Source organism: Fusicatenibacter sp., from assembly GCF_050872605.1.
In the GTDB taxonomy this organism is placed as follows: domain Bacteria; phylum Bacillota; class Clostridia; order Lachnospirales; family Lachnospiraceae; genus Fusicatenibacter.
On record NZ_JBNMHD010000017.1, the window covers coordinates 1 to 56,145 of the forward strand.

A 56,145-nucleotide genomic window follows, 5' to 3' on the forward strand; every position below is an offset into this window, starting at 1 on the left:
ATCATCATCTATGTCACCTGTTACAAGACCACAGGAAATACCTGCAACCGGCTTCTTAATCGGTACACCGGCAGCCTCAAGAGACATGGTGGATGCACAGATACTTGCCTGGGAAGTAGAACCGTTGGACTCGAAGGTCTCGGATACGGTACGGATTGCGTACGGGAACTCCTCCTCGGTCGGAAGCACCGGAACAAGGGCACGTTCTGCCAGAGCTCCATGGCCGATCTCACGGCGTCCCGGTCCACGGGATGGTTTCGTCTCGCCTACAGAGTAGGACGGGAAGTTATACTGATGCATGTAACGTTTGGAGGTCTCGAACTCGTCCAGTCCGTCCAGCTTCTGAGCCTCGGAAAGCGGAGCCAGAGTTGTTACGTTGCAGATCTGAGTCTGTCCACGGGTGAACATAGCGGAACCATGAACACGCGGGATAATGTCAACCTCTGCTGCCAGAGGACGGATTTCTGTGATCGCACGGCCGTCCGGACGTTTGTGGTCTTTTAAGATCATCTTACGAACGGTCTTCTTCTGATACTGGTAAACAGCCTCGCCTAATACTGCCAGCCACTCTTCGTTGTCAGCAAATGCTTCCTCGAGTTTTTCGGTGATCACGCGGATGTTTTCTTCACGGGTCTGTTTGTCATCGCTGAAAACAGCCTCTTCCATCTCTGCCGGAGGAACGATCTCTTTGATTGCTGCAAACAGCTCTTCCGGAATCGCGCAGCTCTCATAAGCGTGTTTCGGTTTTCCAACCTCTGCTACAATGCTGTCGATGAATTTGATGATTTCCTGGTTTACTTCGTGTGCTTTGTAGATCGCCTCGATCATTTTTGCTTCCGGAATCTCTTTTGCTCCGGCTTCAATCATGATGACTTTCTCTCTGGTGGAAGCTACGGTCAGTTTCAGGTCAGATACGGCTTTCTGTGCGAGAGTCGGGTTTACGATGAACTCGCCGTCGATCATGCCGATCTGGGTCATGGCACACGGGCCGTCAAACGGGATGTCGGAAATGCAGGTTGCGATTGCGGAACCCAGCATTGCGACTACTTCCGGATCACACTCCGGATCTACGGACATTACCATGTTGTTTAAGGTAACATCGTTACGGTAATCCTTCGGGAACAGCGGACGCATCGGACGGTCGATGACACGGCTGGTCAGAATTGCGTGCTCGCTTGCTTTTCCTTCTCTTTTGTTGAATCCGCCCGGGATTTTTCCAACGGCGTACATCTTCTCTTCGTACTCAACGCTTAATGGGAAGAAGTCGATGCCGTCACGCGGTTTCTCAGATGCGGTTGCTGTAGAAAGAACTACAGTATCGCCATAATGCATAAATGCTGCGCCGTTTGCCTGTTTTGCTACACGGCCTACGTCTACGGTCAGGGTTCTGCCTGCCAGTTCCATAGAAAAACTCTTGTACATAAATAATCTCCTTTTTTTCTTCTGAGCAGAATTTCCGAAACAACTGAAAAGCACACCGGAATACGGACAGGATACAGCTTTTCAATGTGTTTTTCAGTGGTCTCGGATAAAATTCCTGCGCCCAGAATGGCTCCATGTCGTTTGCTGTTTTTGATCTTACAAGCAAAGAAACGGGCGGAAAATGTATCCCGCCCGTTGTTCCAAGCTGATTATTTTCTGATTCCTAACTTCTCGATTAAAGCACGGTATCTTTCAATATCAGTTTTCTTTAAGTAGTCAAGCAGACCACGTCTCTGACCAACCATTTTCAGAAGACCTCTTCTGGAGTGATGATCTTTGTGGTGAACTTTCAGATGCTCAGTGAGCTCCTCGATTCTTGCGGTAAGAACAGCTACCTGTACTTCCGGTGATCCTGTATCTCCCTCAGTTCTTGCATACTCTTTGATGATTGCCTGTTTTTTTTCTTTCGAAATCATTTTAAATTCCTCCTGTTATTTTGATTGCACCGCTGACTAAGAAGTGGTCGGAGTGTCCTGCCTCTGAATCAGGGTCCGGGGATCTTTTTTGTCCCACATACTCGATTAGTATAGCATACGCTTTTCGAATTGTAAATACTAAAATCAGATGTTTTCGCGATGAATTTTCACGTAGTTACAGTTCTTTTCTACATATTTTTTTCCTGCCGCAACATCATGGTCGAGCTGGTTTTTCAGCGCTTCAATCGAAGCAAATCTCTGCTCCGGGCGCAGGAATTTTAACAGAGAAACCTCTGCCTGTTTTCCATAGAGATCCTCGCTGCAGTCAAAAAGATTCGTCTCCACGCCGGTAAATTTCTCCTGTACCGTCGGCTTGACGCCGATGTTCGTGATGCCGTAATAGATCTTTCCTTCGATTTTCACCTCGGAAACGTAGACGCCGAACGGCGGCAGCAGCTGTTCCGCCGGCGGGATCTGATTGATTGTCGGCACGCCGATCGTTCTGCCGAGTGCATGGCCATGGACAATCTCACCGTGAACGGCGTAATCGTAGCCGAGCAGACCGCTCACGGCTTCCATATTGCCCTGTTCCAGCTCTTCCCGTGCCCAGGTGCTGCTGATCTCGCGGCCGTTTTCCTCTGCTTTTTCGATGATCTCGGTTTCAAAACCAAGGGACGGGCCCATTTCTTTCAGCATTTCGGCTGTGCCGCTTCTCTTGTAGCCAAAACCGAAATCCTTTCCCACAACAACTTTTTTCGCGTGCAGCTTATCCACCAGAATCTCTTTGATAAAGGCTTCCGGCGTCATGCGCATCACTTCATCCACAAACGGGCATTCCACAAGGCAGTCCATGCCAAGCTGTTCGAGGCGGGCTCTTCTCTCCTCATTCGTCAGCAGCTGATGCGGCCTGACATGCTGCACTTTCGACTGCGGCGGCACGTCAAACGTAAACACAACCGTTTCCAGTCCTTCCGTTCTGCCGATTGCAAGGACACGGCGGATCAGAAGCATATGCCCCCGGTGGAGGCCGTCAAATTTTCCCAGGGTTACAACGCTGTCCCCTCTGCTGTCAAAATCCAGTGTTTTTGTTAGATATCTCATGTTCTCTCCAGAAATAACTTGACCGGTCTGGTTAAGTTTTGTGATGGTCTGTATTGATAAATGCCGACAAACGTTCCGTCATCGAGATAAAGGCGGAACTCCTCGTCTTCTGCGAAGTCCCCGCCGGAAGCAGTTTCCCCGGTTTCGCGGATCTGCGCCGGTTTCAGCGGATTTCCGTTTTCCGCAAGCTTTTTCGCATGATCGTCCGCTGTCGCAAAGCTGCGCAGCGCGGCAAACATTTCATCGACCGGTACGAGGATCTCCGAAAAGCGGCCCTCACCGACAATCGCTGCGATCTCGTCAAGCGTGTGCGCTCCGTTTCGGTCAAACTGGCCGACTCTCGTGCGGATCAGCTGCTCCATACATCCGTGGCAGCCCAGTTTTTCGCCGATATCGTGGCACAGGGTGCGGATATACGTTCCCTTCGAACACGTTACCTCCATGCGGACCAGCGGAAGCTTCACTTCCAGAATGTTGATCTCGTAAAAGTGCACCGTACGGGCCTTCCGCTCGATCTCGATGCCTTCCCGCGCCAGCTCATAGAGCTTCTTTCCATTCACCTTCAGCGCGGAATACATCGGCGGCACCTGCTGCTGCTCCCCGACAAACGAGTCGATGCAGGTGCACACCTCTTCTTCCGTCACGGTCACCGGGGCTTCTGCTGTCACGGTTCCGCTCATATCCTGTGTATCCGTTGCGATTCCAAGGTGAAGCAGTGCTTCATACGTCTTCGTCTCATCAGTCAGCATATCGCAGAGACGCGTTCCCTTTCCAAGGCAGACCGGAAGCACGCCCGTCGCATCCGGGTCGAGGGTTCCGGTGTGGCCGATTTTTTTCTGGTGCAGGATGCCGCGCAGCTTCGCAACCACGTCATGCGACGTAAATCCCGCCTCTTTCCATACGTTCAGAACTCCGTTTATCATGTTGTTTTGTCTCCCTCTTTTTCACAAGAAAACCGGGCGTGGATGTATTTTCTCGCCCGGCTGTTTCCTGTTTATGCTTCTTCCTCTGTCGTCTCTTCTTCCTCTTCTGCAAGAAGCTGTTTTTCGATATACAGAGTCAGATTGTTGATTACATCATACGGAGAACCTGACATCGTGCAGCCAGCCGCACGGATATGGCCGCCGCCGCCGAATACGGCTGCGATTTTACTCACATCAACCAGCTCGTCGGAGCGAAGGCTTACTTTGAAGACCTGCGGCTCCAGCTCATACAGGAAGATCGCTACGTGAACGCCTTCTGTATTTTTTAACTGGCTGACAATGCCGTCCATATCTCCCGTTGTCAGGCCATAGAAGTCCATGACCTTTTTCCGCACGATACCGACGATGCACTGCTTGTCGAGAAGCATGATGCTTTCTGTCAGCGTGCGTCCCATAATCTGGTTCTGTACGTATGTTTTCTTGAAGAATGCATCCTCGATGATTCTGGTAAACGGAACTCCCTTTTCCATCAGAGCGGCCGCAACCCGCATCGTGTGCGGAGAGGTGCTGCTGTACTGGAATACACCGGAATCGGTCACAATACCGGTGTACAGCGCCTCGGCGCACGGCTCGGAGATCTTTTCTTCCTCCAGAAGACCGAACAGCACCTCGCAGGCAGAGCTTGCATCCGGCTCGACGTGATTGATTTCGCAATATTCTGTATTTGTCACATGGTGATCGATGCAGACTGTTCTGCCCGCTTTTGCAAGAAGCGGTGCGGCAACGCCGATGCGGTCCTCGCTGGATACATCCAGAAGAACCACAAGGTCGTACGCTTTCTCTTCACAGCTTGTCTTTACCTCAGAAAAGCCCGGCAGATAGGAAAATTCCGGCCGTGGATCCTCAAGATAGACATCTGCCTGAATCTCCGGCCGATTGTCGCGAAGATACTGGTATAATCCCAGGCAGGAACCGATGCAGTCACCGTCCGGACGAACGTGTCCGGCAATGGCCATACAGGAGACTCCGTTTAGAATTTCATCAATTTTCTTCATTTTCCTCATCCTTTTTGTCTTCTTTGTGTGTTACTTCATCAATCAGTTTCGACATCGTAACGCCATATTCAATCGACTCATCCAGGACAAAGGTCAGCTCCGGCGTATTGCGGAGGTTAATGGTCTTGGCCAGCATACGGCGGATGAAGCCCTCCGCGCTCTTTAAGCCGCGGATGGTTTCTTTCTTCGCCTCCTCATCGCCAAATACACTGATATATACTTTACACGTCTTCAGATCCGGCGCTACCTCTGCCGCTGTGACAGAGGTCATCATTCCGATGCGCGGATCCTTGATCTCGTTCCGGATGATATTGGAAAGCTCTTTCTGTACTTCCCCGTTGATCCTGGTGTTTTTAATACTGTTTTTTCTCAACTTAATTCCTCATTTCTATCTCGGCACTTCTACCATGATATAGGCCTCGACCTGATCGAACTCCTGAAGATCGTTGAATCCTTCAAATACAAGACCGCACTCATAGCCGGAGCGCACTTCTTTGACATCGTCTTTGAAACGTTTGAGGGATGCCAGATTTCCTTCGAAGATCTGGTTTCCTTCGCGGCTGATCCGAACTTTGCAGCCTCTCTGGAACGTTCCGTCCAGTACATAGCTTCCGGCGATTGTTCCGACACCGGATGCCTTGAAGAGCTGACGTACCTCGGCATGGCCGATGACTTTCTCTTCGTAAACCGGCTCGAGCATACCCTTCATGGCTGCCTCAACATCCTCAATTGCCTGGTAGATGACACGGTACAGACGGATGTCTACGCCGTTCTGCTCTGCCATGGATTTTGCGTTCGCATCCGGGCGTACGTTAAATCCGATAATGATGGCGGAAGATGCGGTTGCCAGCATAACGTCGGACTCGTTGATCGCACCGACACCTCCGTGGATGACGCGTACGGCAACTTCCTCGTTGGAGAGTTTGACAAGACTCTGTTTTACTGCCTCGACAGATCCCTGTACATCGGCTTTGACAACGAGTGCCAGTTCTTTTAAGTTACCCTCCTGGATCTGGTTGAACAGATCATCCAGGGACATCTTCGCTTTTGTCTCCTCAAGCAGGTTCTTCTTGTTCTCTGCCACAAAGGTTGCTGCGAAGTTCTTTGCTTCTTTATCGTTATCGGTCTGAACGAGGATCTCTCCTGCGTTCGGAACATCGGAAAGTCCGAGGATCTCAACCGGAGTAGACGGGCCTGCCTCCTTGACGCGGCGTCCCTTATCATCCATCATCGCACGGACTTTACCGGAGCATGCGCCTGCTGCGATGTAATCGCCGACATGCAGGGTACCTTTCTGTACCAGAATGGTAGCAACCGGTCCTTTTCCTTTGTCAAGCTCAGCCTCGATGACAAGACCTCTTGCTTTTCGGTTCGGGTTTGCTTTCAGCTCGAGCACTTCGGAAGTCAGAAGGATCATCTCAAGCAGATCGTCGATACCTTCGTTGTTCTTTGCAGATACCGGAACGAATACGGTGCTTCCGCCCCAGTCCTCCGGAATCAGTTCGTACTCGGAGAGCTCCTGTTTTACACGCTCTACGTTTGCGCCTGGTTTATCGATCTTATTGATCGCAACGATGATCTCAACGCCGGCTGCTTTTGCATGGTTGATTGCCTCAACGGTCTGCGGCATCACACCGTCGTCTGCTGCGACAACGAGGATGGCGATATCCGTTGCATTGGCTCCACGCATACGCATAGCGGTGAATGCCTCATGTCCCGGGGTATCGAGGAACGTAATCTTCTGTTTGTTGATCGAAACGGTGTATGCACCGATGTGCTGGGTAATACCGCCAGCCTCGCGGTCGGTGACATGGGTGTTCCGGATGCAGTCCAGAAGAGATGTTTTACCGTGGTCAACGTGTCCCATAACGCAGACTACCGGCGGACGCGGAACCATGTCTTTTTCATCCTCTTCGTCCTCTTTTAAGAGCTCTTCGATCACATCGACTTTCTCTTCCGGCTCAGCGATAATGTTATAATCAAGCGCGATTTCCTGTGCTTTTTCGAAATCGATCTCATGGTTTACGGTAACCATCGTTCCTTCCATGAACAGTTTCTTTACGATGACTGCCGGCTGCATTTTCATCTTCTCAGCCAGCTCGCGGATGGTCATTTTCTCCGGCAGGGTAATCTCCTTTACCTCGTCCTTCGGTGCTTCCTGTTTCGGTTTGTTGACCGGTTTCTGGAGCGCTTTCGGGAGTCTGGACTGCTGATGATGTCCCTGGTTCGGACGGTTTCCGCCTCTTCCTCTGTCTTCACTGAATTTATTTTCTCTTAAAGAATCTTTGTTTTTGTCTTTTTCTTTTCTTCCTGTATCACGGCCTGGCTTCTTGATGCCAAGGCTCATTGTATCGCCTGCAGAGCTCTTATGCTCGGTTCTGCGGCGGTCTCCTCCCGGACGGCGGTTCTGATTCTGGGAATCATCATCCTTTCCTGCGAACGGTCTTCCGCCATTATTTCCCGGTCTGCCTCCGTTTGGACGTGCGGAACGCTCACCGAATGGTCTTCCGCTTCTCTCACCGTTTCCACTTCTTCCGCCGTTATTGCGGTCTCCGAACGGACGGTCTCCGCTGCGGTTCGGGCGGTCTCCATTGTTTCCGCCGAAGCGGCGTTCTCCCTGCGGACGGTCTCCGCTGCGGTTCGGGCGGTCTCCGTTATTGTTGAAGCGGCGCTCTCCCTGCGGACGGTCTCCATTGCGGTTCGGACGGTCTCCGTTATTGTTGAAACGGCGCTCTCCCTGCGGACGGTCTCCATTGCGGTTCGGACGATCTCCATTTCCGCCGTTTCCGTTTCCACGGTTCGGACGGTCCTCGCTTCTTCCGTTTCCATTGCGGTTTCCTTCCGGACGGCCGTTTCCGCGGGACGGACGGTCTTTTTTCTGTCCCTGGTTCTTTGTGAACTCTTTTGCTTCTTTACTTGTTGCGTTCTGCGGACGCACAACGGAAATAATTTTCTTTTTCTTCGGTTTTGCCTGCTCTTCCGGCTTCTTCATTTCCATATTTTCTGTATCTTTCTTTTCCAATGATCTTCTCTCCTCTTTCTGCGGTTTTCGTGTTTCCTGCATCCATCCACCGACCTTTCCGGCCTTACGCCTTACGCTTCTGCCAACAATGCTGCTATTTTTTCTGCAAAATGCGCTTCACATACGGCAAGGGAAGAACGGTATTCTCTTCCGATGGCTCTTCCAAGCTGCTCTTTGTCCCCAAAAAGAATGCATGGCACTTTATAGTATGCACACATATTGCGAAATTTCTTCTGTGTATTGGCCGACGCCGTTTCCGCCAGAATGACAAGGTATGCGCTGCCGCTCTTTACGGCCTGCTCGGTCGCAAATTCGCCGCTCGATACCTTACCCGCCTTCATGGCAAGGCCCAGCATGGATAATCCTTTACTTTGACTGTTCAATCTTCGCAAATGCCTCCTTTAACTGCTCATAAACCTCTGATGGAATTTCTGCCTTCATAGAACGGGAAAGTCCTTTGTTTTTCATTGCTTTCCCCAGGCATTCCAGAGAGCAGACATAAGCACCGCGTCCGTTCATTCTTCCGGTTGTATCCGGAACAATCGTTCCTTCAGTGGTTTTCACCACGCGGATCATTTCTTTTTTGTTTTTCATTTCATTGCAGCCAATGCATTTACGCAGCGGCACTTTACGAACTGTACTCAAATGCTCATCCCGCCTTTGTTTTTATTTTAATTACTCTTCGTCTCCGGCTTCCTCTGCTGTTTCCACATCATTCTCGTCGAAGTCTTCTTCTGCAGAGATGATTTCCTCCTCTGCTGCGGACTCATCGTAATTGTCCTCTTCCTCGTATTCCTCTTCTTCTACGTAGTCAAAGTCTCCTGCCTCGCGTGCCTGGGTCTCGCTCTTGATGTCGATCTTGAATCCGGTCAGACGTGCAGCAAGTCTTGCGTTCTGTCCCTCTTTACCGATGGCAAGGGAAAGCTGGTAATCCGGAACGATAACCTTTGCGGTCTTCTCATCCGGGTCTGCCATAACGGAGATAACTTTTGCCGGGCTCAGTGCGTTCTCGATCAGGAGCGCCGGGTTCTCATCCCATGTGATGATATCGATCTTCTCGCCGTTCAGCTCGTTGACAACCGCGTTGACACGGCTTCCGTTCATACCGACGCATGCGCCGACTGCATCAACGTTCGGATCGTTGGACCATACTGCCATTTTCGTACGGCTTCCTGCCTCACGGGCGATGCTCTTGATCTCTACAATGCCTTCTGCAACCTCGGAAACCTCAGATTCAAAGAGACGTTTTACGAGTTCCGGATGGGTACGGGATACCATGACTTTCGGTCCCTTAGTTGTATTCTTTACTTCCAGAACGTATACTTTCACACGCTGGGTCGGCTCAAATTTCTCGCCTTTGACCTGCTCGTTCTCGGTCAGCAGAGCGTCTACTTTTCCGAGGTTGATGCTGACGTTGCGTCCTACATAGCGCTGTACCACACCGGTAACCACATCGTGCTCTTTCTCGAAGTACTGATCAAACAGAACTTTACGCTCTTCCTCACGGATCTTCTGAAGAATGACGTTTTTGGCATTCTGGGTTGCAATACGGCCGAACTCTTTGGATTTGATCTCTACCGGAACGATATCGCCGAGTTCATAGCGGGAGTCTGCACGTTTTGCATCGGAAAGGGCGATCTCCATGATCGGATCCTGTACCAGATCAACAACGGTTTTCTCTGCTACGACTTTGAAATCACCAGTCTGGGCGTTAATGCTTACCTTTACATTATCTGCTTTGCCAAAATGGTTTTTACAGGCCTGGATCAGCGACTGCTCGATTGCTTCCAGCAGCGTATCTTTGCTGATATTCTTCTCTTTCTCAAGAACTTCAAGGGCCTCCATTAATTCTGTATTCATTTTTCTCTTTTCCTCCTGTATCTGCGTCTGTTTAGAAATCAAATGCTAAACGGATCAATGCAATATCGCTTTTCTGGAATACGCGTTCGTTGCCGTCTTCCTCCAAAATGGTCACACTGTTATCATCATATGCGGTGAGTATTCCGTAAAATTCCCGGTTTCTCTCGATCGCACGGTATGTCCGGATTTCCAGCTCTTTTCCCATGCTTCTCTTGTAGTCCTTCTCTTTTTTCAACGGACGTCCAAGACCCGGAGAGCTGACCTCCATGATATAGGCGTCATCGATAAAGTCCTCTGCGTCCAGCCGGTCAGAAAATGCACGGCTGACGATTTCGCAGTCATCCACGGTGATTCCGCCTTCTTTGTCGATGTAAGCACGCAGGTACCAGGTACCGCCCTCTTTGACATACTCCACATCCACCAGTTCAAAACCATTGGCTTCTACAATCGGAGTGATCAGTTCTTCTGCCTTCTGTTCGTATTCTTCTCTTCTGCTCAAATCCTCACCACCTTTTTGATTCAGGGAAACTTCCGAAAAATTCTTTCATTTCCCTGTACACAAGAAAGAGTGGACGAAATCGTCCACTCCTTAACAGTCACTTATTAACAGTTCTACTATAGCACCTTTTCCGTGCAATTGCAAGGGTTAATTTTCAAAACATCCTTTATTTATCGCCTTTTCCGGCTTTTTTGTTCGCCGGTTCCGGGCAGATGTGGACATCGAGCTGGTTATACGGGATGGAAATTCCCGCCGCGTCAAACTCTTCTTTGATGCGCTCATTCATTTTCCATTTGACCGGCCAGTAATTTTCCGTTGCGACCCAGGCGCGCAGACCGACCGTGATCGCGCTCTCGCCCAGCTCATCTACGAAAAACTGCTGCTCCTCCGACTGAAAATGCGGCTCCTCCTCAACGAGGCGGCGCAGGATGTCCTTCGCTTTTCTGATATCGGACTCATAGGAAATGCCGACTTTGATCTCCAGCTTTCTGCGGTCCATTGCCGTCACGTTGATGATGGTGTGATTCGTAAGATTGGCGTTCGGGATCATGATGGTACGGTTGTCGATGCTGTTGATTGTCGTGTAATACATCTCAATCTTTTTGACCGTTCCCTCCTGGCCTTCGCCCGGGAAGATAATGTAGTCACCGACTTTAAATGGCTTCAGCAGAAGAATCATCACGCCGCCTGCAAAGTTCGAGAGGCCGCCCTGCAGTGCCAGGGATACGGCAACGCCGGCGGAGGCGATGGCTGCCGCGATCGACGCTTCGGATACGATGCCGAGCTGAACGATAATCGTCAGCACCAGCAGAGCGTTCAGGCTGTATTTCACCAGGGAAACGGTGAAACTGATCACCGCCTCCTCCATTTGAAAACGCCGCATGTTTTTCCGGATCAGCCCGCAGAGCCACAGGATCAGTTTCCGTGCAATCAGAAGAAGGATTACTGCAAACACGATCTTCAGCACCAGATCGGCAGCTGAGGAGACTTTGTTGATCCAGTATTCATAGACGCGTTCTGCCGCTGTCAGATTCACCATGTGTTATTTCTCCTCTGTCTCGAATTTTCTCTGCAGCTCCTCGCCGAGTTTGCTCATACCTGTGCTTTTTTTCGTTTTTGTCTCTGGTTTTGCCTCTGATTTTGCTTCCGACTTGGTTTCCGGCTTTGTAGCCGGTTTCTTTTCCGGATCGGCGGCTGCGCGGTATTTTTCCACGGCTTTTGCTGCCTCTGCCGCTGCGGATTTTCCGACTTTCACCAGCTTGTCCACCGTCTGCTCTACCGTTTTCACCGGTTTACTGTCGATCGCCTGCTTTACGGCTTTCTCGACCTTCTCTGTCGCAGTCGTGGTTCCCTGCTTTTTCTCTGCGGTTTTGGCCGTTTTTTCCGATACCTTTTTCTCTGCTTTTTGGGCAGTCTTTGTTGTTTTCTTTGCTTTTACTGCTTCTTCCGTTTTTCCAGCCGGTTTTCTCTTCTTTCCGGTTTTCTTCTCTGCTGCCGCTTTTGCTGCAGTTTTTGCCTTTGCGCTCTTATTGCTTGCAGCGCCTGTCTCCGGCTTCGTATAAGAAAATATCTGAACGGAAAGCGGTGCGAGTTTCACGGTAATCGAGTTTTTCCGCTCGTCGCACTCTGTTTTTTTCGACATTTTCACGCGTGGATTTCCGACGCCTGTTCCGCCATAAGCTTCTGCATCGCTGTTGAACATCTCTTTGTACTTTCCCGGATACGGCACACCAATGCGGAAATCATCGTACTCGACATTCGAGAAGTTGCATACGACAAGCAGCGTATCTTCTTTCTTCTTTGTTCTGCGAAGGAAGATCAGAAGATTCTTCTCCCACTCCATGCCATTGATCCACTCAAAGCCCTCCGGCTTTTCATCCAGCTGATACAATGCCGGATTTGCTTTGTAGAATGCATGAAGTGCCGCCATATAGTTCTTTAACTGCAGATGTTCCTTGTCCTCAAGAAGCTCCCAGGACAGGGACTGTTTCTCATTCCACTCTTTTTCCTGTCCGAATTCCTGTCCCATAAACAAAAGCTTCTTTCCGGGATGCACCATCTGATAAGCGTACGCCAGACGAAGATTTGCCATTTTCTGCTCCGGTGTACCCGGCATTTTGGTATACATGGATCCCTTCAGATGAACCACTTCATCGTGCGACAGACTCAGCATGAATTTCTCCGAGTATGCATATACCATAGAAAAAGTCAGCTGATCGTGATGTGCCCCGCGGTATACCGGATCGTTTTTCATATATTCCGTAAAATCATTCATCCAGCCCATGTTCCACTTGTAGTCGAAGCCAAGGCCTTCGTCATCGAGGTCTCCCGTCACCTTCGGCCATGCGGTCGATTCCTCTGCGATAAGAAGCGCATCCGGGAACTCTTTTTTGAAGATGGAGTTCAGATGTTTTAAAAATTCGATCGCCTCAAGGTTCTCATTTCCGCCGTAGATATTTGCGACCCACTCCCCGTCCTGCTTGCCATAATCAAGATACAGCATCGATGCAACCGCATCCATACGGATTCCGTCGGCATGGTACTCTTTTGCCCAGAAAAGAGCATTGGCAATCAGGAAGTTCTTTACTTCCGGTCTTCCGTAATTGTAAATCAGCGTGCCCCAGTGCGGATGTGATCCCTGTCTCGGATCGAAATGCTCGTACAGACACGTTCCGTCAAACGCAGAAAGTCCGAAGGTATCGCGCGGGAAGTGTGCCGGTACCCAGTCGAGAATAACACCTATGTCGTTCTGGTGCATTGTATCCATAAAATAGCGGAAGTCATCCGGCGTTCCGTAACGTGCTGTCGGTGCGTAATAGCCCGTTACCTGATAACCCCAGGATTCATCGAGCGGATGCTCCATCACCGGCATCAGCTCAACATGGGTGTAGCCGAGCTCTTTCACGTAAGAAGCCAGCATCGGAGCGATCTCACGGTAGTTATAAAATTCACGGCCATCGTCCGGTTTTTTCCAGGAGCCAAGATGCACTTCATAAACAGAGATCGGCGCTTTGTCGCTCTGTGCGACGCCACGCTTTTTCATCCAGTTTTCGTCCTGCCATTCATATTTTCCAAGATCAAACACAACACTCGCATTGTTCGGACGCAGCTGTGCTGCATTCGCGTACGGATCCGATTTCAGATACGTCAGACCGCCCTTTGCCTTGATTTCGTATTTATAGATGTCGCCCGCGCGGACACCAGGGATAAAGAGTTCATAGATCCCGGACTCCAGAAGATTCATCTGATATGCTCTTCCGTCCCAGTTATTGAAATTTCCGACAACGCTGACACGGATCGCATTCGGTGCCCAGACAGCGAAGTAAACGCCGCTGATCCCATCAATTTTGACCGGGTGTGCACCCAGCTTCTCATAGATGGAATAGCAGATGCCGTTTTCAAACTGTTTCTGTTCCTGCTCGGTGAACTGCATCGGGTAGGCGTATGGATCGTAATGCTCCATCTGGTTTCCGTCGCCATCCCAGTAGATCAGCGTATAAGACGGAATTTTCTTTCCCGGAAGCAGCACAGCGAAAAATCCTGCCTCATCCTCGCAGACCATCTCGGTCTGTTTTCCGTCAGGGATCGTATGTACGGCTGCGCGGGTTGCCCCGGGGAAAAACGCCTGAATCAAAATACCATCCTCCGTTACACGTGGTCCCAGGATGTCTCTTGGATGATTTTCCTCGGAATAGACCACGGCTTCTATTTCCGCCCAATCCATATAATCGTATAATTTTTCTTCCATTTTCAAAATTATAACCCCTCCTTTTTTTCTGTCTTCAACTAACAAATCCTGTTTTTATTCTACCATTTCAACTGCAATTGTACAATGCAAATCTGGTTTGTTTTTTATTCATTTCCTACGATTACGGCAAGATCTTCATCTGTCGTCTGAATCTCATCGTTCTCAAACCAGATACTGTAAATGTTCTGTGAAGTCAGTGTTTCCAGGGACTCCCTGGAAAGCGATTCGGCCTGATAATCAGAAAATGCTGCAAGCAGCGTATCGGCACAGCCATATTCACCGGAATAGGCGATCAGTTCGGATGCTGCTGTGTGGTCTTTTCCGTCCGCCGCGCTAAGATACGGCGTGCGCATCGTTCCGTCCTGATACTGGTAATAGCGGTACGTATCCGGGCTGCCCGCCTGGTAAGCGTGGAAAAATACGATGCTTTTCGGTCCTTCGTACGTCATCGTTCCATGTGACTGAATTTCATTCCCGGAAAGATGATACAGCGGGTACTGGTACTCTTTTTCCCCTGTTTCATCGAGACAGCGCACAAATCCGTCCTTGCTGGAAATAATGCCGAGCTGATAGCCCCCGCCGCGGATCGTGTCCGCCAGATAGTCAATCAAAAAAGCATTTTTCATCCAGAAATAGTCGAGATACGCCGTGTAGCCCATCTCTGCGGCGTATGCCTGATACGCATCCGACACATGCAGGCAGACCTGGTTTTCTCCCGGGAATTCCAGGGAAATGTCATCCGGGTTCTGCGCAAAGGCTGCGACCGCTGCCGCTTCCTCTGCCGCATCATCATCCTTCTCCGGATCGAACTGTGCTGCGACCGCATCATCATTGCTCATGCAGAGATTTTCCAGTGACGCGTACAGCGGTCCCAGATAGATTTCCCGGCAGTTGGCATCGGATACTTTTTTCAGGGCATCGTACAAAACCGGATCTACCGTCATCACTTCGTTTGGATGCTGGTTGATATCGTACAGGTTTGTCACATCATCGAAACTCTCGTCGATATTGAAAAGCCGGTAGCCCTTCACCGCCGCATCGGTATAAATCAGCGAGAGTGCCTTTGCCTCCCCGCCTGCAGAAACGCCGCCTGCGCCGACATTATATTTCAGCGTGAAATCCTCGCTGCAGTTCAGCTCCGCGCCCGCCTTTACGCTGATTTCGCGCCAGCCGGAATCGCCGCACAGAAAATTCATAAAACCATACACCAGAAAACCGGATCCGATCGCCAGAAGCAGTACCACAAGCACGATGCGCCGTCCGACATTCTTTTCGGAGAGCTGAACTTTCTGCACCGGCTTCGGCCGCCGTCTGTTTGGATCTTTTACTGTTCTTCCCATTCTTTTACTCCTCTTTCATTCTAATTTCCTTTTCTGCTGTGATTTATTGTCCCAAAAAACACATCGCCCGTCAAGTAAAATCGGACAGGAAAGTTCAACGAAGCCTCCTGTAAATCAAAAAAGCGGCACCGGAACCTTTTTCTGGTTCCGGGCCACTTTTTCTTTCCTGTCCACTATAGGGCAACTAAAATCAATGCAATGATAAAGATCAGGAGAATCACGGCAAGTACGGCAAATCCGTACAGCGCACCCTGCTTGCATGCTTTGTAGTTGTGATAGTATTGTTTCTTTTTGTATACCATTGCTGCGATGATACCGATGATCGGGAAGAAGAATGACAGAACTTTGTACCAGATACTTCCGGTATCGTGAACCGGAGTTTTCAGGAATTCGTCTTCCGCCTTGGAAAGATGAACCTCGTGGTTCTCCTCTTTTACTTCCTCGCCAGGCTTTCGGATAGTGATCGGCTGCAGCGGCTCTCCCTTTTCACGGAGTGCCTTGTACTCTTCGATCTCTTTTTTATTTCCATATACAAAGTGGTTGTGTCCGATATCCACGAATTCCGGTTTGTCCACGGAATAATCATGGATGGACGGGTCGTAGGTGTACAGCACCTTATTCTTCTCGAGCTGCGGATCCGGAATCGGAATCGCAGAAATCAGAGAATGCGTGTATGGGTGCAGCGGGAAGTTAAACAGCTCCTCTGCATCCGCAACCTCTACGATATTTCCTTTGTAGATAACACCGATACGGTCGGAAATGAACCGAACGATGGAAAGGTCATGGGCGATAAACAGGTAAGTAACCTGTTTTTCTCTCTGGAATTTCTTCAGCAGATTGAGGACCTGGGCACGGATCGATACGTCCAGTGCGGAGATCGGCTCATCGGCTACAACCAGCTCCGGCTCCATAACCATGGCGCGGGCCAGACCGATACGCTGGCGCTGGCCGCCGGAGAACTCATGTGGGTAACGGGTCAGGTGCTCCGGCAGAAGACCAACTTCGTTGATCATGTTCTCTACCTTTTTCACACGGTCTGCCTCGTTCTCGTACAGATGGAAGTTGTAAAGACCCTCGGATACGATGTAATCGACCGTCGCACGCTCATTTAACGATGCGGCAGGATCCTGGAATACCATCTGAATGTTTCGGATAACCTCCCGGTCCAGGGAATGCGGAATCTTACCGGAAATTTTAACGCCCTTATACAGAATCTCTCCTGCGGAACACGGATTGACACGAATGACCGCACGGCCAATCGTTGTCTTTCCGGAACCGGACTCGCCTACGAGGGAGAAGGTCTCTCCCTTGTAGATGTCAAAAGAAGCATTTTTTACCGCTTTGACTGCGTCATCGCCCTTGCCGAAAGTGATATCTACATTTTTTACCTGCAGTAAGATTTCTCTTCCGTTTTCGTCAATCGGACCATGCTCCGGCAGATGCGAAACAGTGGTCTTGCTTTCCTGCTTTGTAGACACTTTCAAACTCTCCTATAAGTTGTATGCTTTTAATAATTTTTCGTGAATATTCTGAATTGCCTCCGGCTTCTCCGTCTTCGGTGCTCTCGGATCCAGCAGCCAGGTTTTGGCGTAATGGGTATCCGTTACTTTGAACATCGGCGGCTCTTCCAGCGTGTCGATTTTCAGACAGTACTGGTTACGCGGCGCGAACGGGTCTCCGATAATCTTGTTGTACAGAGACGGCGGAGTACCGGTAATCGAGAACAGCTTTGTATTCCTCTCCGCAAGCTGCGGCAGGGAAGAAAGCAGTGCCCAGGTGTACGGATGGCGCGGATCGTAGAACAGCTCTTCTACGTTCGCAAACTCGATGATCTGTCCTGCGTACAGAACGGCAACACGGTCTGCGATATTCGCTACGACACCAAGGTCGTGGGTAATAAACACGATGGTGTAGTTATACTCTTTCTGAAGATTCTTGATCAGCTTCAGGATCTGTGCCTGAATCGTAACGTCCAGCGCAGTTGTCGGCTCATCGCAGATCAGGATCTTCGGACGGCAGGAAAGTGCAATCGCAATAACGATACGCTGTCTCATACCGCCGGAATACTGGAACGGATAATCATCGAAACGCTGCTCTGCGTTCGGAATACCAACCTTTTCCATCAGCTCAAGCGCCTGTGCTCTTGCTTCCACCTCACTGACATGCTGATGCTTCATGATAACAGAAGTGATCTGTTTTCCGATTGTGATGATCGGGTTCAGGGAAGTCATCGGATCCTGGAATACCGTTGCAATTTTCTTACCGCGGATCTGTCCCCAGTCATTCGGATCCTGGATTTTTGCCAGGTTAATGATACAGGTTCCATGAAGCCGCTCCGGTGTTTCATCCAGATAGCGCACACGGAAAGTCGCCTGGTCGAAAACGCCGTTTCGTTTCTGCTCATCGTTCAGATCCACACCGCGCTCCATTGCAGCTTTGAATGCTTCGTGCAGCTTTTTGATCATGCGAACCTTTTTGCGCAGTTTGTAACGTCCAACGGAAAGATAGATCTCTTTGGCAAGAATCTCGTTTCTCTTTCTCGTCTCGTCCGTAATTTCTTTTGCTGTCAGGCCGGCGTACTCTTTTTTGTACTCTGCCATCTTTGCATCATATGCCTGATTGTAGGCCGTATCGTTCATGGCAGCCTGTTTGTGAGCCTTGATTTTTTCTTCTTTTGCTTTCTGCAGAGCCTTGATCTCGCCGTCCAGTCTGGAAATCTCGGCGGATGTCTCTTTGACCTTCGCTTTTTCTTTGGAAGTATCGAGTGTCTGCTTGTAGTTGAAAAGTTCGGTTCTCTTTCCTACGAGTTCCTTGATTTCAGCATCTGCTTTCTCACGCTCTTCCTCGCTCAGTGTCATTTTTTCTTCTTTTTCCTGCTCCAGCGCTTTCATTTTCAGGAATACTTCTGCGCCGTATTCCAGTTTGGAATACTCATTCAGTTTCTCCCAGGTGGATGCGATGGTCTTTTTCGCATAAGAGTTCAGCGGCACAACGGTATCGCTCAGCTCGGCATCGTTAAAAAGAATATCTCCCTGATCGATGAAACCGTTGCTGTCCAGCATGCCCGCAAACGCTTTTGTGAATACGGACTTACCGGCACCGGATTCTCCTACGATAGCAATGGACTCATTCTCGTAAATATCCAGCGTTACGCCCCGGATTGCCGTCAGGATACGGCCGCGGACACGGAATTTTACCTGTAAGTCCTTAATCGATAATAATACTTTTTTATCTTCCATGCGGCTTTCCTTCCTACATATGTGTTCTCGGGTCGGACGCATCTCCAAGGTTCTGTCCAACTACATACAATACTACGGTGATGATTGAAGCGACAACAACCGGGCTCCAGAACTCGAATCCCCATCCCGGTGTCAGCATGGCACCCTCAGCCTCATAGATCAGTCTTCCCAGAGACATGTCAGAAAGACCCATACCGATGTAAGCCAGGAACACCTCGTAAGAGATGTAGGACGGAATCTCAGTTGCCGCCAGAGTAACAATGACAGATGTCATAAACGGGAGAATATTCTTCATCGCAATACGGAAAATAGAGGTTCCGAGACATTTTGATGCCAGATTATACTCTCTGTCACGGATGATAACGACCTGCGTACGGATAAAGTACGCGATGGCAAGCCATCCGGTAACGGTCAGTGCAAATACCATGGTCCAGAAGCTCGGAGAAAAGATAAGCACCAGGACGGAGATCAGAAGTACATACGGAATATTTCCGATGATATTGTAAACTTCCATCATGAAGACATCAACTTTCTTCGAGAATCCCCAGATGGATCCGACAATAACACCAACGGAAAGGTTGATGAGCGCACAGATAAATGCCAGGGAAACAGAAATTCTGGAACCGAACCAGACAGCGTCAAAGGTTGACTGTCCGGAAGCACCGGATCCTAAAATCCAGTGGATGTTGAATCCAAGCTGGCGGAGTGCTTTGCTTGGAGACAGATGTTTCGTTGCGCCGTTCATCAGATTGGCGAAACGGTCGTACTCCACAAAGAGCGGATACACATACGTCATCAGCAGAATCACACCCAGGAGGCAAAGTACGGCAATATTGATTTTTTTCTTAAAAAATACGCGGAACACGGAATGCCAGTAGGAATATCTCGGAGCCGTAATTTTCTCAGACTCCAAACTGCTGTTATCTACAGGAGAAAACAGTTCTTCCTCAGACAGACCGAATTTATCTAAATCATAATTCATAAGTCCCTACCTGTCTTTCGTTGAGAATGAGATTCGCGGATCTACCATGGACATTAAAACATCGCCCAGGATGATGGAAATAACGGAGAGCACTGCGTAGAACAGTGTAACACCTACGATAACACCATTGTCATACTTGCTGATTGCTTCGGTCAGCAGATTACCGGCACCAGGTACTACGTACACACGCTCGGTGATGATGGCTCCGGTCAGTGCGAACAGCACGCTCGCCGGAACGCCCTGCACGATCGGAATCGCTGCGTTCTTCAAAATGTGTTTCGTAAAGATTTCTCCCTCTGTCAGACCACCGGATCTTGCGAATTTTACGTAATCGGAGTTCATCTGGTCGATCATGTATCGACGCAGCCATTTCATCAGGTTTGCCACCTGCGGCAGAGCCAGGGAAACGATCGGCAGAATGTACATCAGCTTGCTCTTCGAATCCATGTCAAAGGTGGTTGGCAGACCCATTTTTCCTCCGATTGCCTTAAACAGGAAGATATAGGCCAGTGAAGGTACTGCTATGATGAATACAATATAGATGGTTCCAAGCTGGTCAACCAGTTTGTCTTTCTTTCTCGCCATCAGAATGCCAAGCGGCACTGCGATGAGATAGGAAAGAATTACGGCAATGATACCGATTACAAAGGAATAGCCGATTTTTGATTTACCACTCTTAATTGTATCCACGTTGGTATAGTCATCTGTGAATCGATCGGAATGAACAGCGCTTGCATCCTGAGATTCGCTCATATACGTTGCGCTGTGCAAATCGTCTGCACTGTATTCCACCAGACCGCTTGGGTAGGTAATCTCCGATTTTACGTAGGATCCCTGCGCGCGGGTCATGGTCAGTGCTACATCCACACCCTCATTTACGGAATAGGACTTTCCTAAATTTATGGTGATTATATTCTGATGGAAGTATGGGAATTTTGAGTCAAAGTACATCAGGTACTTGTGTGTTGTGCCATTTCCCATGATGGCCGGTGAAAATTTCTTTCCCCCATATACCGGATCGTGTAAGGTAAATGTAATCCCCCTCTTACCTTCTACCTTTGCAGCATCGTGAATGCTGTCGATGTCAATCAAACCGGAAAAATATTTTCCGAGACGCGTTGCAAGCGGAATATCCTTGTACGCAAACAGCTGCTGCTGTCCGCCGTTGGCATATTTTTTCTTGCCCATCATGATCGCGTCGTATCTTCTTACGGTGTAACCTTTTGCTTTATAATAAGCTGTAAATTCCTTTACATATTCAGATACCAGTTCTGAATCCTGGTCTTTCGTTCTTCCGAATGCTACTGCTTTGGATCTTGTATCCTCGTCAATTTCGCCTTTTGCCTTGAGAGCGTTCAAATAATCTGCATAGGTTACATAGTCAAGATATCCGTATGTCTCCCACTTCTGATATTTGTACACCTTTTTCTGGTTATTGCTCTGATGGGAATAGGTGGTGTCCTGTGCGAAAATCAGATTTCGGTCCATCAGAGAATAGATCATAGTCATAACGCATCCAACGACAATTACTACGGAAACAAGGCCATGCAACAAACGCTTAAAAAGATATTTTGTCATATTCTCTCATTCCTTAACACAATATGACAGGGGAATGGCTTTTTTTGTCCCCATCCCCCTGCCGGTTTATTCATTGGCTTTCAACTGTTCTGGTCTTTCCAATTTTTACTTTTTCAAAATTAGAAGATACCGAAACATTTGGTCATGTATCCTTCGTAGTCCGGAAGCATGGTATCCAGGTAAGAGCATGGATCACCAAAGTCTGGACCCCATCCGGAGACATCGTATACGTCGTAGTTTGCTTCATAACCATAGTTTGCATAGTATCCTGCATAGTACCATCCATCCAGGTCTACGGCATCAACCAGATTGATCACAACTTTTCCGCCAAGGGCAGCCTCTACTGATTTCTTGTAGGAGTTTGCTTTGTTGGTGTAAACTTCCACTGCAGACGGATATGGATACTCAATCTGGATCGGGTTGCTCTCATCGATGGTGATACCGTCTTCTGCAAGCTCCTCGATTGCGGTATTCAGTTCTTCTACTGCGTTTTCCGGATTGTACCATCCATCAAAACCATCGCTGGTCTTGTTTTCGGCATCCCATACTTTGATCTTCACGCCGTCAGCGTCGATCTGTTTCTGTACGATTTCACCATAGTAGGTGCCTGCCGGGAAGGTTGTGTCGGTTCCGTTGATCTGAATGGTAGTGTCTTTTGACAGGCTTACGAAATATCCCGGGGTAAAGGTATTTCTAAGGGAAGTATATTTCAGATCCTCGCCAACCTGCTGCGCATTGTAAGCGCCGCGATCTGCCGCAAAGCTGATCGCTCTTCTGAAGTGAACGTTCTGCAGCGCTTTGTTCGTTCTCTGGATTTCTTCGTCAGACTTTGTAGTCTTTGCTGTTGTTCCGTCGTTGGCATTTGCAGTCGCAGTACGGTTGATATTGTAGAATCCCATGAAGGAAGTAGCGTCGGTATCTGAAACTACTGCGTACTGGTCGTACAGACCTTCGGATTTTGCTGTCTCCATGGTGGAGGTGTTCAGGTTTACATAGTCAACGGTACCTGCTTTTGCATCTGTGTACATTTTGGTAACATCAGACTGGTCATTGAACAGCCAGGTCAGGGTTTTAATGTTTACGTTGTCTTTGTTCCAGTAAGAATCACTCAGTTTAAATACGATGGTATTTTTGGCTGTAGCGTTCGTTACCAGGTACGGTCCGCAGTATGCGATCGAGTTGGAATCTTTTCCGTACTGATAATCTGCTGCGGAGGAATCATACTCAGCACCAAATTTACCGCCCTGGGACTGATAGTAGCTTCTGCTCATCGGCATGAAGATGGTGTAACCGAGCATGGTCTCGAAGTAGCTGCATGGCTCCTCCAGTGTGTACTCTACGGTATAATCATCTACTGCTTTCACACCAACCTCGTCGAAATCGGTAATTTCGCCGCTGATGTACTGGGATACGTTTTTAATCACGCCCTGTACCAGATATTCCAGACCGCCCTGTGCATCACACATGTGCTGCATTCCGGCCACGAAGTCATCTGCTTTTACAGTATCCACTTCACGTCCCTGGGAATCGGTCCATTTTACATCTTTACGAAGGTGGAAGGTATAGGTCAGTCCGTCATCAGATACTTCATAGGATTCTGCCAGTGCCGGCTGCAGAGTTCCCTCTACATCGTACTCCATCAGTCCGTCATAGGTATTGATGATCGCATCGGTATCTGCCGCACGGGAAGTTGCAAGTCCGTCCCATGTTACCGGATCGCTCGCATACGGCATGGAGAAGCTGTCTTTTAAGGTGTAGCCTTTTCCTGCCAGATATTCTTTTACCCAGCTCTCATAGGTTCCTGTTCCTTTGAGCTCATCCCATTTTGCTCTCATCTCGTTGTAATCTTCTGTTTTGATAAAGTCAGTTGTTACAACATACTGATGATAACGGTCCTGATCGCTTCCCCAAAGGGTATAGTCCTTGGTGCGCGGAGCCATTCTGTACATAGCGTACATACCACCTTTGGAGGTGAGCGGGTACATCATGGCGGACTCCATCAGTTTTCCTTCGGCAACTGCCATCAGGGCATATCTCTCATCCACCGTTTCTGCTTCCTTTGCAGTAGCAAGTGCATCGTTGAAATCGCCCAGTGCCTCGTTATAGAGCTCTGTGCTGGTCTCATCGTATCCTTCCGGCATTTCGGATTCCTCTGCCTCGGCTTCACTCTCACTGCTTGCAGATGCGCTTGCATCACTTTCGGAAGACGCGCTGCTGCTTACGCTTACACTCTCATCTGCCGGATCAGAACTTCCGCTGCCGGAATTTCCGCAGGCAACCAGGCTTGCAGTCATACTCATAACAAGTAATGCGCTTACAATTTTTCTTTTCATAATTCTTCCTAACTCCTTTCATGGATTCGCGTTGTTTTTGCATCATCCGGACATTTGCCGGGACGGCTTCGCCATTCCACCGTTTTTCATTTTGGCACTTTACCACATCAAAACGAAGAGTACAAAAAGGAGATGCGTCCAACAAGATTTGTTTTCTTCATCCCTCATGCCCGTACATTTGTCCGTTTGTCCAAAAACAACTGCGTTCATTATAACCAGAACTCTCTCCATTTGTCAATATCCGATGCAGGAGAAAAGTGTATAAACTGCATTTAAAGTAATCAAAATCCTCTATTTTCCTCTTTTTGGGTATTGTTCTGATGCCGTTTTTCTATTTTCCTGTATTCTTTGGTTTTATAACGGCAAAAAGATTACACAAAGAATCGTTTCTTTCCATTTGCGTTCTGCAGCACTGTCTTTTTATTTCTGAAAAATGTGTTTCTTCTTATTAAATGCGTTTTACTTTTTGTCTTCGACAGTCTCCGGACTATTGACAGCAAAAAAAAATCCTGCTAATATTAATTTTAATAAGGAACCAGTGCAGTACACGGAAAACAGGCACCGCACGCGGCGTCTCTGATATCCTTGTCGGATACAGCAGACGCTTTTTTGCTTTCTTGTGTATCATCACTTCTGCATCCGTATCCGCACGAAAAGAAAAAAGGAGACTTCTTTTATGTATCTTTATAATTCTGCAACCCATAAAAAAGCTGAATTCCAGACACACACACCGGGCCGTGTAGAAATGTACACCTGCGGACCTACCGTTTATCATTTTGCGCACATTGGAAACCTGCGCAGTTATATTATGGAGGACGTTCTTGAAAAGGCACTCCGCTATGAAGGCTACGACGTCAACCGTGTCATGAACATTACCGACGTCGGCCATTTAAGCTCCGATGCGGACACCGGTGAGGACAAGATGGTCAAAGGTGCCAAGCGCGAGCATAAAACAGTTATGGAAATCGCACAGTATTACACCGATGCATTCTTTGCGGATTGCAAAAAGCTGAACATCAAGCGCCCGGATGTCGTACAGCCGGCGACGGGATGCATTGACGAATATATTAAAATCATTGAAAAACTGATGGACACCGGCTACGCTTACTTTGCCGGCGGAAATGTTTACTTTGACACCAGCCGTCTTGACCACTACTATGTGTTCAACGATCACGACGAGGATGATCTTGCCGTTGGTGTCCGCGAGGGCGTAGAGGAAGATACCAACAAACGCAACAAAAACGATTTCGTTCTCTGGTTTACCAAATCAAAATTCGAGAATCAGGCGCTCAAATGGGATTCTCCATGGGGCGTTGGCTATCCGGGATGGCACATCGAGTGCTCCGGTATCTCCATGAAGTACAACGGCGAATACCTCGACCTGCACTGCGGCGGCGTGGACAATGCCTTCCCGCACCACACCAACGAGATCGCACAGTCTGAGAGCTACCTTGGCCATGCATGGTGCCCGCAGTGGTTCCATGTACATCACCTGAATACATCGACCGGAAAAATGTCGAAATCAAAAGGTGAGTTTCTGACGGTTTCTCTTCTGGAAGAAAAAGGCTACGATCCGCTCGTTTACCGTTTCTTCTGCCTGCAGTCCCATTACCGCAAGGCGCTTGTATTTACCTGGGAGAACCTGGACAACGCAAAAATCGCCTACGACAAGCTGATCGCCCGTATCGCCGCTTTAAATCCGGAGAACGGATCCGTCGATGAAGCTTCCATGAGTGCTTTAAAAGAAAAATTCCAGAAAGCACTCGATGCCGACCTCAATACTTCGCTTGCCATCACAACGCTGTATGATGTCTTAAAGGCAGACATGAACGACGCAACGAAGCTGGCTCTTCTCGACAATTTCGATCAGGTGCTCGGTCTTGCACTTCTCTCCCATGCAGAAGCAAAGAGAAAAGAGGCCGCAAAGACAACTTCTGCTTCCACTGCATCCGGTTATCAGATTACCGGCGAGGGAGATCCGGAAATTGATGCACTCGTTTTAAAACGGTATGAAGCGAAAAAAGCGAAAAACTTTGCGGAGGCAGATAAGATCCGTGACGATCTGAAAGCTCAGGGCATCGAAGTTGCCGATGTGCGCGGCGGTGCCGTCTGGAAACGAATCTGAAAATTTTTTCGTAACCATACATTACAGGCAAAGAGAACTGCCCCAGGGCAGTTCTCTTTTTTGTGCCGTTCTTTACCCAAAGGAAGTCAAACAACAGTAACTTCTGCCGTTTTTTGACAGGAAAAGGCGGTGCCCCCATTTTCGGGCACCGCCTTTTCCTGTCACTTTTTGATTTTCTTTGATTCTCTTTATTTAATAATACGAACCTTTAATACACCATCAACTGCTTCGAGGGCTTTTACTATCTCCTCGGTCGCTTCGCTTTCCAGATCCATCATCGTGTAAGCGTAATCGCCTTTACCTTTGTTTGTCATATCGCTGATGTTGACACCTGCATTACCCATAACGGTGGTGAAAGCTCCCAGCATACCAGGGATATTCTTGTGGCAGATCGTCACACGGCCTGCGCCTGTGCATACACCCATGCTGCAATTCGGGAAGTTAACGGAGTTTTTGATATTTCCGTTTTCCAGGAAATCACGGATTTCCTTGACTGCCATCACAGCACAATTGTCCTCGGATTCTTTGGTGGATGCTCCAAGGTGCGGGGTAACGATGGTTCCCTCTGCACCGACTACTTTCGGGTTTGCAAAGTCGGTTACGTATTTCTTCATCTTGCCGGCCTTTAAAGCCTCCAGAACGGCATCCTCGTCAACGAGAAGGTCTCTTGCATAGTTCAGAAGAACGACGCCGTCTTTCATCTCATCGATTGCTGCTTTGTTGATCATGCCCTTTGTGCTGTCCATCAGTGGCACATGGATGGTGATGTAATCGCAGGTGCGGTAGATATCTTCCACGTTCTGGATGTGATGAATGTCGCGGGACAGGTTCCATGCTGCATCGACAGAAATGTATGGATCGTATCCGTATACTTCCATGCCAAGATGGGTGGCTGCATTTGCCACAAGCTGGCCGATGGCACCAAGGCCGATGATACCGAGTTTCTTTCCGCTGATCTCGCAGCCGGCAAATTTCTTTTTCTGTTTTTCTGCTGTCTTTGCGATGTCGCCGTCTTCTTTGTCGCTCTTCACCCATTCGATACCGCCTGCGATATCACGGGATGCCAGCAGCATGCCGGCAAGCACGAGCTCTTTGACACCGTTTGCATTGGCTCCCGGTGTGTTGAAGACCACGATACCCTGCTCTGCGCAGTCGGTAAGCGGAATGTTGTTGACGCCGGCTCCTGCTCTTGCTACGGCGAGGAGGCTCTTCGGCAGCTCCATGCCGTGCATGGCTGCACTTCTGACGAGAACCGCATCGGCTCCCTCCAGGCTCTCGGTCTGCTGATAGTTTTCATTAAAATTTGCAAGGCCTACGCCTGCAATCGGATTTAAGCAATGATACTGAAACATTAGAGATTTTCCTCCTCGAACTTTTTCATGAAGGCTACGAGTGTTTCCACGCCTTCTTTCGGCATTGCATTGTAGATGCTTGCACGCATACCGCCGACGGTACGATGGCCTTTCAGATTCTCAAGTCCGGCTTCTTTGGACTCTTTGACGAATTTCGCATCCAGATCTGCATTTCCGGTGATAAACGGAACATTCATCAGAGAACGGTCTTCCGGTACAACGGTTCCTTTGAAGAGCTTGCTCTGGTCCAGGAAATCATACAGCAGCTTTGCTTTCTCTTCGTTGCGCTGTTTCATAACTTCCAGGCCGCCCATTTTCTTCAGCCATTTGAATACTTTGCCGCACATGTAGATGCAGTAGCAGTTCGGTGTGTTGTACAGGGAGCCTGCATCTGCGTGGGTTTTGAATTTCATCATGGTTGGTGTTCCCGGCAGTACATCGTCGGTGATCAGATCATCACGGATGATGGAGATAACCATTCCGGCAGGTCCGATGTTTTTCTGGACACCGCCGTAGATGATGCCGTAATCGGAGACATTGACAGGTTCGGAGAGGAAACAGGAGGAGACGTCTGCCACCAGGGTTTTGCCCTTGGTATTCGGCAGTTTTTTGTATTTGGTACCGTAAATGGTGTTGTTTTCGCAGATATAAACATAGTCGGCATCCGGGCTGATCGGAAGATCGCTGCAGTCCGGGATGTAGGAAAATGTTTTATCCTCAGAGGAGGCAATTTTGTTTGCCTTTCCGTATTTCTGTGCCTCTGCGTATGCTTTCTTTGCCCACTGGCCTGTTACGATGTAATCTGCGACACCGTTTTTCATCAGGTTCATCGGGATCATGGAAAACTGCAGGGATGCACCGCCCTGGAGAAACAGAACTTTGTAATTTGACGGGATTCCCATCAGATCACGAAGATCTGCTTCTGCCTCATCGATGATGTTCTGGAATACTTTGGAACGGTGGCTCATCTCCATGACGGACATGCCGCATCCGCGGTAATCCAGCATTTCCTCCTGGGCTTCTTTTAACACTTCCTCTGGCAGAACCGCCGGTCCTGCGGAAAAATTATAGACTCTGCTCATTTCTTCATCCTCCTGTTTCTCTTGTTACTTTATATTACTTAGAAACCACCGATAGTAGACCGATGGTTTCCATTGTAATCACATCTGTGTAATTCGTGTGGTAATACGGTATTGCTTTACCACGTTGAAACTATGATACCTCTTTGTCAGAAATCTGTCAATCCTTTTCTTGTTCCTTTTTTGCCAGATCCTCTGCATCGAAGACATCCTCAATCGGAGCTCCTGCCGGTACCATCGGGAATACTTTTTCGTCGCAGTCGATCCAGACATCGATGAGCGCCGGTTTTCCGCTCTCGATTGCCTCGCGGATGGCAGGACCCATCTCCTCTTTTTTCGTCACGCGGATGCCCTTTACGCCGAGTGCCTCGGCAACCTTGACAAAGTCTGCCTGATCCTGGAGAACGGTGTTGGAATACCGTTTTCCGTAGAACAGGGTCTGCCACTGGCGTACCATGCCGAGTACGTGGTTGTTGACAACAACCTCAATCACCGGAATGTTGTGTCTCGAAAGTGTTGCCAGTTCATTCATGTTCATACGGAAACAGCCGTCGCCTGCGATGTTGATGACGGTCTTGTCCGGGCGTCCCATTTTTGCGCCCATGGCTGCCCCAAGGCCGAAGCCCATCGTTCCAAGGCCGCCGGAGGTCAGAAGCGTTCTCGGGCTCGTATAGCGGTAATACTGCGCCGCCCACATCTGATGCTGTCCGACATCAGTCGTGATGATGGCCTGTCCATCGGTTGCCTTGTAGATCTCCTCAATGACGAGCGGTCCGGTCAGACCGTCTTCATGCTTCAGCGGGAATTTTTCTTTCATTGCCTCGATCTCGGCAATCCACTCGTCATGGTGCATCGGCCCCAGCTTCGCATTCAGGCGTTTTAAGACTTCTTTGACATCTCCGATAATACTTGAATCTACAACAACGTTTTTGTTGATTTCTGCCGCATCCACATCAATCTGGACGATTTTTGCGTTATTGGCAAATTTTGCAGCGTTTCCGGTGACACGATCGGAGAATCTTGCGCCGAGCACGATCAGCAGGTCGCACTTTGTCACGCCGTAGTTCGATGTTTTCGTTCCGTGCATACCGAGCATGCCGGTGTACAGCTCATCCGTTCCCGGGAATGCACCCTTTCCCATCAGGGTGTCGCAGACCGGTGCCTGGATGCGGTGTGCCAGTTCGCGCACTTCCTCGGACGCGCCGGAGATGATACTGCCGCCGCCCACGAAAATATACGGGCGTTTCGACTCCTGAATCAGGGATACGACGTGATCCAGGCCTTCTTCTGTAATTCTCTCAGTAAACGGTTCAATTTTCTCCGGAGTCTTCGGCTCGTACTCATACGTTGCTGCTGTGACATCTTTTGTAATATCGACCAGAACCGGGCCCGGTCTTCCGCTCTTTGCGATCGTGAACGCACGGCGCAGAGTGTCTGCAAGAACCGTGATATCTTTTACGATCACACTGTATTTTGTGATCGGCATCGCAACGCCTGCGATGTCAATCTCCTGAAAGCTGTCTTTTCCAAGCAGCGCCTTTCCTACGTTGCAGGTGATGGCTACCATCGGGGTGGAGTCCATGTAAGCCGTTGCAATTCCGGTGACAAGGTTTGTCGCACCAGGGCCGCTCGTTGCCATACATACGCCTGTTTTTCCGGTCGCACGCGCATATCCGTCTGCCGCATGGGCTGCTCCCTGCTCGTGGGAGGTCAGGATGTGGTGGATTTCCGGGTGGCGGTAAAGCTCATCGTAGATATTTAAAATCGTTCCGCCCGGATAGCCGAACACGGTGTCTACGCCCTGCTCCTTCAGGCACTCGATAACAATCTGTGATCCAGTTAATTCCATGTCTGTATGATTCCTTCCTTATATTTTGGGTATTTTCGCTTTGTGTATGAAATCTGTTTATGAAATCAGCCATCCGAGAAGAAAGCACGTTCGGACGGCTGATATGATTTTATGATTTTTCTGAATTAGAACTCCAGAATAGCTCCCTTATTTGCGCTGGAAACCATCTTTGCGTAGCGTTTCAGATAGCCTGTGGTTACCTTCGGCTCTCTCGGAGTCCATGCAGCTTTTCTGCGTGCCAGCTCCTCATCGGATACGGCAAGCTCCAGCTTGTGCTCCGGAATGTTGATGCGGATCAGGTCGCCTTCCTCAACAAGCGCGATCGGACCGCCTTCTGCTGCCTCAGGGCTTACGTGGCCGATGGACGCACCGCGGGATGCGCCAGAGAAACGGCCGTCTGTGATCAGAGCTACGGAAGAGCCAAGTCCCATACCAGCAATCGCAGATGTCGGGTTCAGCATCTCACGCATGCCAGGACCGCCTTTTGGTCCCTCATAACGGATGACAACAACGTCGCCTGCCACGATCTTGCCGCCGCGGATTGCCTCGATGGCATCCTCCTCGCAGTCAAAGACTCTGGCCGGGCCTTCGTGAACCTGCATCTCCTGAACAACAGCAGAACGTTTAACAACTGCGGTATCTGGTGCCAGGTTTCCTTTCAGAACGGCGATACCGCCGGTCTTGCTGTATGGATTCTCAACTGGACGGATGATCTCAGGATTTTTGTTGACACATCCTTTGATGTTCTCTCCTACGGTCTTTCCGGTTGCAGTCATACACTCGGTGTGCAACAGACCCAGTTTGTTCAGCTCGTTCATAACGGCATAAACACCGCCTGCCTCGTTCAGCTCCTCGATGTAGTGGTATCCTGCCGGAGCCAGATGGCAGAGGTTCGGGGTCTTCTCGCTGATGGCGTTTGCCATCTCCGGATTCAGCTCTACGCCTGCCTCATGCGCGATGGCCGGCAGATGCAGCATACTGTTCGTGGAACATCCAAGCGCCATATCGACCGTCAGAGCATTTAAGAATGCTTCTTTTGTCATAATGTCTCTTGGACGGATATCCTGTTTTAACAGCTCCATAACCTGCATACCGGCTCTCTTTGCCAGACGCAGACGCTCGGAGTATACGGCCGGAATCGTTCCGTTGCCTTTTAATCCCATGCCGAGAACCTCGGTCAGGCAGTTCATGCTGTTTGCAGTGTACATACCGGAGCAGGAACCGCAGGTCGGGCATGCATTGCACTCGAAATCGTAGACATCTTCCTCTGTCATGGTTCCGGCAGCGTAGGAGCCGACTGCCTCGAACATGCTCGAAAGACTTCTCTTCTCGCCTTTTACATGGCCGGCAAGCATCGGGCCGCCGCTGACAAATACGGTCGGAACGTTGACTCTTGCTGCTGCCATCAGAAGGCCAGGTACGTTTTTATCACAGTTCGGGATGCATACCAGGGCATCAAACTGATGTGCCATTGCCATACACTCGGTGGAATCGGCGATCAGGTCACGGGTAACGAGGGAATATTTCATTCCGATGTGGCCCATGGCGATACCGTCACAGACTGCGATGGCCGGGAACACAATCGGTGTTCCGCCTGCCATGGCAACGCCCATTTTTACAGCCTCTGTAATTTTATCCAGGTTCATGTGGCCTGGTACGATCTCATTGTAGGAGCTTACGATTCCTACGAGCGGCTTTTTCATCTCTTCTTCGGTCAGACCCAGCGCACGCATCAGAGAACGCTGCGGTGCCTGTGCGATTCCTTTTTTTACAGCATCACTTCTCATGATCTTTTCCTCTTTTCTTCTATACGTTTATGCCAGTGCTTTTACCAGCAGATCTCCCATTTCGGATGTGGAAACTCTAGTACATCCCTCGGACATGATGTCTACGGTGCGGTATCCGTCTTTTAAGATTTTCTGTACAGCATTCTCGACTGCCTCTGCCTCTTTGTCGAGGTCCAGAGAGTAGCGGAGCATCATGGCTGCGGACAGAACGGTTGCGATCGGATTTGCAATGTTCTTTCCTGCGATGTCCGGTGCAGAGCCGTGGCTTGGCTCGTACAGGCCGAATTTTGTCTCGTTCAGGCTGGCGGAAGAAAGCATTCCGATGGAGCCTGCTACCATACTTGCCTCGTCGGAGAGGATATCTCCGAACATGTTCTCGGTCAGAACGACGTCAAACTGGCACGGATTGTGAACGATCTGCATCGCGCAGTTGTCAACAAGCATATGCTCTAAGGTAACTTCCGGGTAATCTTTTGCAACGTCTTCTACAACGGATCTCCACAGACGGGAGGAGTCGAGAACGTTTGCTTTATCTACGCTTGTTACTTTTTTCTTTCTCTTCATGGCGATATCAAAAGCACGGATCGCGATGCGGCGGATTTCGGTCTCGCTGTAGGTCAGGGTATCGGTTGCTTTTTTGATGCCGTTCTCTTCTACGGTATGGCGCTCGCCGAAGTACAGGCCTCCGGTCAGCTCACGCATGATCAGCATGTCGAAGCCATCTCCGATGATCTCTTCTTTTAACGGGCAGGCATCTTTTAATTCCTGATACAGGTAAGCCGGGCGCAGGTTTGCGAACAGGCCTAAGGATTTCCGGATTTTTAAGAGTCCTGCTTCCGGGCGCTTGTCCGGGCTTAATTTGTACCATGGGGAGGTCTTGGCATCTCCTCCGATGGAGCCCATCAGAACAGCGTCACATTTTTTTGCTTCTTCTATGGTTTCATCTGTCAGCGGCACGCCGTGCACATCGATGGAGGCTCCGCCCAGCAGAAGGTTGGTATATTCAAACTTATATCCATATTTCTCGCAGACGGCGTCCAGAACTTTTTTTGCTTCGTCTACAATTTCCGGTCCGATTCCGTCTCCGTGAATTAATCCAATACGGTATTCCATATCTTTCTCCCTCTTTTCTTCCGGCTGAAAAACCGTTCTATTTTCTCTGCGTCTATAGCATTTCTAAATTATACGCCATTTTTCCGGTAATTTCAACACGAAATTTCTTTGCATCGGACGAAACGCAATAATCTTTTTGCTTTTTTGTCATTTGAAAGAAAAATACGCGGCATTCTTCCCCGTTTCCGCCCGGTACCGCCGAAGAAGTTTCGGAGACACAAAAACGCAGGTATTCGTTCTCTTTTTGAATACCTGCGTTTCTTGTTTTTACATATCGCTATGCAAACATTATTTTTTCTTTTCTGTTTTCTCTTCTACAACTGCAGAATCCGGTTTTTCAACCTCTGTGATGGCTGTTTTGCGCATCGGGATACGGCAGTTTTTGTTGTTTCCGAACTCTACGATGACATCATCATCTGTGATGTCGATGACAATTCCGTAGAAACCGCTTGTCGTGATGACTGCATCGCCGACTGCGAGGTCATTCAGCATTGCCTGCAGTTTTTTCTGCTCTTTCTTCTGCGGACGGATCATTAAGAAATACATCATACCGAACATGATGACCAGCCACATAATTAACATACCGGTGCTCATGACACCGCCGTTTGCTGTTGTTGTTGCTAAAAACATTTTCTTTCCTCCTGTTATTCGACGTTCTTTAGACACACCTATCATAATACACAATCCGTATCAGATGGGCAAGTCTTTTTCGGATATTTTCCAAAGATTTCATACTTTCCGAATTACTTTTTGTCGTATTCCTCAAAGCCTGCGAGTTTTGCACGTTTGTAGGAAGCAAAATTGCCCTCATCGAGTGCAGTCCGGATTTCTGTCATCATATTGTTGTAGAAATACAGATTGTGCAGAACACAGAGGCGCATGCCGAGCATCTCTTTTGCTTTCAGCAGATGACGGATATAGGCTCTGCTGTAATGGCGGCACGCCGGGCACTGGCAGCCTTCCTCGATCGGACGCGGGTCGAGCTCATATTTCTGGTTGAACAGGTTCATTTTTCCATGGTTTGTATAAACGTGGCCGTGGCGTCCGTTCCGGCTCGGGTATACGCAGTCGAAGAAATCGATGCCGCGCTCGACACCCTCAAGAATATTTGCCGGCGTTCCGACGCCCATCAGATACGTCGGTTTTTCTTTCGGCAGATACGGAACAACTTCATCGAGAATATGATACATCTCCTCGTGACTCTCTCCTACGGCCAGTCCGCCGACTGCGTAGCCGTCGAGATCCATCTCGGAAATCCGTTTTGCATGGTCGATGCGGATATCCTCATAGATCGCACCCTGGTTGATACCGAACAGCAGCTGATGCTTGTTGATCGTATCCTCTCTCTGATTCAGCTCCTGCATTTTGTCTTTGCATCGCTGCAGCCATCTCGTCGTGCGGTCGACAGAATTCTGCACATAGCGGCGCTCTGCCACGCTCGATGGACACTCATCGAAAGCCATTGCAATCGTCGATGCCAGATTGGACTGGATCTGCATACTCTCCTCCGGTCCCATGAAGATCTTTCTTCCGTCTACGTGGGAGTGGAAATAGACACCCTCTTCTTTGATTTTCCGAAGGCCTGCCAGGGAGAATACCTGGAATCCGCCGGAGTCGGTCAGGATCGGTTTGTCCCATACCATAAATTTGTGAAGTCCGCCCATCTTTTTTACAACCTCGTCGCCCGGACGCACGTGGAGGTGGTACGTGTTGGAGAGCTCTACCTGCGTGCCGATCTGCTGGAGATCCTCGGTGGAAACGGCTCCCTTGATCGCTGCCGCGGTTCCGACATTCATGAATACCGGCGTCTCGATATTGCCGTGCACGGTTTCCATGTGGGCGCGCTTCGCTCTTCCTTCCATTTTCAGAATTTTATACATAACGCTTTTCATCCTTTCTCATGATCCCTGCCACCTGTTTTTTATGCAGGGCATACTATTTTTAGTATACAGGCAAAACCCGTTTTTGACAATGCCTGAATTTTCTTTTTTCCGCCTTTTTTCCCTCCTGGTTTCTCCATTTTTCACAAGGACTTTACACTTTTTTCATAAGACATCGCCCTTTTTCCAATTGTATTTCCTTATTTTTTGTCGTATAATGTGTTGAGATTGTTTCTTATTATAAAAGGAGTTTGATTCATGACTGATAAAAAATATACTCTCGGAATCGACATCGGTTCCACCACTGTTAAAATTGCGATCCTCGACGAAGAGAACCAGCTTCTCTTTGCCGATTACGAGCGCCATTTTGCAAACATTCAGGAAACTCTTGCCCACCTGCTCGGGGAAGCACACGAAAAGCTGGGCGAACTGACCCTGCAGCCGGTCATCACCGGTTCCGGCGGACTTGCGCTTGCCAACCACCTGGGCATCCCGTTCACACAGGAAGTTATCGCGGTTTCCACTTCGTTAAAAGCACTCGCTCCGCAGACCGACGTTGCCATCGAGCTCGGCGGCGAGGATGCCAAGATTATCTACTTTGAAGGCGGCAATGTGGAGCAGCGTATGAACGGTATCTGCGCCGGCGGCACCGGTTCTTTCATCGACCAGATGGCTTCTCTTCTGCAGACCGATGCAACCGGACTCAACGAATACGCGAAGCATTACCAGGCGATTTATCCGATCGCAGCACGCTGCGGTGTATTCGCAAAAACCGATATCCAGCCGCTCATCAACGACGGTGCAACAAAAGAGGATCTTTCCGCTTCCATTTTCCAGGCAGTTGTCAACCAGACCATTTCCGGTCTTGCCTGCGGTAAACCGATCCGCGGCCACGTTGCCTTTCTCGGCGGCCCGCTGCACTTCCTCTCGGAATTAAAGACAGCCTTCGTCCGTACCTTAAAGCTGGATGACGAGCATACAATCGTACCGGACAACTCCCACCTGTTTGCAGCCATCGGTTCTGCGATGAATGCAGACGGAAAAACCGAGGTTTCCCTTCTCGCGCTGAAAAAACGGCTCGAAGAGAAAGTTGCTATCGATTTTGAGGTTGCCCGTCTTGAGCCGCTGTTTAAAGATCAGGCCGAGTATGACGAATTTCTGGCGCGCCAGAGTGTCAACAACGTCGTGACCGCCGATCTTTCCACCTACGAAGGAAACTGCTATCTCGGTATTGATGCCGGTTCCACGACGACCAAAGCTGCACTCGTCGGCGAGGATGGTGCTCTTCTCTATTCCTTCTACAGCAACAACCACGGAAATCCGCTCGGCACCTCGATCCGCGCGATCCAGGAGATCTACTCCAAGCTGCCGGATTCCGCACAGATCGCCTGGTCCTGTTCGACCGGTTACGGCGAGGCGCTCATCAAAGCTGCGCTGATGCTGGACGAGGGTGAGGTAGAGACGATTTCCCATTACTACGCTGCCGCATTCTTCGATCCGGAAGTCGACTGTATTCTCGACATCGGCGGCCAGGATATGAAGTGCATCAAGATCAAAAACGGCACCGTAGACAGCGTACAGCTGAACGAGGCATGTTCCTCCGGCTGCGGTTCCTTCATCGAGACGTTCGCGCAGTCCCTGAACTACAGCGTGCAGGATTTCGCGCATGAGGCGCTGTTTGCAAAACACCCGATCGATCTTGGTACCCGCTGTACCGTATTTATGAATTCCAAGGTAAAACAGGCACAGAAAGAGGGCGCATCCGTCGCCGATATTTCTGCCGGACTTGCCTGCTCCGTTATTAAAAACGCATTATATAAGGTAATTAAAGTTTCGGATGCCACCGAGCTGGGACGCCACATCGTCGTACAGGGCGGTACGTTCTACAACGACGCTGTTCTCCGAAGCTTTGAGCGGATCGCCAACTGCGAAGCCATCCGCCCGGACATCGCCGGCATCATGGGTGCGTTCGGTGCGGCGCTGATCGCAAGAGAGCGCTACTCCGCCGATCAGGAGACCACAATGCTCTCCATCGAAAAGATCAACGAGCTGAAATATTCGACCACGATGGCAAACTGTAAGGGATGTACAAACAGCTGCCGTCTGACCATCAACAAATTCTCCGGCGGCCGCCAGTACATCAGCGGAAACCGCTGCGAGCGCGGTATCGGAAAAGAGAAAAACAAAGATCATATTCCGAACCTGTTCGAATACAAATACAAACGGATCTTCGGCTACCAGCCGCTGCCGCAGGATGAAGCGATCCGCGGAGAGGTCGGCATTCCGAGAGTCCTCAATATGTTTGAGAATTATCCGTTCTGGTACACCTTCTTTACGCAGCTGAAATACCGCGTGGTACTCTCTCCGACCTCGAGCCGCAAGATCTACGAGCTCGGTATTGAGTCGATTCCAAGTGAATCCGAGTGCTATCCGGCCAAACTGGCGCACGGCCATGTGACCTGGCTCTTACGCCACGGTGTGAAGTTCATCTTCTACCCGTGTATCCCGTACGAGCGCACCGAGTTCCCGGAAGCCATCAACCACTACAACTGCCCGATCGTTACCTCGTATGCGGAAAATATCAAAAACAACGTGGACGAGCTGCAGGACGATTCCATTACGTTCCGCAATCCGTTCCTTGCGTTTACGAGTGAAAAAGTGCTTGCCGATGGTCTTGTCAAAGAGTTCTCCGGTCTGCCGGAGGATGAAGTCCGTGCTGCTGTTCATGCCGGATGGGAAGAGCTTGGCGCTGCAAGACGCGATATGCAGAAAAAAGGCGAGGAAACGCTTCAGTATATGAAAGAAACCGGCCGCAGAGGTATCGTGCTTGCCGGCCGTCCGTACCACATTGATCCGGAAATTCATCACGGTATCCCGGATATGATCAACTCCTACGGACTGTGCGTGCTGACGGAGGACTCTGTTTCCCATCTGGCACCGCTCGAGCGTCCGCTCCGTGTCAATGACCAGTGGATGTACCACACCCGTCTGTATGCAGCTGCAAACTATGTAAAGACACGCGACGATCTTGACCTGATTCAGCTGAACTCGTTCGGCTGCGGTCTCGATGCCGTTACCACCGATGAGGTTTATGAGATTCTGACCAGAAGCGGCAAGATTTATACCTGCCTGAAGATCGATGAGGTCAACAACCTCGGCGCTGCCAGAATCCGTGTCCGTTCTCTGCTCGCTGCCCTCCGTGCACATGACCGGAAACAGGCGGTACGCGAGATTCTTCCGTCCTCGATCCAGAAGCCAGTCTTCACAAAAGAGATGCGGAAAGACTACACCATCCTCTGCCCGCAGATGTCACCGATCCACTTCTCGATTCTGCAGCCGGCGTTCAATGCAGCCGGATACAATCTGGAAGTGCTTCCGAACGACAACAAAGAGGCGGTTGATGTCGGACTGAAATACGTCAACAACGATGCCTGCTATCCATCTCTGATGGTAGTCGGACAGATTATGCAGGCGCTGCTCTCCGGCAAGTATGACCTGAACAAAGTGGCTGTCATCATGAGCCAGACCGGCGGCGGCTGCCGTGCTTCGAACTACATCGGATTTATCCGCCGTGCGCTGGAGAAGGCCGATATGACGCAGATTCCGGTCATCTCGATTAACTTGAGCGGTCTGGAGGAAAATCCGGGCTTCAAGATCACGCCGGATCTTGCGATTCGTCTCTGCTATGCAGCAGAATTCGGCGATATCATGATGAAATGTATTTACCGGATGCGTCCTTATGAGCAGAAAAAGGGCACGACAGACCGGATTCACAAGAAATGGGAGAAGATCTGTATTGATTTTATTTCGGCAAAACATTTAAGCCATACCCGCTTTAAACAGATCTGCCGCACGATGATCCGCGACTTTGACCATATTCCGATTACGGATGAGAAGAAACCTCGCGTTGGTATTGTCGGCGAGATTCTCGTTAAGTTCCTTCCGGCGGCGAATAACCATCTGGCGGAGCTGCTCGAAAGTGAAGGTGCGGAGCCGGTTGTGCCGGATCTGATTGATTTCTTCTGCTACTGCTTCTACAATACGAATTTCAAGGTGGAGCACCTTGGCTTCAAGAAGAGTTCTTCGATGCTCGGAAATACGGGTATCAAGCTGATCAACTGGCTGCGGAGTGCGGCTGTTGCAGAGTTCAAGAAGAGTGAGCATTTTGATCCGCCGGCTGACGTACGGGATCTGGCCAAATATGCTTCTCCGATCGTCTCCTGCGGCAACCAGACTGGTGAGGGATGGTTCCTGACCGGCGAGATGATGGAGCTGATCCACAGCGATGTTTACAATATCGTCTGCATCCAGCCGTTCGCGTGCCTGCCGAACCATATTGTCGGCAAGGGTGTTATTAAGGCGATCCGTAAGGAGTATCCGAAGGCGAATATTGTGGCGGTTGACTACGATCCGGGCGCTTCGGAGGTTAACCAGCTCAATCGTATTAAGCTGATGCTTTCTACTGCGAACAAGAACCTGAAGCAGGAGCCAAATGGCGAGAAAGACGCATAAGAACTACATAATATATTTTCTGAACATCAAAATAAATCCCCGGCCGGAAAGCTGTTATCAAGGCTTTCCGGCCGGGGATTCGTTTTGCTTTTGTTTTGTTGTTTTTAACGGTAAATCCGCAGAATACGCAGGACTTTTACCAGTTTGGTTCCCATTGGCATGCGGCGCATTTCGGCTTCGGTTGTGCCGGTTACGACAACGAAGGCGATCAGGTAGACGACAATGGCGATCAGAATCGCGATCAGCATGCTGATGGACGGGCGTTTGGTGATGGCAAAGAGGCCGTAGTAAACAACCCAGGTTACGACTCCCATGATGGCGGCTGCGATCAATGGTTTTACGTAGGTGTTTTTGAACTCGTTGCGGAAGTTCAGGTGTTTGCGGATCGAAAGGTTATTCAATACGCACATGCTTAAGGAGAACAGGATTCCTGCGAAGACAACGGCATAGATGTTTGTCTTCGGGAAGACTGCGAGGATCAGAGCCAGGACGATGAGATCCATTCCGAGGGAAATGGCTGCGTTGTGCAGGGCTTTTTTCTGCTGGCCGATGGACTGCAGGACACTGTTGGTAATGGTGGACAGTGCCGAGAACACAACTGAGACTGCACCCATCATCAACAGTTTGCCGGAAAGGCTCGAGCTTGCTGGGAACAGAACTCCCGTGATCGGAAATGCCAGCACACCAAGACCGACAGCGGCCGGGATGGAGATGAACATCGTCAGACGGATCGTCTCAAGGATCTTGTCGTTTGCCTCATCGAGATCACCGGTTGCATAGCACGAGGATACTTCCGGCATCATTGCAGATGCGGATGCACTTGCCATAGCAAGCGGGACGTTGATCAGGGTGACATAATAGTTGGAAAATTCTCCATATGCGGCATTCAGCGCTTTCTGATTCTCTCCGTGCCATCCGAGGATGGTGAAGAACAGGTAGTTGTCCAGGTAAGCGTTGCAGTTGTAAATAAAGGTCGTAAAGATGACCGGTGTTACCATCAGGAAAAGAACCTGAAAAATTTCGCGGTAGGATTCTTCTCGGTGGCGCGTGTCCTTTTCTACTTTCCGCAGAATGGTTTTCCGATTTACGCCGTAAACGATCAGCATGAAACAGAGGCCTGCCAGCACACCGGCTCCTGTTCCGAGGGTTCCTCCGGCGGCACCGAATTTGGCATGTTCGGTATCGTTTGTTGCAAACTGCTGAATGAAGAACCAGGCAGCACCGATACTGAATGCGGCGTTGAATACCTGCTCGATGATCTGTGAAATTGAGGTCGGCATCATCGTGCTGTGGGCCTGGAAATAGCCGCGCAGAACACCGAGGATTGCCGAGAAAAAGATGGTCGGTGCCAGTACGCGCAGGGCAAGGAGTGCATTCTGCTGGTTATACGGCAAAAGGAATTTTCCTCCAAAGAATGCCACCAGTGCAGCGACTCCACCTACGATTACGGCATAAAGAAGGGCACCGCGGAACACGCGATGTGCATTCCGGTACTCTTTTAATGCCAGGCGCTCGGATACGATTTTCGACACTGCCATCGGAATACTGTAGGACGAGATCAGCAGCAGGATCGTGTACAGATTGCTCGCTGTACTGTAATAGCCAAGTCCCTCATTTCCAATGGTTTCGCCGAGCGGTGACCGGTACAGCAGGCCGATCACACGCGAGATGATCGTTGCGGCCATTAAAATAGAAGTATTTCTCAGTAACGTATTTTTCTTTTTACTCATTCTTTCGCTCCCCGGATTACATTTTCGATCTGCCAGTCAATCGGCGCAAGACCGTTTTCCTCCAGATATTCGTTTGTTCTGGAAAACGGGTGGCTGCCGAAAAATCCGCGGTATGCAGAAAGCGGGCTCGGATGAGCGGACATCAGCACCAGATGCTTCGGATTGTGGATCATCTCTTTTTTGCGCTGTGCCGGTCTTCCCCAGAGGATAAATACCATCGGGCGGTCCTGCTCGGCGAGCACTTTGATTGCCGCGTCGGTGAACTGCTCCCAGCCGATTTCCTTGTGGGAGTTTGCCTGATGCGCACGCACAGTCAGCACGGTGTTCAGCATCAGAACACCCTGCCGTGCCCATTTTTCGAGATATCCGTTGTTCGGAATGTAGCATCCCAGATCGTCTTCGAGTTCCTTATAAATATTGACCAGGGACGGCGGAATGTCTACTTCCGGTTTTTACAGAAAAGCAGAGTCCGTGTGCCTGTCCCGGCTCGTGGTACGGGTCCTGGCCTAAGATGACCACTTTTACCTGCTCAAGCGGGGTAAAGTGGAACGCATTGAAAATATCATCAGCCGGCGGGTAAATCGTGTGGGTTTTGTACTCCGCTCCCACCGTCTGAAACAGTTTTTTATAATAATCTTTGGAGAATTCTCCTTTCAGGGCATTGGCCCAGCTTCCGCTAAGAGGCGGCATATCGTTTTCTCCCTTCCTTTTACAGGCGGACCGGCACATCGCGGCCTGCCAGATATTCTTTGACTTCACGAATTTCCAGTTCTTTGTAGTGGAACAGGGATGCGGCAAGCGCTGCATCGGCTTTTCCTTCGGTTAAGGCATCATAAAAATGCTCCAGCGTTCCTGCGCCGCCGGATGCGATGACCGGGATGCCGACGCTCTCTGCGATCGTTCTTGTCAGCTCGATATCGTATCCCGCCTTTGTTCCGTCGCAGTCCATGCTGGTGAGCAGAATTTCTCCGGCTCCGAGGCTCTCGGCTTTTTTCGCCCACTCGACGGCGTCGATGCCGACATCGATCCGGCCGCCGTTTTTGTAGATATTCCAGCCGCTTCCGTCAGCTCTCTTCTTCGCATCAATCGCAACGACCACGCACTGGCTGCCAAATTTCTGCGCCGCATCGCCAATTAGCTGCGGATTGTTGATTGCGGAGGAGTTGATCGAAATTTTGTCGGCTCCCTCGCGGAGCAGCATCTTGAAATCGTCTACGGTACGGATTCCGCCGCCGACGGTGAATGGGATGAAGACGTTTGCTGCTACTTTGCGCACCATATCAACGACCGTTCCTCTCTGATCGGAGGAGGCGGTGATATCGAGGAACACAACTTCATCGGCTCCTGCCTTGTCGTACGCTTTTGCAATCTCCACCGGATCTCCGGCATCTTTTAAATCGACGAAATTAACGCCTTTTACGACTCTTCCGTTTTTTACATCCAGACATGGGATAATTCGCTTTGTAAACATCGCTTAGTCCTCCTCTCCAATTTCCGCAAAGTTTTTCAGAATGGCAAGTCCAAGATCTGAACTCTTTTCCGGGTGGAACTGGCAGGCGAACAGATTTCCTTTTTCCACGGACGCATGGATGTGTATACTGTACTCTGTCGTTGCTTTTACAATTTCCTCCTCTTCTGCTTTCAGATAATAGGAGTGGACAAAGTAGACGTAGGATTCCTGCGGGATGCCTTTGAATAAGCGTCCCTCATTCTGCAGATGGATGGAGTTCCAGCCCATGTGCGGAATCTTTAAGCCCTCTTTGTCCGGAATCCGAAGGATTTCTCCTTTTAACAGGCCAAGGCCTGCAACGCCCGGGCTCTCCTCGCTGCGTTCAAACAGGATCTGCAGTCCGAGACAGATCCCAAGAAACGGAGTCCCTTTTTCTACGATTTCATGAATGACCGGTACCAGATGATAGCGGTTCAGATTTTCCATCGCATCCCCAAAGCTGCCGACACCCGGCAGGACGACGTGATCTGCGCGCTTTAATACTTCTGGATCCCTGGTCAGTACGACCTCTTTTCCAAGGCTTTGAAAGGCTTTTTCCACGCTTTTTATATTTCCGGCATCATAATCAATCAGTGCAATCATAGGTGGGTCCTCCTCGTTTGTTATTTCAATCCATGCCCCTGTCATTGGGGGCATCTCTGCTGTTCTTTTGCAAACAGTACACTTCATTCTAACATACAGTTTTCTAAAATTCAAATTTTGAAGGTTATAAAATTATACAAAAATACAGAAATTCTTAAGATTTCTTTTACTCCCGCTCTTTTCTTTCTTTTTATACTGGACAAATGGCGGGCATCACGCTACAATAAGAGCGTTGCACTAAGAAACGATAACATTTTGTAAAAAACGAGAGGTGTATATGATTACCAAATATCTGATTGTATTTTTGATTTCCATGGTTCCGCTCATCGAGCTGCGTGGTGCGATTCCGTACGCGGTGGCTTTCCATATTCCGACGCTTCCGGCCTATCTGATCGCCGTCATCGGAAATATGCTTCCGGTTCCGATTATTTTCCTGTTCGCTCGAAAGGTTCTTGTCTGGGGATGTGATAAAAAGTATATCGGAAAGTTCTTCACCTGGTGTCTGGAAAAAGGCGAAAAGGGCGGGGAAAAACTGAAAGCAAAAGCCGGCCGCGGACTTCCGCTCGCCCTGCTGCTCTTCGTCGGCATCCCGCTCCCGGGAACCGGCGCATGGACCGGCACGCTTGCTGCAAGTATCCTCGATATGGACTTTAAGACCAGCGTTCTCGCCGTCATGGGCGGTGTTCTCCTCGCAAGCGTCATCATGCTGCTTGCAAGCTCCGGCGTATTCGGGGCAATTGGGGCGCTTCTGGCGTAAACGGCTCTGCTTCCGTTTCAATTCCATAAAATTTGGCTTACAGCCGCACAGATTTGTTTTTCCGATCTGTGCGGCTGTTTTTGTATAACTTTTTTCTAACAGAAATTTTCCCTGCTGTTTCCTGTTCACGTTTTTCCGGATCGAATTCTGTTTCTTTTCTTCCAGTATTTTCTTGTACTATTTTCATTTTTCCTCTTGAACATTCGTTCGATTTGTGTTACACTTCTTTTATCGAACAGTTGTTCTTTTCATAAAATACCTGTTATCTTATTGTTTTACTTTTATTCGTATTCATTGGAACATAGAAAGGAATTTTTCTGCTATGCAGTTATCATCACAAACACTTTCTCTCTCCGAGAAGCTGAATCTTCTCGCTGACGCGGCCAAATACGACGTTGCGTGCACTTCCAGCGGTGTGAACCGTGCCGGAAAACAGGGACATCTCGGCAATTCGGTCTCCTGCGGTATCTGCCACAGCTTTTCTTCCGACGGACGCTGTATCTCTCTGTTGAAAATTCTGCAGAGCAACGACTGTATCTACGACTGTAAATACTGCGTCAACCGCGCCGGGAATGACCGGCAGCGCGCCACGTTTACACCGGAGGAGGTCTGTACACTCGTCACGGAATTTTACCGCCGAAACTATATTGAGGGACTCTTTTTAAGTTCCGCCGTCTGCAAAAATCCCGCCTATACGATGGAACTCATGTACCGCACCCTGCATCTTTTACGTAATCGTTACCGCTTTAACGGCTACATCCACGTCAAAGCTATCCCGGGCGCACCCGCCGAGCTGATCGAAAAGACCGGCTATCTCGCCGACCGCATGAGCGTCAATCTGGAACTCCCGACCGGAGAAGGGCTGCAGAAACTGGCCCCGCAGAAGACGCAGAAATCCATTTTAAAACCCATGCGCCAGATCCAGTCCGGCATTGTGGATTACCGGCTGACCGCAGGAAAAAGCGCTTTTTTGGAGCGTTCCTCGGGAAACCGCTATCTCTCCCACTCCATTTTCGATACACGAAAGCAGATTTCCGCCTCCGCTGCCGATCCGGGCTGGATCTCTTCCTCCTCCGCGCGGTCACTGCCGGAAAAAGAACGCTCTGCTCCCTTCGTTCCTGCCGGCCAGAGCACGCAGATGATCATCGGTGCGACAAAGGAAAACGATTACCAGCTTCTCTCCACCTCACAGCTCCTCTACCAACAGTATGACCTGAAGCGCGTCTTTTACTCCGCCTACATTCCGGTCAACGAAGATTCCGCCCTGCCCTCACGTGAGACCAAGCCGCCGCTTCTTCGGGAACACCGCCTCTATCAGGCGGACTGGCTGCTCCGCTTCTACGGTTTTCAGGCAGATGAACTGCTCGATGAAGCCCACCCGAACTTTCATGCACAGCTCGACCCGAAATGCGACTGGGCGCTGCGCCATATGGAGCTGTTCCCGGTGGAGATCAACACGGCTGAGTATGCCGACCTTCTGCGTGTTCCCGGCATCGGACCGAAATCGGCCATGCGGATTGTAAAGAGCCGCAGAAGCTCCCATCTTTCGTTTGAGCACCTGAAAAAGATCGGTGTGGTGCTGAAGCGCGCCAAATATTTTATCACCTGTGAGGGAAAAATGATGTATCACTTGCGGCTGGAACAGCAGTTTCTGACCCGGCAGCTCACGGGAGAAGAAGCCGTCTCCAACTGGGAGGTTTCCCATCCGGAACAGTATCAGCAGCTTTCTCTGTTTGACGCTGCCGTACCTGGGCATATATAATCCCGGGCGTTCTTCTCATGGAAAAGCCTTTTTGCTGTATCTGCGCTTTTTTGCAGAAGGCTGTTGTCTGTATCAATTGATTTCAGAAAGGATTTTATTATGACTGTTTACACCTGCAGCCCGGATCTTGCGTCGATCCTGACCTGCATCTATGAAGCCTGGAATTCCCGTCTCGGCTACCGCAATGTGCGGCTGATGACGGAACCAGTCGGCAATCTGGAGCTGTTCTGCGATTACTGCCATGTTGAACCGGACGCAGAAAAGGCCGCCAGCGTCACGCGATCCATTCAAAAGAAGATCGGCGCAGCAGCCTGGCGGCTCGTCTATCTCTGTGCAATGTCCGAGAGAAGCGACGCTCCCGACATCATTTATCGTTTTCTGCTCTACGGCTTTTCCTATGGAAAGGATACCCTGCATATGCTGCAGGAACCGGCGGTATTCCACGCTTTTGAAGTTTTCCGTCAGGTCACAAATGAAGCGCATTCGTTCCGGGAATTTATCCGTTTTGCAAATATTTCCTCCGGTTTTCCGATCCTGGTCTCGCATATTTCCCCGAAAGCCAATGTGCTGACCCTGGTCGCTCCCCATTTTTCTGACCGGCTCCCCTCAGAAAACTGGATGATTCTCGATGATACCCGGCAGCTTGCCGTCGTGCATCCCGCTGACCGTCCCTTTTATCTGACCCGTCTTTCTCCGGATGAAATAGAACGCCTTTCCCTCACGGAATCCACTTCCGATCCTTACGAAGAACTCTGGAAAGGATTTTTCACTGCAATTGCCATCAAAGAGCGTTCCAATCCCGACTGTCAGCGCACGCATCTGCCGCTCCACTACCGGAATCATATGCCGGAATTTAAAAACCTTTAGAGTCCTAGAATTTTTCCAGCTGTTCCATGTTCAGCACAAACACAGTACAGCCTCCTGTCTGGGTATCGATCGGAACAGAGTAATTTCCGCCCGGGCAGAAGTTTCCGCTTTCCATCGGGGTGGCCGCATAGGTAACTGTTTTCCGAAGCCCTGCTTCCTGTTTTAAGATCGCAAGCACAGCATCGAGCTTATGATCATCGGTTCCGATCAGCAGTGTTGTGTTCTTCTCTTTCAGGAAACCGCCGGTCGTGGCAAGCTCCGTCACAAAAAAGCCTTTTTTGTTCAACTCGGCAATGGTGTCTGCCTCGTCCTCTTTCCGTAATACAGCAACAATTAACTTCATACAAATTCCTCCTCGCATCCTCCGGTCAAACGGATTCTGATTTTTGAAAAGTCAGCTGCTTATGCCGTATGGCACATTGCATTTTTCTGTTTTCACAGTAAAAATAGCATAATGTCACAGAAAAAGAAAGTCTTTTTTTACTTTTTCACTTCAAATCCGTATGACACGGTTCCATTTTCGAATACCGCGTCCACTTCGTAGATGTAGCCGGCCTCGGCTCCCGGAATGCTCCAGCTCTCCGCATGCTCCACAGAAACGCTTTCTCCCTCCGGGTAACCATTGCCAAAGTTCTGCCCCCGGTCTTCGGCCGGCCATCTTTCTGCTGTGACAGAATCCGGCTCCTCCGAGAAGACAAGCTCCAGATCGGTTTTTCCTTCGTCATTTGCTGTATTCAGATCATTCAGTTCCGTCCATTCCAGAATGAACGCACTGTCCGCAACGACGTTCTGACCATTGCCGTCCTCATCAACATAAGACCAGGTATAACCTCCCTGTGTTGCCATAGCTGTCATCTGGGCATTTGGCTGTGTGTAGCACAGATTCAGAAACGGAATTTCCGATGGATCCTTTTCCGGCAGAATCTGGGAAAGTTCCTCATCGAATTTTTCTGCATCCGCCTCCGTACCGCCGCTGATTCTCATAATACGGCTGATGCCCGGATATTGTCCCGGATAGGAGTTCAGCATAATACCGTCGCCCTCCACTTGAAGAAAATCTCCTTTTTTGATCTCGGACGGATCAATGGCATTTCCATTTTCATCGTAAAGTGTGTCGGACGGTGTATGTGTCACATAGATGTTTCCGTGTTCCAGATCTCCCAGGTACCATAACCCGGAATCTTCTGCAAGAAATACGGCTTTCTGTACTTCTTCTGCCCTGTTGCTGTCCGCTGCGACACTTGCTGTATCTGCATTCAGATTTCGGTCCCGTTCCGTTTTCATATAGATTCCGCCTCCAATCAGCGCGGCGGCAAATACAACACCGGTCACTCCAAAAATAACTGCGTTTTCTTTTTTCATAAGCGTAGTCTTCCTTTCCTGTTGTTTTCCCGTTTTTTTACACGACTTGTTTTATCTTTCTGCAAGACATGCAAGAAACGGTTCCCCGTACTTTTCAAATTTGCTCTCGCCGACACCAGAGACCGCCAGCATTTCCTCTTTGTTGGACGGTTTCTCCATCGCCATCTGGATCAGTGTTTTATCCGAGAAGATAATATACGGCGGCACTTTATGCTCCTTTGCAAGCTCCATCCGGAGTACCCGCAGTTTTTCGAATACCGCGGCCTCCTCGTTGGAAAGATCCTTTGCCGCTGCCGAGGTTTTTGTCTTTGTCTTCTCTTTTGCGGCTTTCGGAATCCGTTTTTCTTCTTTCGCCATCTTCATCAGCATCGTGCCGTCCTCATCCAGCAGCTCCGATGCTTTGGGCAGAAGACGCACAATACTGTAGGTATCGGCTGTTACATAGAGATATTCCCGCACCTGCAGCTCGTTTAAGATCTGGCGCAGACGATAAACCGGCTCTTTTGACAGCTCCCCGTAATGGGAATTTTCATCCATATGGTACTGACGGATTTTCGCGGTGTTTGCGCCATGCAGCGTATCGAGAATCACCGTCGTGCCATAACGCTGGCGGCATTCCCGCACACAGCCCAGAATTGCTTTTGCCGCCGCTGTTACATCCACTGTCTCAAATTCCGAGAGGCAGTTGGAACAGTTTCCGCAGTAGTTGGAACCGTATTCTCCGAAATACCGCAGGATATAGTCTCTCAGACACTCGTGCGTGAAGCAGTAGAACGTCATCTTTTTCAGGCGTTCCTCTTCCCTCTGGCGGATCAGCGCCGTCGTCTCGGGATCTTCACTCTCCTGTGCCATATTTTCGATAAAGAACTGGTTTGTGATTACATCCTGTCCGGCATATAGCAGAATGCATTCCGCCGGAAGGCCGTCCCTGCCTGCTCGTCCGGCCTCCTGATAATAGCTTTCCATATTTTTCGGCATATTATAATGGATGACGTACCGCACATTCGATTTATCGATTCCCATTCCGAAGGCGTTCGTCGCTACCATGATCTGCTTCCGGTCGTAAATAAAGTCTTCCTGGTTTTCTTTCCGTTCCAGATCGGAAAGGCCCGCGTGATATCTTGTGACAGAATACCCTTTCTGTTCGAGCTTTTCACAGACCTCCTCCACATTTTTTCTGGTCAGACAGTAAATAATACCGCAGTCCGCCTCATGCTCCGCAAGAAAGGACTCTACCGCCGCAAATTTGTCTTTTGGCTGCTGTACCGTAAATTTCAGATTCTTCCGGTCAAAACCCGTTACCAGACGTACCAGATCACGCAGCGACAGCAGTGCCTCGATATCGTCCCGCACCTCTTTTGTTGCCGTTGCCGTAAAGGCTCCGATCACCGGACGCGTGGGAAGCCGATCTACAAACTCTGTGATTTTCAGGTAACTTGGGCGGAAATCCTGTCCCCACTGGGAGATACAGTGTGCCTCATCCACACTGATCATCGAAATCTCCATCGACTGCACCGCATACAGAAACTCCGGTGTCAGAAGACGCTCCGGAGCGACATAGATAATCTTGTATCTGCCCTCCATGGCGAATCCAAGTGCTTTCCGGTACTGTGCTGCACTCAACGAGCTGTTCAGAAACGCAGCGTGAACTCCCGCCTGGTTCAGGGTGGATACCTGATCCTTCATCAGGGAAATCAAAGGAGATACTACCAGCGTAATCCCCGGCAGCAGAAGCGCCGGAATCTGATAGCACAGCGATTTTCCCGCGCCGGTCGGCATGATGCCGAGCACATCCTGCCCGGAAAGAAGTGCATCCACCAGCATTTCCTGTCCCTCCCGGAAGGAGTCGTAACCGAAGTACTTTTTTAAAACCTCATATTTTGTCATCTTGTTTTTCTCTGCCCTTTCCATCCACTCTACCGCCATTGTGACATAGATTGCAGGTAAAGTCAAACAGATGTGTGCCGCATGTTTTCTTTCACCCATACATATATTGTCTCAAAAAGTCCTGGAGGGGGATTTTATGCGTTCTCTTTCACCCCTTTCCCGCCGGATCCTGAAAAAAGCCGGTATCGCCGCAGCTTTTTTCTGCTCCGCTTTCCTTTTTGGCTCTGTTCTGTCCCACTTTACCTGCCGTGCGCTCCGAAAGGCAGCCCCTGTTTTTCTCTCTGCTGCGCCGGAAACCCCAGTTTCTTCTATTTCGCTGCCCGTTCTCTCCTCCGCTGCCGAAAACTGGGGCCTCTCCTTCCCTGAAAAAGGGAAGACTCCCGTCGGCAACGCTACATCCGAAGAGCTTGCCGCCTACAATGCCTGGTTTGCCGCTTCACCGGAAGAAAACATCATTTATCTGACGTTTGACTGCGGCTACGAAAACGGCAACACCCCGGCAATCCTTGACGCACTCCAGAAGCATCAGGCACCCGCGGCGTTTTTTGTCGTCGGCAATTTTCTCTCCGACCAGCCGGATCTTGTCAAACGCATGGCGGCAGAAGGTCATATCGTCGGAAACCACACCTGGTCGCACCCGGATATGTCCAAAATTTCCACGCAGGAAGCCTTCTCCGAAGAGCTGAACCGTGTTTCCGCTCTTTACCAGGAGACCACCGGCCAGGAAATGGTGAAATTTTACCGGCCTCCTCAGGGAAAATACAGCACGCAGAATCTGCAGATGGCAAAAGATCTCGGCTATCAGACCTTTTTCTGGAGTCTTGCCTATGTAGACTGGTACCAGGATCAGCAGCCGACCCACGAGGAGGCTTTCAAAAAGTTGACCGGACGCATTCATCCCGGTGCCATCGTCCTGCTTCATAATACCTCATCCACTAACGCGGAGATTCTCGATGAGCTGCTGACGAAGTGGGAAGAAATGGGATATTCTTTCGGCTCTCTCGATCAGCTTACCTCGAAATCTGCCTGATGGCCGGAAATACGGTTTCTCATGTATTTCTGTCTTTCTTTTGTTCCGCCTTTTTTATTCTGCTTTCAAACCGGAACGCCTCGTCTTTTACTTCCTTCCAGAGCCGCAGCACACAGATCAGGTTCGGCACCGCCATGCAGGCATTGGCAAGCTCCGCAAAATTCCAGACCGTTTCCGCCATGCAGACGCACCCGGCAAATGCTGCAAAGCAGAAGAAAACACGGTAAACCATTCCGAAGCTATCCTTTTTCACCAGCCAGAGAAACGCCTGCTCCCCCTGGTATGCCCAGCCGGCCATCGTTGCAAATGCGAACAGCAGAATCCCGACCGCAACAACAGAACCTCCCGCCGGTCCGAACACACTCGCAAAAGCACGGATTACCATCGCCGCGCCATCCGCTTTTTCCGCCTCCGGTATCCGTTCTGCCGCCCCGGTCACTCCGATGACAAGGCCGGTCACAAGACAGATCACCATGGTATCCACGAACACACCTGTCATGCTGATGTACCCCTGCCGCACGGGATCGTCGGTCTGCGCCGCCGCAGCACTGATTCCGCCTGCTCCAAGCCCTGCTTCATTCGAAAACACACCGCGGGAAATTCCATACCGCAAGGCCGGCGGCAGCAGGGAAATTCCCGCACCCACCGCTCCTCCCGATGCCGCCCGGAAAGAAAACGCGTCCTGTATCATCGCAAGCAGTGTCCGCGGAAGCTCTCCGGCGTGCAGGCCGATTACCATTCCTGCCCCGCCCAGATAAAAGAGTGCCATTCCCGGTACCAGCACCTCCGCCGCTTTTGCAATGGAACGCAGTCCGCCTGTTACCACAAGCAGCAGAAGAATCGTCAGCACCAGCGCGCTTTTTTCTCTTGCCACGCCAAACGTATCCTGCATCGCCAGCGCAATCGAGTTTGCCTGCGTCATATTGCCCATTCCGAGAGATACCAGCACGGCGCTTCCGGCAAAAAACACAGCCAGCATCTTCGCCAGCCGCTCCCCCGGAAATGCTCTGGTCAGCGTCACCATCGGACCGCCGCAGTATGTTCCATCTTTTCTTTGCATCCGGTACTGCACCGAGAGAAAACTCTCAGAAAATTTCAAAGCAAGTCCCACAACCGCCGCCAGCATCATCCATCCCAGTGCTCCCGGTCCTCCAAGCGCCATTGCGGAGGCAACCCCCACGATATTGCCCGTCCCGATCTCCGCCGCAAGTTCCATCATCAGCGATGCGAACGGCGAAACTCCCGCTTCCGTTTTCTCTCCGGTGCGCCTCGCATCCTGTCCGAACGCCGCACGAAGGGCAAAAAGCAGCCGTCGAAGGGGCAGCGCGCGAAGCTGGATCATCAGAAAAATGCCTGTTCCAAGCAGCAGAAAAAGGAGCGGCAGTCCCCAGGCAGCTGCATTCGCCGCTTTTAGAAAATCATTGATTTTTGCAAGCGTGGCCATATCCATTCCCCCTGTACAAAACTCGTAAAGAAAGCGTGTCCCGTCCTTCCCTTTTGAAACGGTTTTCTGTCTTTGCACTTTATGCAGCACCGCACAAAAAAAGAACCCGACAGCAGCCTTACAGCCCGTCCGGTTCTTTCGATCTTCATCTTATTTTGTTGTATTCCGCTTCCGCCCGTTTTTCAGGACTTCTGCTCCTTTAAATCATCCGCCACGAGAACACCCGCTTTGAAGCCCATCAGCATCATCTCGAGCATTTCCGCATCGTAATTGCGGTATTTCAGGTAATAAAACAGCGAATCGAGATAATTCAGAAAGCCTTTTTTCGTCTCCGGACTTAAAATCACCCGTTTTCCGTCGCCCATCAGATATTTGGCAATCCGGGAAAAGACGAACTTTTCGTTCAGAAATGCCATCGCATCCGATGTCTCATCCTCCACCAGGATCTGGATCGGTTTTCTCCGCAGCAGCCAGTAGGTCTCATAGGAGATCACTTTCAATGAATTGATATGCTTTGCCTGATGAAAATGTTTCAGGCGGGAAATATCCGTGAAATAGTCCAGCACTGCATGGCTCAACAGCGACTCGCTGATCTGGATTTTCTCGCGGATGCCGAGACTCTTGGCAAATTCCTCGATTTCTTCGTAAAAAACAGCGTAACGGCTCTGGATTACTTCCTCGGAAAATTCTTCCAGAAGTCCGTCGTAGTTTGTGTATATTTTTTCTATTGTATTCATTTTTCCTCCCCGGGCAGATTCAGGATTTCATAGCAGAGTTTCGTCCGGACAAAGTCAGTATATTCGGTCATCTCGCGCTTTTCCATTGTTCCGTAGCGGATCGGCGAGGTGTTTCCCATCAGATGTTTTCGGATTTTTCCGGCTTTGACTGCCGCCATCATATTCTCCGCAGAGTCCTCTGCTGCATGAGAGAAGCCCATGCGGCCCGTGTTTCTTCCATCCATTTTCTTATCCTTTCCCATGTCTGAAAAGCAGTTTTATTCTTTCAGTATGCTCCAGACGGCATCATCCATCGTATGAATTTCGTTCAGGTCACGTTTTTCCACTGCTGCCTTGACCTGCGGTTTTAATTCACGCTTGCGCACGATCGTTTCCTTGCTCTGGAACTTCTCATCCGGCACAACCTGGAGACGGCGGTAGAACGAACCCATCTCATCTCCCATACCCGCCAGACGGTTCAGCAGCTCGGAAAACTCGGTCAGCATAGCGTTTCCCTTGCGCCGCGGATAGAGAATGCTGTGGTCAATCTCTCCCCAGCCCTCCTCGAACAGCGTCTTGATCTGAATTTCAATGTAGACGCCGCGGTAAACGACAATGTAATGCACCGCACGGTAATGTTTCCGGTCCAGAATATTCTCCTCGGGAATCCAGTTCACATAGATATCGGCGTAATCACCAAGTCTCGTATGGACTTTCGGCGGCTCTGCCATGTAGCCCGAAGCGTTCTGGTCGTAGTCACGGCCGTAATCGCGGATATATTTTTCCGGATCGTTTTTAAACCAGTGGGTAATGTATTTATGGAAGTTTACCCAGTCCTCCCGATACAGCAAAAGTCCCCGGATTCCGATCAGGTCTGTCACATAACGCATGTAGTTTGTCGCATCCATTTTCCGGTATTTTGCATAATTTTCCAGACGCTTGCGCACCAGCTTTTCCACCAGATGTTCGGTGTCCTTCAGGCGGCTGTGGTACGACTGCAGTCCGATCTCTTTTTCCTTGTCCTGCAGAAATTCTGCTACAAATTCTTTTCGGATCTTTTCCAGCGTCGGCCGGCGCCGTTCATAATCATCCGCAATTTCCAGCAGTTCTTCCCATGAAATATCTGCCTCTTCAAATTCCTGCGGCAGAATCCCAAATTTCTGCAGAAACTCGTCCTTTGTCAGATACACGTAGATTCCTCGCTCTCTTTGTCAATTCAACGTACAGGTTTCTTTTTTTTCAGAACGCACCCCGGAGAAACCCGGCCCCGCTGCGTTCTGACGCACCGGAGAGATTATAGCACATTCATTCCCGCTTCACAAGTAAAATATTTATTTAAGAATGCACATTTCCACTTTAATCTTTCTGCCAATTTCTTAAACTTTCCTTAAGCTGTCTTGATGTTTCACCTGCCCCATGGTAAGATAATCGTAACTTGGCAGAATTGTCTGCTGTTTACACTTACATTAAGAGGGAGGTCTTTTTTATGTGGACTCGAGAGGAACTGAAAACCCGCGGAAAAGCCGCATTTTTACGCAATTACTGGATCTGTGTGGTAGCCACCCTGATTCTGACTCTGCTGGTCGGAAGCGGTACTTCTAATTCTGGAAATTCTAACAATAACAATCAGAACAATACGACCAGCATTTCTGGCTTTACAATTTCTTCTGACAATCTCAATGTGGAATCCTTTGCAGAAAGATTCACTCCGCTTGGTCCGGTGAAATTTGTTTTTTCCGTTTTCAGCGGCATTGTGCTTCTTGTCATCGGACTTGCTTTTATTCTGATCCGCATTTTCGTTCTGGCTCCGTTTGAAGTCGGAGGTGCAAGATTTTTCATTGAAAACTCGATGGAAAAAGCGGGGCTTGGCAATATGCTATTTGGATTCCAGAATGGTTACTATGGAAAAACGGTCTGGACGCTCTTTTTGAAGAATCTTTACACTTTCCTCTGGACTCTGCTCCTTATTATTCCTGGAATTGTAAAATCTTATGAATACCGCATGGTGCCTTATCTTCTGGCCGACTGCCCGGATCTTTCCACGGAAGAAGCTTTCCGCATCAGCCGTGAGATGATGAACGGCGAAAAAATGAATGCCTTCATCCTGGATCTTTCCTTTATCGGATGGAAGCTTCTCTCTTCGATCACCTTCGGTCTTGTCGGTCTCTTCTATGCGAACCCGTACGAATATGCAACCGATGCCGAACTGTTCCTGGTTCTGAAACAGAATTACTTCTCCAGCCGCAGCTACGGCAATACGTATCAGGCTTACTAAACCGCACAAAAAAAATCAGGTGCTTCTCTTTTTCGGGAAGCACCTGATTTTTTATGTATTTCTTTTTAAATATCTCTTAGATATAATCTTTCATTTCAAAATACCGCATCAGAATATCGGCACAGTTCTCGATGCCAAGATCCGAGGTATTCAGGATCATATGGTAGTTATTGACATCGCCCCATGTCTTTCCGGTATTTTTGTAATAATACTCGGCACGCTGCTTGTCTGTCTCTTCCAGCATCACCTCAGCCGCCTCTCTTGTCAGGGAAAACAACTTCATGATACGTTTGATCCGGTCCTCTTTGTCCGCGCAGACATAAATATTGATAACGTTGCTTTTATCTTTCAGAAACTCCGAAGCACACCGTCCAATGATAATACACGGCTGTTTCGCCAGCTCGCGGATCGCATCCGCCTCAGATTCAAAGGCATTTTCACGCATGCCGTGCTCTACATCGTCCTTATCATATACCGGGATATGCAGTCTCTCGGAAAGTTCTTTCGCAATAATACTCGCCCCAGTACCAAACCGGCGGCTCATCGTAATAACTAAGTTCATCTGCCACTTCCTCCTTCGCACTTCTCATAACGCAAACAAACGCCTTATGACAAATCAAAAAATTTTTCTTTCGCTGTCTTTCATTATAACAAACCCCCACCGAAAACTCAAGGTTTTTCGACAGGGGCATGGATCACTCAGGCGATGGTGATTTCTTCTATTTTCTTTTTTGCGAAATGATTGAATGCCGCGATGACTCTTCCTGTGCAGACCATGGCTTTGACACTCCCCACAGCTAAAGCAGAGGGATTCTTGTTTCTACCACTACTGCATTGACGAATACTTTACGGTACTGCAATGTCTTACACAGTGTCCACAAGCTATGTTTATCCTGTTCCCGTATGCCCTACGGTACAGCTTTTTATCTTTATGCAGACTGCATCTGC

The 56,145-nt window shown here is 49.7% G+C and carries 44 protein-coding genes and 1 pseudogene; 7 read left to right on the top strand and 38 right to left on the bottom strand.

The features are described 5' to 3' along the window. The 19 genes from ACY2VT_RS06835 to ACY2VT_RS06925 form a co-directional block, all read right to left on the bottom strand. Positions 1–1,422, bottom strand: a 1,422-nt coding sequence (locus ACY2VT_RS06835) for a polyribonucleotide nucleotidyltransferase (RefSeq protein WP_461879371.1), incomplete at its 3' end; no start/stop codon positions are given. A 209-nt stretch (positions 1,423–1,631) separates the two neighbouring features. After that, entirely contained in the window at positions 1,632–1,898 is a 267-nt protein-coding gene (gene rpsO, locus ACY2VT_RS06840; RefSeq protein WP_022462935.1) for a 30S ribosomal protein S15, read from the bottom strand. Between the two features lie 144 nt (positions 1,899–2,042). Further along, on the bottom strand, positions 2,043–2,999 hold the full coding sequence (locus ACY2VT_RS06845; RefSeq protein ID WP_461879372.1) for a bifunctional riboflavin kinase/FAD synthetase: 957 nt from the start codon (positions 2,997–2,999) through the stop codon (positions 2,043–2,045). Then, positions 2,996–3,922: a tRNA pseudouridine(55) synthase TruB gene (gene truB / locus ACY2VT_RS06850; protein WP_461879373.1), complete on the bottom strand. Its 927-nt coding sequence runs from the start codon at positions 3,920–3,922 to the stop codon at positions 2,996–2,998. The genes ACY2VT_RS06845 and truB overlap by 4 nt, the downstream gene beginning before the upstream one ends. A 71-nt stretch (positions 3,923–3,993) precedes the next feature. Next, the gene (locus ACY2VT_RS06855; protein WP_461873318.1) at positions 3,994–4,977 is read right to left on the bottom strand and encodes a DHH family phosphoesterase; all 984 of its coding nucleotides are present in this window, start codon (positions 4,975–4,977) and stop codon (positions 3,994–3,996) included. After that, positions 4,964–5,350 (bottom strand): 30S ribosome-binding factor RbfA, encoded by a 387-nt coding sequence (gene rbfA, locus ACY2VT_RS06860; RefSeq protein WP_461873317.1) that lies wholly within the window; start codon positions 5,348–5,350, stop codon positions 4,964–4,966. Before rbfA ends, ACY2VT_RS06855 begins: the two co-directional genes overlap by 14 nt. 15 nt (positions 5,351–5,365) lie before the next feature. After that, complete coding sequence (infB, locus tag ACY2VT_RS06865) at positions 5,366–7,975, bottom strand: translation initiation factor IF-2 (RefSeq protein WP_461879401.1); 2,610 nt, start codon at positions 7,973–7,975, stop codon at positions 5,366–5,368. Between the two features lie 95 nt (positions 7,976–8,070). Beyond that, positions 8,071–8,382, bottom strand: a complete 312-nt coding sequence (locus ACY2VT_RS06870) for a L7Ae/L30e/S12e/Gadd45 family ribosomal protein (protein WP_055221524.1) — start codon at positions 8,380–8,382, stop codon at positions 8,071–8,073. Further along, complete coding sequence (rnpM, locus tag ACY2VT_RS06875) at positions 8,366–8,644, bottom strand: RNase P modulator RnpM (RefSeq protein ID WP_461879374.1); 279 nt, start codon at positions 8,642–8,644, stop codon at positions 8,366–8,368. Before rnpM ends, ACY2VT_RS06870 begins: the two co-directional genes overlap by 17 nt. Positions 8,645–8,674: 30 nt before the next feature. Next, a complete protein-coding gene (gene nusA, locus ACY2VT_RS06880; protein WP_461873316.1) occupies positions 8,675–9,859 on the bottom strand; it encodes a transcription termination factor NusA in 1,185 nt (394 codons plus the stop codon). Positions 9,860–9,890: 31 nt separating this feature from the next. Then, positions 9,891–10,358 (bottom strand): ribosome maturation factor RimP, encoded by a 468-nt coding sequence (locus tag ACY2VT_RS06885; RefSeq protein ID WP_461879375.1) that lies wholly within the window; start codon positions 10,356–10,358, stop codon positions 9,891–9,893. A gap of 166 nt (positions 10,359–10,524) precedes the next feature. Beyond that, the gene (locus ACY2VT_RS06890) at positions 10,525–11,397 is read right to left on the bottom strand and encodes a mechanosensitive ion channel family protein (RefSeq protein ID WP_461873315.1); all 873 of its coding nucleotides are present in this window, start codon (positions 11,395–11,397) and stop codon (positions 10,525–10,527) included. A gap of 3 nt (positions 11,398–11,400) precedes the next feature. Then, a complete protein-coding gene (glgB, locus tag ACY2VT_RS06895; RefSeq protein WP_461879376.1) occupies positions 11,401–14,106 on the bottom strand; it encodes a 1,4-alpha-glucan branching protein GlgB in 2,706 nt (901 codons plus the stop codon). Between the two features lie 104 nt (positions 14,107–14,210). After that, positions 14,211–15,446: a hypothetical protein gene (locus tag ACY2VT_RS06900; protein ID WP_461879377.1), complete on the bottom strand. Its 1,236-nt coding sequence runs from the start codon at positions 15,444–15,446 to the stop codon at positions 14,211–14,213. 173 nt (positions 15,447–15,619) lie between these two features. Beyond that, positions 15,620–16,924: an ATP-binding cassette domain-containing protein gene (locus ACY2VT_RS06905; RefSeq protein ID WP_461873313.1), complete on the bottom strand. Its 1,305-nt coding sequence runs from the start codon at positions 16,922–16,924 to the stop codon at positions 15,620–15,622. A 12-nt stretch (positions 16,925–16,936) separates the two neighbouring features. Then, positions 16,937–18,685, bottom strand: a complete 1,749-nt coding sequence (gene oppD / locus ACY2VT_RS06910; RefSeq protein WP_461879378.1) for an oligopeptide ABC transporter ATP-binding protein OppD — start codon at positions 18,683–18,685, stop codon at positions 16,937–16,939. 13 nt (positions 18,686–18,698) lie between these two features. Beyond that, positions 18,699–19,667, bottom strand: a complete 969-nt coding sequence (locus tag ACY2VT_RS06915; protein WP_461879379.1) for an ABC transporter permease — start codon at positions 19,665–19,667, stop codon at positions 18,699–18,701. Between the two features lie 6 nt (positions 19,668–19,673). Further along, entirely contained in the window at positions 19,674–21,245 is a 1,572-nt protein-coding gene (locus tag ACY2VT_RS06920) for an ABC transporter permease (protein ID WP_461879380.1), read from the bottom strand. A gap of 119 nt (positions 21,246–21,364) precedes the next feature. Then, positions 21,365–23,578 (bottom strand): ABC transporter substrate-binding protein, encoded by a 2,214-nt coding sequence (locus tag ACY2VT_RS06925; protein ID WP_461879381.1) that lies wholly within the window; start codon positions 23,576–23,578, stop codon positions 21,365–21,367. Positions 23,579–24,254: 676 nt separating this feature from the next. On the opposite strand from ACY2VT_RS06925, the gene cysS reads away from it, so the two are divergent. After that, the gene (cysS, locus tag ACY2VT_RS06930; RefSeq protein ID WP_461879382.1) at positions 24,255–25,703 is read left to right on the top strand and encodes a cysteine--tRNA ligase; all 1,449 of its coding nucleotides are present in this window, start codon (positions 24,255–24,257) and stop codon (positions 25,701–25,703) included. Between the two features lie 188 nt (positions 25,704–25,891). On the opposite strand, the gene ACY2VT_RS06935 is transcribed toward cysS, so the two are convergent. The 7 genes from ACY2VT_RS06935 to tgt form a co-directional block, all read right to left on the bottom strand. Beyond that, positions 25,892–27,055: a phosphoglycerate dehydrogenase gene (locus ACY2VT_RS06935; protein WP_349142415.1), complete on the bottom strand. Its 1,164-nt coding sequence runs from the start codon at positions 27,053–27,055 to the stop codon at positions 25,892–25,894. After that, positions 27,055–28,137, bottom strand: a complete 1,083-nt coding sequence (serC, locus tag ACY2VT_RS06940; protein WP_055228623.1) for a 3-phosphoserine/phosphohydroxythreonine transaminase — start codon at positions 28,135–28,137, stop codon at positions 27,055–27,057. Before serC ends, ACY2VT_RS06935 begins: the two co-directional genes overlap by 1 nt. A 157-nt stretch (positions 28,138–28,294) precedes the next feature. Next, entirely contained in the window at positions 28,295–29,983 is a 1,689-nt protein-coding gene (gene ilvB, locus ACY2VT_RS06945; protein ID WP_461879383.1) for a biosynthetic-type acetolactate synthase large subunit, read from the bottom strand. Positions 29,984–30,108: 125 nt separating this feature from the next. Then, positions 30,109–31,770, bottom strand: coding sequence for a dihydroxy-acid dehydratase (gene ilvD, locus ACY2VT_RS06950; RefSeq protein WP_461879384.1), 1,662 nt, complete (start codon positions 31,768–31,770; stop codon positions 30,109–30,111). A gap of 27 nt (positions 31,771–31,797) precedes the next feature. Continuing rightward, positions 31,798–32,883 carry a 3-isopropylmalate dehydrogenase gene (leuB, locus tag ACY2VT_RS06955; protein ID WP_461879385.1) on the bottom strand — a complete coding sequence of 362 codons (1,086 nt, stop codon included), beginning with the start codon at positions 32,881–32,883 and terminating at the stop codon, positions 31,798–31,800. A 288-nt stretch (positions 32,884–33,171) separates the two neighbouring features. After that, on the bottom strand, positions 33,172–33,513 hold the full coding sequence (gene yajC / locus ACY2VT_RS06960) for a preprotein translocase subunit YajC (protein WP_461873306.1): 342 nt from the start codon (positions 33,511–33,513) through the stop codon (positions 33,172–33,174). 113 nt (positions 33,514–33,626) lie between these two features. Further along, positions 33,627–34,763 (bottom strand): tRNA guanosine(34) transglycosylase Tgt, encoded by a 1,137-nt coding sequence (gene tgt, locus ACY2VT_RS06965; RefSeq protein WP_461879386.1) that lies wholly within the window; start codon positions 34,761–34,763, stop codon positions 33,627–33,629. Positions 34,764–35,021: 258 nt separating this feature from the next. Between tgt and ACY2VT_RS06970 the strand changes: the two genes are divergently transcribed. Then, the gene (locus ACY2VT_RS06970; protein ID WP_461876969.1) at positions 35,022–39,275 is read left to right on the top strand and encodes an acyl-CoA dehydratase activase-related protein; all 4,254 of its coding nucleotides are present in this window, start codon (positions 35,022–35,024) and stop codon (positions 39,273–39,275) included. A 104-nt stretch (positions 39,276–39,379) separates the two neighbouring features. Here the strand turns inward: ACY2VT_RS06970 and ACY2VT_RS06975 are convergent, their stop codons facing one another. From ACY2VT_RS06975 to hisH, 4 genes and pseudogenes are all read right to left on the bottom strand, one after another. Then, positions 39,380–41,005: a putative polysaccharide biosynthesis protein gene (locus tag ACY2VT_RS06975; RefSeq protein WP_461879388.1), complete on the bottom strand. Its 1,626-nt coding sequence runs from the start codon at positions 41,003–41,005 to the stop codon at positions 39,380–39,382. Then, positions 41,002–41,695 (bottom strand): annotated as a pseudogene (locus ACY2VT_RS06980) (uracil-DNA glycosylase). Before ACY2VT_RS06980 ends, ACY2VT_RS06975 begins: the two are co-directional and overlap by 4 nt. A 19-nt stretch (positions 41,696–41,714) precedes the next feature. Further along, the gene (gene hisF / locus ACY2VT_RS06985) at positions 41,715–42,476 is read right to left on the bottom strand and encodes an imidazole glycerol phosphate synthase subunit HisF (protein WP_461879389.1); all 762 of its coding nucleotides are present in this window, start codon (positions 42,474–42,476) and stop codon (positions 41,715–41,717) included. 3 nt (positions 42,477–42,479) lie between these two features. Beyond that, positions 42,480–43,097: an imidazole glycerol phosphate synthase subunit HisH gene (hisH, locus tag ACY2VT_RS06990; protein WP_461879390.1), complete on the bottom strand. Its 618-nt coding sequence runs from the start codon at positions 43,095–43,097 to the stop codon at positions 42,480–42,482. Between the two features lie 277 nt (positions 43,098–43,374). Here hisH and ACY2VT_RS06995 point away from each other — a divergent pair, with 277 nt between their 5' ends. From ACY2VT_RS06995 to ACY2VT_RS07005, 3 genes are all read left to right on the top strand, one after another. Next, positions 43,375–43,854 carry a COG2426 family protein gene (locus ACY2VT_RS06995; RefSeq protein ID WP_022461923.1) on the top strand — a complete coding sequence of 160 codons (480 nt, stop codon included), beginning with the start codon at positions 43,375–43,377 and terminating at the stop codon, positions 43,852–43,854. A 322-nt stretch (positions 43,855–44,176) separates the two neighbouring features. Continuing rightward, positions 44,177–45,616, top strand: coding sequence for a putative DNA modification/repair radical SAM protein (locus ACY2VT_RS07000; protein ID WP_461879391.1), 1,440 nt, complete (start codon positions 44,177–44,179; stop codon positions 45,614–45,616). Between the two features lie 99 nt (positions 45,617–45,715). Beyond that, positions 45,716–46,483, top strand: a complete 768-nt coding sequence (locus tag ACY2VT_RS07005; protein WP_461879392.1) for a TIGR03915 family putative DNA repair protein — start codon at positions 45,716–45,718, stop codon at positions 46,481–46,483. 4 nt (positions 46,484–46,487) lie between these two features. Here the strand turns inward: ACY2VT_RS07005 and ACY2VT_RS07010 are convergent, their stop codons facing one another. The 3 genes from ACY2VT_RS07010 to recQ form a co-directional block, all read right to left on the bottom strand. Then, positions 46,488–46,826, bottom strand: coding sequence for a cyclic-di-AMP receptor (locus ACY2VT_RS07010; protein ID WP_055227503.1), 339 nt, complete (start codon positions 46,824–46,826; stop codon positions 46,488–46,490). A 137-nt stretch (positions 46,827–46,963) separates the two neighbouring features. Next, the gene (locus tag ACY2VT_RS07015) at positions 46,964–47,845 is read right to left on the bottom strand and encodes a hypothetical protein (RefSeq protein ID WP_461879393.1); all 882 of its coding nucleotides are present in this window, start codon (positions 47,843–47,845) and stop codon (positions 46,964–46,966) included. A gap of 51 nt (positions 47,846–47,896) precedes the next feature. Next, positions 47,897–49,732 (bottom strand): DNA helicase RecQ, encoded by a 1,836-nt coding sequence (gene recQ / locus ACY2VT_RS07020; protein WP_461879402.1) that lies wholly within the window; start codon positions 49,730–49,732, stop codon positions 47,897–47,899. 136 nt (positions 49,733–49,868) lie between these two features. Between recQ and ACY2VT_RS07025 the strand changes: the two genes are divergently transcribed. Beyond that, positions 49,869–50,762 (top strand): polysaccharide deacetylase family protein, encoded by an 894-nt coding sequence (locus ACY2VT_RS07025; protein WP_461879394.1) that lies wholly within the window; start codon positions 49,869–49,871, stop codon positions 50,760–50,762. A 19-nt stretch (positions 50,763–50,781) separates the two neighbouring features. On the opposite strand, the gene ACY2VT_RS07030 is transcribed toward ACY2VT_RS07025, so the two are convergent. The 4 genes from ACY2VT_RS07030 to ACY2VT_RS07045 all read right to left on the bottom strand — a co-directional run bounded on the left by ACY2VT_RS07030 (position 50,782) and on the right by ACY2VT_RS07045 (position 54,112). Then, positions 50,782–52,206, bottom strand: a complete 1,425-nt coding sequence (locus tag ACY2VT_RS07030) for an alanine/glycine:cation symporter family protein (RefSeq protein ID WP_461879395.1) — start codon at positions 52,204–52,206, stop codon at positions 50,782–50,784. A gap of 182 nt (positions 52,207–52,388) precedes the next feature. Next, a complete protein-coding gene (locus ACY2VT_RS07035) occupies positions 52,389–52,943 on the bottom strand; it encodes a hypothetical protein (protein WP_461879396.1) in 555 nt (184 codons plus the stop codon). Continuing rightward, complete coding sequence (locus ACY2VT_RS07040) at positions 52,940–53,185, bottom strand: hypothetical protein (RefSeq protein WP_461879397.1); 246 nt, start codon at positions 53,183–53,185, stop codon at positions 52,940–52,942. Before ACY2VT_RS07040 ends, ACY2VT_RS07035 begins: the two co-directional genes overlap by 4 nt. Before the next feature lie 15 nt (positions 53,186–53,200). Continuing rightward, positions 53,201–54,112 carry a GTP pyrophosphokinase gene (locus tag ACY2VT_RS07045; protein WP_461879398.1) on the bottom strand — a complete coding sequence of 304 codons (912 nt, stop codon included), beginning with the start codon at positions 54,110–54,112 and terminating at the stop codon, positions 53,201–53,203. Positions 54,113–54,408: 296 nt separating this feature from the next. On the opposite strand from ACY2VT_RS07045, the gene ACY2VT_RS07050 reads away from it, so the two are divergent. Beyond that, positions 54,409–55,197, top strand: coding sequence for a DUF975 family protein (locus tag ACY2VT_RS07050; RefSeq protein ID WP_461879399.1), 789 nt, complete (start codon positions 54,409–54,411; stop codon positions 55,195–55,197). A gap of 76 nt (positions 55,198–55,273) precedes the next feature. Here ACY2VT_RS07050 and ACY2VT_RS07055 read toward each other — a convergent pair whose 3' ends face one another. Next, on the bottom strand, positions 55,274–55,759 hold the full coding sequence (locus tag ACY2VT_RS07055; RefSeq protein ID WP_022461910.1) for a cytidylate kinase-like family protein: 486 nt from the start codon (positions 55,757–55,759) through the stop codon (positions 55,274–55,276). Positions 55,760–56,145 lie beyond the last annotated feature (386 nt).

Excerpts from the sequence above, each read along its gene's own strand:
- ACY2VT_RS06975 (WP_461879388.1), bottom strand. The coding sequence starts at position 41,005 with ATGAGTAAAAAGAAAAATACGTTACTGAGAAATACTTCTATTTTAATG.
- rpsO (WP_022462935.1), bottom strand. The coding sequence starts at position 1,898 with ATGATTTCGAAAGAAAAAAAACAGGCAATCATCAAAGAGTATGCAAGA.
- ACY2VT_RS06995 (WP_022461923.1), top strand. The coding sequence starts at position 43,375 with ATGATTACCAAATATCTGATTGTATTTTTGATTTCCATGGTTCCGCTC.
- truB (WP_461879373.1), bottom strand. The coding sequence starts at position 3,922 with ATGATAAACGGAGTTCTGAACGTATGGAAAGAGGCGGGATTTACGTCG.
- ACY2VT_RS07040 (WP_461879397.1), bottom strand. The coding sequence starts at position 53,185 with ATGGGAAAGGATAAGAAAATGGATGGAAGAAACACGGGCCGCATGGGC.
- ACY2VT_RS06900 (WP_461879377.1), bottom strand. The coding sequence starts at position 15,446 with ATGGGAAGAACAGTAAAAGATCCAAACAGACGGCGGCCGAAGCCGGTG.
- hisF (WP_461879389.1), bottom strand. The coding sequence starts at position 42,476 with ATGTTTACAAAGCGAATTATCCCATGTCTGGATGTAAAAAACGGAAGA.
- ACY2VT_RS06925 (WP_461879381.1), bottom strand. The coding sequence starts at position 23,578 with ATGAAAAGAAAAATTGTAAGCGCATTACTTGTTATGAGTATGACTGCA.
- ACY2VT_RS07015 (WP_461879393.1), bottom strand. The coding sequence starts at position 47,845 with ATGAAAAAAGAAAACGCAGTTATTTTTGGAGTGACCGGTGTTGTATTT.
- ACY2VT_RS06855 (WP_461873318.1), bottom strand. The coding sequence starts at position 4,977 with ATGAAGAAAATTGATGAAATTCTAAACGGAGTCTCCTGTATGGCCATT.
- yajC (WP_461873306.1), bottom strand. The coding sequence starts at position 33,513 with ATGTTTTTAGCAACAACAACAGCAAACGGCGGTGTCATGAGCACCGGT.
- glgB (WP_461879376.1), bottom strand. The coding sequence starts at position 14,106 with ATGGAAGAAAAATTATACGATTATATGGATTGGGCGGAAATAGAAGCC.
- ACY2VT_RS07030 (WP_461879395.1), bottom strand. The coding sequence starts at position 52,206 with ATGGCCACGCTTGCAAAAATCAATGATTTTCTAAAAGCGGCGAATGCA.
- oppD (WP_461879378.1), bottom strand. The coding sequence starts at position 18,685 with ATGGAAGATAAAAAAGTATTATTATCGATTAAGGACTTACAGGTAAAA.
- cysS (WP_461879382.1), top strand. The coding sequence starts at position 24,255 with ATGTATCTTTATAATTCTGCAACCCATAAAAAAGCTGAATTCCAGACA.
- ACY2VT_RS06920 (WP_461879380.1), bottom strand. The coding sequence starts at position 21,245 with ATGACAAAATATCTTTTTAAGCGTTTGTTGCATGGCCTTGTTTCCGTA.
- ilvB (WP_461879383.1), bottom strand. The coding sequence starts at position 29,983 with ATGGAATTAACTGGATCACAGATTGTTATCGAGTGCCTGAAGGAGCAG.
- ACY2VT_RS07055 (WP_022461910.1), bottom strand. The coding sequence starts at position 55,759 with ATGAACTTAGTTATTACGATGAGCCGCCGGTTTGGTACTGGGGCGAGT.
- ACY2VT_RS06915 (WP_461879379.1), bottom strand. The coding sequence starts at position 19,667 with ATGAATTATGATTTAGATAAATTCGGTCTGTCTGAGGAAGAACTGTTT.
- serC (WP_055228623.1), bottom strand. The coding sequence starts at position 28,137 with ATGAGCAGAGTCTATAATTTTTCCGCAGGACCGGCGGTTCTGCCAGAG.
- ACY2VT_RS06845 (WP_461879372.1), bottom strand. The coding sequence starts at position 2,999 with ATGAGATATCTAACAAAAACACTGGATTTTGACAGCAGAGGGGACAGC.
- ACY2VT_RS07035 (WP_461879396.1), bottom strand. The coding sequence starts at position 52,943 with ATGAATACAATAGAAAAAATATACACAAACTACGACGGACTTCTGGAA.
- ACY2VT_RS07025 (WP_461879394.1), top strand. The coding sequence starts at position 49,869 with ATGCGTTCTCTTTCACCCCTTTCCCGCCGGATCCTGAAAAAAGCCGGT.
- nusA (WP_461873316.1), bottom strand. The coding sequence starts at position 9,859 with ATGAATACAGAATTAATGGAGGCCCTTGAAGTTCTTGAGAAAGAGAAG.
- infB (WP_461879401.1), bottom strand. The coding sequence starts at position 7,975 with ATGGAAATGAAGAAGCCGGAAGAGCAGGCAAAACCGAAGAAAAAGAAA.
- ACY2VT_RS07000 (WP_461879391.1), top strand. The coding sequence starts at position 44,177 with ATGCAGTTATCATCACAAACACTTTCTCTCTCCGAGAAGCTGAATCTT.
- ACY2VT_RS07050 (WP_461879399.1), top strand. The coding sequence starts at position 54,409 with ATGTGGACTCGAGAGGAACTGAAAACCCGCGGAAAAGCCGCATTTTTA.
- ACY2VT_RS06970 (WP_461876969.1), top strand. The coding sequence starts at position 35,022 with ATGACTGATAAAAAATATACTCTCGGAATCGACATCGGTTCCACCACT.
- ACY2VT_RS06935 (WP_349142415.1), bottom strand. The coding sequence starts at position 27,055 with ATGTTTCAGTATCATTGCTTAAATCCGATTGCAGGCGTAGGCCTTGCA.
- ACY2VT_RS07010 (WP_055227503.1), bottom strand. The coding sequence starts at position 46,826 with ATGAAGTTAATTGTTGCTGTATTACGGAAAGAGGACGAGGCAGACACC.
- recQ (WP_461879402.1), bottom strand. The coding sequence starts at position 49,732 with ATGACAAAATATGAGGTTTTAAAAAAGTACTTCGGTTACGACTCCTTC.
- ACY2VT_RS07005 (WP_461879392.1), top strand. The coding sequence starts at position 45,716 with ATGACTGTTTACACCTGCAGCCCGGATCTTGCGTCGATCCTGACCTGC.
- leuB (WP_461879385.1), bottom strand. The coding sequence starts at position 32,883 with ATGGAATACCGTATTGGATTAATTCACGGAGACGGAATCGGACCGGAA.
- hisH (WP_461879390.1), bottom strand. The coding sequence starts at position 43,097 with ATGATTGCACTGATTGATTATGATGCCGGAAATATAAAAAGCGTGGAA.
- ACY2VT_RS06890 (WP_461873315.1), bottom strand. The coding sequence starts at position 11,397 with ATGGTGAATCTGACAGCGGCAGAACGCGTCTATGAATACTGGATCAAC.
- tgt (WP_461879386.1), bottom strand. The coding sequence starts at position 34,763 with ATGTATAAAATTCTGAAAATGGAAGGAAGAGCGAAGCGCGCCCACATG.
- ilvD (WP_461879384.1), bottom strand. The coding sequence starts at position 31,770 with ATGAGAAGTGATGCTGTAAAAAAAGGAATCGCACAGGCACCGCAGCGT.